Here is a 57,671-nt window from a genome sequence, read left to right as displayed (position 1 = left end):
TGTAATGAAGAATATTGTAGCTCTGGCTTGCGGAATAACCCATGGTTTGGGTGCCGGAGATAATTTTCAGGCGGTTATGGTCTCAAACGCCATGCTTGAAATCAAACGTCTTCTCAGTGCTGTTGCTCCGGCAGAAAGAGAGCTGAACGCTTCGGCCTATTTGGGCGATTTATTGGTCACGGCTTATTCACAATTCAGCAGAAACCGCTCTTTTGGAAATATGATTGGGCGTGGATATTCCGTAAAAACGGCACAGCTTGAAATGAACATGATTGCAGAAGGCTACTATGCAGTTAAAAGCATAGCTAAGCTGAATGAGCAGTGGCAGATTGACATGCCCATCACACGATTTGCCCACGCTGTTTTATACGAAAAAAACTCCCTTAAGAAGGAGTTTAATTCTTTAAAAAACAGTCTGTTTTAAGCACCCACTCTGAAGGATAGGTTACAGATCACACCATAAGTTGTGATTTTACCATCTTCTACATGAGCCTTGATATCTTTCACATAAACCGAATCAATATTTTTGATGGTTTTTGAAGCTTCAGACACTGCTTTCTGCATGGCGTCTTCGATGCTTTTATCAGATGATGCGATCAGTTCTATTACTTTAACTACCATAATTTTGTTGTTTTTAGTGAATTGAAAATTACAATTTCAATGTACAGCCTTTTCAGCCCAATTCCCAATTAAATATACGAGCGAATACGCTCTGCAATTTCTATTAACTCATCCTGAGAGAGTTTCAGCTTGCTATTAAAATTCATATCGGCCATGCTGTTCATCGGAATCAGGTGAACATGCGTGTGAGGTACTTCAAGACCTATCACAGCCACTCCTATTCTTTTACATGGTATAGCCTTTTTGATAGCCGGTTCTATTTGTCGGGCAAAAGCCATAAGACCCATGTAAGTTTCCTCATCAACGTCAAAGATATAGTCTACTTCCTTCTTAGGAATCACCAGCGTATGACCTTTTGCACATGGAAATACATCCAAAAAAGCCAAGAAGTCATCGTTCTCGGCTATTTTATGGCAAGGGATTTCACCTGCTACTATTTTTGAAAATATCGAAGCCATATTACATACTGATTTCCATCACCTCCACCTCTACAATACCACCGGGAGTCTGGATTTCGGCTTTATCTCCAAGTGCCTTACCAAGCAGACCTTTTGCAAACGGTGAATTGACAGAGATTTTACCTTCTTTCAGATTCGCCTCTTCTTCAGCCACAAGAGTATAGGTCATTTTGGCTCCGTTCTTCACATTTTTAATTGTGACCTTGTTAAGCAATGAAACCTTTGAATTATCAATAGCCGATTCGTCCAGAATACGGGCGTTTGCCATGGTGTTTTCAAGCTTTGAAATCTCAGTTTCAAGCAGCCCCTGGGCATCTTTTGCAGCATCATATTCTGCATTTTCTGAGAGGTCGCCCTTATCTCTGGCTTCGGCGATCTGGCGGGCGATATCCTGACGCCCCTTGGTTTTCATATCCTGAAGTTTATTCTTCAGTTTATCATACCCCTCCTGGGTGTAATATTGATACTTTGACATATTAAGTATGTATTAATCTTCGTACTTGAAAAAAAATTGCCCTCAGCATTTTGCCAAGGGTAGAAAAAAAAAGAACGGCGATAATCGACCGTTCCATTGAATCTTAATCAGATATCATGAAACTGTATCAGTGTCGCTGACGGTCGAGATAAATGTGCGTTCTGTTTATCATTTAACTTATTTGAGAATCAAAATTACAAATTAATCTTGGCATCGCAATATGCTTAAAAAAGAATATAAGACGCAATATTTCATAGTTTTGCAGCAAAATACAGCTTCTATATGCGAATAATTTTCATGGGTACTCCCGATTTTGCGGTTGAAACCCTCAAAACTTTGGTCGAAAATAAGGTCAATGTTGTCGCCGTAATCACTGCACCGGATAAACCAGCTGGACGAGGGCAAAAGCTGAGGGAGACTCCTGTTAAAAAATATGCTGTTGAGCAGGGAATTCCGGTACTTCAGCCTACCCGCCTGAAAAGTCCTGATTTTTTGGAAGAACTAGCCTCATACAAAGCTGATTTACAGGTGGTAGTAGCGTTTAGAATGTTACCTGAAATGGTATGGAATATGCCGACAAAAGGCACGTTCAACCTCCACGGCTCACTGCTGCCGCAATACCGCGGTGCTGCTCCTATTAACTGGGCTATTATAAACGGTGAAAAAGAAACAGGTGTGACCACCTTTTTCATTGAGAAAGAGATTGACACAGGCCATATTATGTTTTCGGAGAAACTGCCGATTCGAGAGGATATGTCCGCCGGTGAGCTTCATGACGAAATGATGGTACTGGGAGCCAATCTGGTCTTGAAAACGGTGAGGGCCATTGAAGCCGATGACTATCCGCAAATTCCTCAAAGCGAGCTTTTCAATAGTGAAGACGAGCTAAAACCGGCACCGAAGATTTTTAAAGAAACCTGTGAGATTGACTGGTCAAAAGAAACAGAAAGTCTCTACAACCTGATTCGTGGCCTCAGCCCCTACCCTGCTGCCTGGACAACTCTTCAGGAGAAAACATTGAAAATCTATCAGACCCAAAAGCTGAACGAAAAACCTGAAGGTGATCTGGTAGATTCAAGCTTAACGGAAGTTATTTCTAATGGAAAGGACCTTTTGGCCTTTAAAACTGCCGATGGCTGGCTTGGCATAACCGAACTACAATTGGAAGGAAAAAGACGAATGACAACGGAGGAATTCTTGAGGGGTTTTCGGTTTTGACTCAAATCTACATTTGCTACCAATTCACTTTTATCCTTATTGAAATTGCCGTGAGCTTCCAAAAATCTCTTTACATATTGATTGGAATCGGCCTGCTTTTGACGAACTGTAAAAGTGAAGGTGACATTCTACACACTGAATTGAAATCCTCTGAAGTCAGTTTTGATAATAAGACCATACAGTTCAAATACTCTTATTTTCCAACTAGCCTTCAAAATATTTACTTTACGAAAAGGAGTATTGAATTTGACACTATCAAGATTGAAAATTTCTATTATTTGGCTTCAAGAGACTCAATTACCTACATAGGCAAAGAAATTGACGATACCATTTGTTTTCTACCTTATTTGAAACGAGAGATTGGATCAAGGACAAAATTTGATTTCAACACAATTATCCCCGACAGAGACTTTATCTTTCTGGATGCTTTCGGTGAGTTTGAATTTCTAAGAAAAGACTCTTTAAAAATCGACCATTACGTCGGTAAAGATTTTGGACGGTTTTTCTCAGACCCGATAAAAATAAGCGTGAAAAACGGGTTTATTATTACTTCAATAGAAGACACATCACAGAATGGGATAAAATGGTCTACATCCAAATCATATTTGGAAAAAGGTGAAATAATTCCAGTCGCAAAAGTTGCCTTCTTAGAGTGAACAATACTTGATATCACTATCCAAGAGTGGAGTAATCTTTATTAAACGCTGAATAACAACTTACTCTCACAGTAATAAGAATTGAATAATTTAGAAAGCTGAAAGCCAACCTCCGAAAGCTGACCGCCTAATCAATACGGCAACATCTTAGCCAATGATCTTGCAGTATCATCTGCCAGTCGCTTAGGGGTGTCCATCTGGTTAGAAGGTCTTTGAGAAACGTGTTCCTGCCAAACAGGCTGCCCGCTGCCGGCATCGTAAATAACAATCGCTGAATAGGCCCCATCTCTTGAGTTACTAAATCCCATCATTGGCGGGGTAACCACAATCTCCGTTTCTCCATAAATTAGAGCGTCTACGCCCAGCATTCTTGCCAGGTTACCTTTCGCCGCCCCCTGAATATCGTAAAAACGAACACCAGCCTGCTCGAGCAGCTGGTTAGTGGTATTGAAATCCTGAATTACTCGTTCATAACGTCCTCTTTCCACCTGATGAGCCATCTGCATAAAAAGCTCCTTCTGCATATCTAATCCGGCAAGTCGCTCCTGCTCACGCCAGTACTCGGCTTCAGGTCTGGCGTTGAATCTTTGTGGTCTCTGCTTGTATTCTTCGTTAAAAGTTACCTTAAATGGTAATATGGCCAGCTTTTGATGCTGTGTTGCCAAAGAGGCATTCTCACCACTGAATGGCACCTGAGATTGACAGGAAACTAAAAAAACAATTGAAAGAAGAGCAAGTAGCTTTTTCATGCGAATTCATTTTTGTTTTTATGAATCGAATTGACTCTGAATCAACTCAACCAAACAACGAAAATATCCCCTTTTTATTCAACCGTATTTTAAGAAGGAGTTTCAAATCGCTCTATCAATCAGGATGACTTCACCAGATCAATGAAATACTTCACCTTATCGGGCTCGGTGTCGGGGTAAACTCCATGGCCTAGATTGGCAATATACTTTTGCTTACCAAAAGCCCTCAACATAGCCTCCACATTCTTTTTTATCTCTGGTTTCTCAGCGTAAAGCACGCAAGGATCAAGATTACCTTGCAACGTTTTATTTGGAATCAACAGTCGCGATTCGGCAATATCCATGTTCCAATCAAGCCCAACAACCTGGCAGTCCAGCTTACCGATCTCTTCTCGTGCAAAATAGGCTCCCTTGGCAAAAACCGTGATCGGAACTTGCTGAATGGCTTCACATATCTGACCAATGTATGGAGTGGCAAATTCTGAATATTGAGCAGGAGATAATATACCAGCCCAGCTATCAAAGACCTGAATAAGGTTAGCTCCGGCATTAATCTGAGCTTTCAGGTAAGTAATGGTGACGTCTGTAATTTTCTGCAACAATGCATGAGAAAGCTCTGGCTGAGTGTAAAGCATTTTCTTTGCTTTAGAGAAGGTTTTAGAGCCGTTTCCCTCAATCATGTAACAGAAAATGGTAAATGGAGCACCAGCAAAACCAATTAAAGGAACACGTCCGCCCAAACCCTCTTTGGTCAGTTTAATCGCTTCTATAACATAACTCAAGCGATCTTCAATATCGTTGACATTTAATGCATCAATATCTGCCTTGCTTTTTACGGTCTTCGGGAAATAAGGGCCTTTCTTCTCTACCATTTCATAGGGCAGATCCATGGCCTCAGGCACCACCAGAATATCTGAAAAAATGATTGCGGCATCCACTCCAAGGATATCAACCGGCTGAATGGTCACCTCAGCAGCCATTTCAGGACTTTTCGCCAGGTTAATAAAACTGCCAGCCTTAGCTCTTACTTCACGGTATTCTTTGAGTATTCTACCCGCCTGACGCATCGTCCAGACTGGTGCACGCTCTACCTCTTCTCCACGGGCAGCACGCAATAACAGATCATTTTTCAAATTCATGCCGCAAAAATAGTGTTTATCGACGCTTCCGTAACATCGTCTGAGTTTTTTATCGACATCCTTTTTGATATCATCACCTCTGACTTGTTTATCCCGATCACAAACCTGATTTTTGAGTTTCAAAACATTATACAAAACCCCTTACCCGTGAATTACAGAACTCTTGGTAAAACCAATCTGAAAATATCTGAAATAAGCCTAGGCACATGGCAGGTTGGTGGCAAATGGGGTGACCCTTTTGATTTTAAAAATGCAGAGCAAATTCTCAACAAAGCCGTAGATGGTGGCGTCAATTTCATTGATACCGCAGATGTTTATGGTAATGAAATTGGTCAAAGTGAGACAGCTGTTGGACGTTTTGTCAAAAGCAGGTCAGAAAAAATTTATATAGCCACCAAGTGCGGCCGCCAGATTAATCCGCACGTGAATGAAGGGTACCAACCGAAAATCCTGCGAAAATATGTGGAAGACAGCCTGACTAGAATGGGTCTTGACACTATTGACCTGATTCAACTCCACTGCCCGCCTACCGAAGTCTATTACCGACCAGAGATTTTTGAGGAATTTGACAAACTTAAAGACGAAGGCAAAATACAGAACCTAGGCATCAGCGTAGAGAAAGTGGAAGAGGCTTTGAAGGGAATTGAGTTTGAGAATGTTTGCACAGTGCAAATTATCTTCAACATGTTTCGTCAGCGACCTTCTGAGCTATTTTTTGAACAGGCCAAAAAGAAAAATATTGGCATTTTAGCCAGAGTTCCTTTGGCAAGCGGCCTATTGACAGGCAAGTTCTCAAAAGAGTCAAGTTTTGGTCAAAACGACCATAGGTTTTTCAACAGAAACGGTGAGATGTTCGACAAAGGCGAAACCTTCTCAGGCATCGATTATGAAACAGGCTTACAGGCGGTAGAAGAATTAAAAACGGTTTTCAAAGAAAAAAACATGGCTCAAATGGCCCTTCGTTGGATTCTGGATTTTGACGCCATCAGTTGTGTAATCCCTGGGGCTAGTCACCCCGAGCAGGTGGAATCAAACATTGGTGCTCTTAACTCTCCGAACCTTCGCCCCGAGCAAATTATTGCGATTAAAGGGGTTTATGACAAATATATTAAACCGCAGGTGCATCAGTTGTGGTGAGTTCGACAGGCTCACTCACCGATCAAGACATTAGATTAAAGACGTAAGATAAAAGACTCAATTATTTCAGAACAGGGAGAAGGGAGAACGGAACATGGAGTCTTTTAGGTCAACTTCAAAAATCGGACTTCTGACCTCTTACCCCAAACAAAAGAAAACACCGGTCACCGGTCATCCGTCATCCGTCATCCGTCAAAAAAATATCAAACGCCCGACACCTAACTTCTAATCATTTAAAAACATGACATATATAGCAAACCCTTCCCGATACGATAAAATGACTTACCGCCGCTGTGGGAAAAGCGGCATCAGGTTACCTGAGATTTCTTTGGGCCTTTGGCATAATTTCGGAGGTGTTGACACTTTTGAGAATTACAGGGCCATCCTCAGAACTGCATTTGACGCCGGCATCACTCATTTTGATCTGGCAAATAATTACGGACCTCCTCCGGGTTCTGCTGAAGAGAATTTTGGTGTAATACTTAAAAAAGATTTCCTACCTTATCGTGATGAGCTGATTATCTCTTCAAAAGCAGGCTACCACATGTGGCCCGGGCCATACGGTGAGTGGGGTTCCAGAAAATACCTGATTTCAAGCTGTGATCAGTCGCTCAAAAGAATGGGGCTCGAGTATGTAGACATCTTCTATTCTCACCGCCCCGACCCTGATACACCGATGGAAGAAACCATGGGAGCTTTAGACCAAATTGTACGCTCAGGTAAGGCTTTATATGCTGGTTTGAGTAATTATAACCCCGAGCAAACCAAAGAGGCTCTCACTATTCTGAAAGATTTGGGCACTCCATGCCTGATTCATCAGCCGAAATACAGCATGCTGGTACGTGATCCTGAAGAGGGTCTTCTCGATGTTCTTGGCGATGAAGGTGTGGGTTGTATTCCTTTCTCTCCGCTAGCACAAGGACTTTTGACAGGCAAATATCTCAATGGTATTCCTGAAGGCTCAAGAGCAGATTTAGAGCATGGTTTCCTTCAAAAAGACGAGATAAATGACCAACTGGTTGATAAATTAAAATCGCTAAATAATCTCGCTGAAAAACGTGGCCAATCTTTGGCACAAATGGCCATCGCATGGCTCTTGAAAGATGAAAGAATAACAACTGTGCTTATCGGAGCCTCCCGTGTTTCTCAGTTGGAGAACTCACTTGGAGCTCTTGATAATAAAGATTTCTCAAATGGTGAATTAGAAGAGATTGAGAAGATTTTGAAGTAATTTTTTGAAGAACGGAACAAGGAGAACGGAGAAAGAACTTTTAGAACTTCTTGTCCCGTTATCCTTTCTCCATATTCCTTGTTCCAAAAAACATTAACCATAATTTGAATTATAAAATGAAAAAACTAAGTATTCTATTCCTTGCCGCTATTGCCTTTGCCTGTTCACCAAAAGAAGAAAGCCAGGAGGTTGAAACCGAAGCAACGTCCGAAGCTAACCCTATCACAGAACCGGCAGAAATCAACCCTTTTATCCATCATGTTTACTTCTATCTGAATAATCCAGAAAGCAAGGAAGATCGTGACAAACTGGTAGAAGGTCTAAACAAGCTGGCTGAAGTGGAAACTATTCAGGCTCATTATATTGGTTTTCCTGCATCTACAGACCGTGAGGTTATTGTGAAAGACTATCAGGTAAGCTGGATGTGCTTCTTTAAAAATCTGGAAGAAGAAGAAATGTATCAGAAAGACCCGATTCATTTGAAATTTATTGAAGACTACGGTCATTTATGGAGTACCGTAAAAGTTTATGACAGTATTGGTGAATAAAATTCATCTCTACATTTTACAAAAGGTCACCTCCAGGGGTGGCCTTTTGCGTATAAGACTAGGACAGTTTTGAACGAAGATTGCCGTTATTTGAGGTACAATCCTATTTGAAATGATAATGCGTTTAAAATTCCTTCTTTGCGGCCTTTTTTTGGTCGCTTCCAATATCGGTTTTGCTCAGAAATCTACTCAAATTTCCTCAAAGCCTTTTACCCGATGGTGGTGGATGGGCAATGCCATTACTAAAGAAGGTGTAAAATACAATCTGGAGGAATTTCATAAAGCCGGTCTTGGCGGTGTGGAAATAACCCCCATTTATGGAGTCAAAGGACAGGAGGGTAATTTCTTACCATTTCTTTCTCCTGAATATCTTGAAGTTTTGGACTATACCACAAAAGTGGCAGACAGTCTTGGAATGGCTGTCGATATGGTTTTGGGCACCGGTTGGCCTTATGGCGGTCCGCAAGTAGAACCTGAATTTGCGGCTTCTAAACTGACCTACACCATTCACGAAATCAGCAAAGGGGATGTCATTGACTTCTCTTTTGAAAAGCCTTCACCTGATGCTGTTTTACAGTGTATTCTCGTCAAAGATGCCTCAGGCAAAACAGAGGATATCACCGCAGATTTACAGAAAAAACAAGCTCAATGGCTTTCAAAGGTAGACGGGAAAATCTATGTCATTTACCGTGGACAAACTGGGCAAAAAGTAAAGCGGGCCGCACCAGGCGGGGAGGGTTATACGGTAGATCACTATTCAAATGCCGCTCTTCAAGATTATCTAAAACCGTTTGATGAGCATTTAACGGTTCCTGTACGAGCTATCTTTAATGACAGCTATGAAGTTTACGAAACCGATTTTACACCTAATTTTCTGAAAGAATTTGAGAAAAGGAGAGGATATGATCTAAAGCCTTTTTTACCATCACTGATAGAAAAAGAAGATTCTGAAATAGCGAATCGAGTGAGAAGCGATTACCGTGAAACTTTATCCGATTTGCTCAAAGAAGACTTTAACCGGCCCTGGACGGCCTGGGCAAATGCAAAAGGCTACCAAACCAAACTGCAGGCTCATGGCTCGCCTGGCAATCTACTCGATATGTATGCTTCAGCAGATATTCCGGAATGCGAGACTTTCGGTTCTATGCCTTTTGACATTCCGGGTTTAAGACGCGAGGCTGAAGATATTCGACAGGGCGACGCTGACCCTGTGATGCTGAAATTTTCCTCCTCAGCCGGTCATGTGATGGGTAAGCCTCTGATTTCATCAGAGTCGTTTACCTGGCTACGTGACCATTTTAAGACTGCCGTTTCTCAGTGTAAACCTGAACTGGAAGAACTGCTTCTCAATGGTGTTAACCACGTTTTCCTGCATGGCTCAACATACTCTCCACCTGAGGCCGAATGGCCAGGCTGGAAATTCTATGCCTCGGTGAATTTCAGTCCGCAAATGACCATTTGGAAAGAGGCCCCTGCCTTATTTTCATATATCGAAAACTGTCAGGAGTACCTCCGCAAAGGATTACCGGACAATGAAATTGGAGTATACTGGCCGATCTATGATACCTATAGCCAATACCTGAAAGGGCAACTCTTTTTCCAGTTCAAAATTCACTCGCTGGATGAATGGTTGTTGCATACTCCTTTCTACAAAACCAGCAAAAGCCTGATGAATGTGGGCTATTCTGTTGATTTCTTCTCTGACGAATTTATTGAAAAAGCCAAGGTAGAAAATGGCATTCTAGTTTTGCCCGGTGGCTCTTACAAAGCTCTTATCATTCCGGAAACGGAGCATATGCCGTTGAGAACACTTCAGAAGTTGATCTCCTTGAAAAAAGATGGAGCCCAGATCTATTTTGAAAGTCTTCCTGCCACGGTACCTGGACTCCACAACTTGAATGAAAGAGAAGAAGCTTTGAGAAAACTGAACACAGAGCTTTCCTCTCGATCTTTTGGTGAAATTCTCAATGCCTTGCACAGCCGCAATATTGACCCCGAAACTTTGGTCAAAAGCGGCTTGAAGTTTATTCGCAGACAAAATGGCAATCAAAAAATCTATTATGTCGTCAATCATACGGCAAATGATTTTGACAACTGGATTGACCTACAAACCTCCGCTGAAAATGTTATGCTTTTTGATCCAAAGACCGGAGAAAAGGGCTTGGCTAAAGCAGAATCTGATCGGGTCTATTTACAGCTCAAAGCAGGAGATGCCATCATTTTAGAAACTCAAAAAAAGGATACTCTCCAGCCATGGGCTTATACCGAGGTAAGTAATGAAGCGTTTGAGCTGGAAGGTCCTTTTCAGCTCACCTTTTTAGAAGGTGGTCCGAGACTACCACAAGATGAAAAGTTAACTGAGCTAAGATCGTGGACAGAACTTAATCAGGATGCTGAAAATTTCTCTGGTACGGCCGTTTATTCGGTCAAATTCAATCGACCTGCCAAGGCAAAGAAATGGCTACTTCAGTTGCCAGATGTTCGGGAAAGTGCCCGAATTCGTCTCAATGGTTTTGAAGTAGGCACTTTGTGGGCCAACCCCTTTGAGATTCAGCTACCGGAACTAAAAAAGAAAAACAACCTGCTTGAAATAGAAGTCACTAATCTGGCCGCCAATCGTATAAGAGCTAAGGAGATGCGTGGCGAAGAATGGAAAATCTTCTATGAAATCAATATGGTGAATAAAGATTATCAGAAGTTTGATGCTACTATTTGGAAACCAATGCCTTCAGGATTGATTGGTAAAATCAAGCTCGTTCCCTTGCAAACCAAAAAGCTCTGAGTCTTCTGTAACCAAAGTCATAGTTTGGTAAGTGTTTATCAGCTTGCTTCGAAAGAAAAAAGCTCATGAGTTTTGCCTATATCGTCGCGTTAATTGTGCTCCTTCATTTTGTGGCAGGCATCGGGTATTTAGTATATAAGATTAGTACAGCGAAACCTTCTGAAAACAAGATGGAGGGAGAATAAAGAGGTTTCCCAATTCATTAGTAAATTGGTGTACTCAACCCTCTCTTATGAAAAAAATACTCTTTCTACTTGTTGCAGTGTATTGTCACAGCCTTTCGGCTCAAAAAAACTATAAAGCAGACGTCATAATATACGGAGGTACTTCTGCTGCCATAACAGCGGCGGTTCAGGTGAAACGAATGAATCACTCCGTAATAATAGTATCGCCTGACAAGCACCTTGGAGGCCTATCCTCCGGCGGCTTAGGCTTTACCGATTCCGGAGACAAAACGGTGATTGGGGGTCTCTCAAAAAACTTTTACGAGCGATTATACCGCCATTATCAAAAGACTGAGGCCTGGAAATGGGAGAAAAAGGAGGATTTCGGAAATAAGGGTCAGGGAACAGTAGCCCTGGACTCCCAAACAGGCAGCATGTGGCTTTTTGAACCGTCTGTGGCTGAGGCCGTCTTTAAAGATTTTATCAGGGAGAATGAGATCACTGTTCATCGGGATCAATGGCTTTTACGCAAGCCCGAAGGACTAAAAAAGGAAAAGGGAAAAATCAAATCATTTCAAACACTTAGCGGAAATACTTACAAGGGTAAAATATTCATTGACGCCACTTATGAAGGTGATTTGATGGCTTTGGCCGGAGTGAGTTATACGGTTGGCCGTGAGGCCAATAGTCTCTATGACGAAAAATGGAATGGTGTTCAGAAAGATGTAAAGCATCACCGTCATTACTTTAAAACTCAGGTAGACCCGTATGTCGTACCCGGAGATGCCACAAGCGGCCTGCTCCCCGAAATCTCTGGTCAGCCTCCAGGTGAAAATGGCGAAGGTGACGACCGAATTCAAGCCTACTGTTTCCGTCTTTGCATGAGCAATCATCCTGAGAACAGGGTTCCCTTTCCTAAACCTCAAAATTATAACCCTTCAAGGTATGAGCTGATGAAAAGGGTTTTTGAAACCGGATGGAACGAACTCTTTGAGAAATTTGACATGCTCCCAAATCGAAAGACTGATACCAATAACCACGGTCCATTCAGCTCTGACTACATCGGTAAAAACTATGACTACCCTGAGGCCAGCTATGAAAGAAGAGCTGATATCATTGAGGATCATAAACAATACCAGATGGGCCTGCTTTACTTTCTTCAAAATGATCCCTCTGTTCCCCAGCTTATGCATGACCAAATACAGGAATGGGGTCTTGCTAAAGATGAATTTATAGACACAGAGAATTGGCCTTCTCAATTATACATCCGCGAAGCCCGCCGAATGGTTAGTGATTTCGTCATGACGGAAGGCCATACACTTTCAGAGAGACCTGTTATCAGACCAATTGGGATGGGCTCCTACTCTCTGGACTCCCATAATGCACAGCGGTATGTCACCGAAGAGGGCTTTGTTCAAAATGAGGGAGACATTGGGGTTCACCCCAAAAAGCCATATTCCATTGATTATGGTTCAATTATCCCTAAAGCAGAGGAATCCCAAAATCTGCTGGTTCCCGTCTGCCTCTCGGCCTCCCATACGGCTTTTGGTTCTATAAGAATGGAGCCTGTCTTTATGATTTTGGGGGAATCTGCTGCTACTGCCGCCATTTTAAGCATAAAAAACAAAAGTTCGGTTCAGGACTTACCTTTTGAGCTACTGAGAGCAGAGTTGGAGGCTGACGGCCAAATTTTGGAGAAAAAATAAATCAGGCTCCAAGTCTGCGATTCATTAACTGGTCAACCACGGCAATCAATTGTTTAGGCTTAGCAGTACGCCAATTTTCAATTTGTAAGGTACCTCCCATATTGATATAATAATCAATCCCATATTTGGTCATTTCTTCCTCAATATGTCTTCTTTGATTTAAAATGGCTATCCAGCCCGGGCCGGAAGCTTCATTGACTTCCTCAATTTCCTCAAACCATTCTTCGTAGTAATCTGTGTCACCCCCATGAAACTGGAGAAGGTTTTCAGAGATCAGGATGTATTTACTGATTCCATTGAGTAGCAAGCGGTCGATCACATTTCGCTTAAAATGCATGCTATCGTTATGCAAAGTATCGTTCCACTCTCCAAAAAGCTCAATGATGCAGGCACTGAGGGCATAGTCTGCATAGAGAATTTTGCAATAAAGGGTCTCAGAACCGATGGCATCCCATCTTGGGTCTATATAATACCCGTAGACGTCATCTTCATAATAAATACCATACTCCCGCCCATAAAAAGGAGATCTCATATCCCGCTCGGCCCGGTAATACTTTTGCCAGTTGTCGTAAGGTTCTATCTCATGCATACAGGTCTTATAAAGACGTTTTTGGCATGAAAAGTTCACGTTTTTTCGGCCGAGTTGAAACCTAACCTTACTATACCAAGTGATGCGATGCATCTTTATGTAAAACTCCTATCCAAGGGTCATAGACCCAACATATTTTGTAAAAGCGGGTTTCAACCAGCTGGCTGGCTAACGAAGAACCTGTAAAGTATGAAAGTGCCAAAGGCACGAGCCATTCATCTCTACTTCTGATACCCCAGCTCCCGATTTGCCCAAGGAATAAAGTGTTGAACATTGGGCTGATCGGTATGACCGCCATCATGCTGACGCCAGGCCAGCTGCCCGTCTAACATATCGGTTAACATAGGAGGCATCTCTTCTTTCATGTAATCATTGGAAACACCCAAATCTTTGGCTCCTAAAAGTTTGTAAACCGATCCGGCAGCTATCGTCGCCATATAACTTCCTTTTTGATCCAGCCATTTTGCATCTCCTTTTTCCGGAATTCCATAACTGATAAACAGAGGTCTTGGGGCACATAATGCAATCACATCATGCGAATCAACTGACAGGTCACAACCTGTCATGCGACCGAAACTTGATTTTTCAGCACCAAATCTCATGTAGTTTCCGGCCATCCAGTAATTTTCACCTCCTGTGAGGCTTTCCACGGCTTCACCAAAAACCCGGCGGTGAAGTGTAGTTCCTCCTTTACCTGACGAACCAATAAGGCCAATGGCAAAACGAGGCTCAAAGGCCATCGTCACCAAAGCCGCTTTTCCATACCTTGAAACACCCTCAATGCCCACTTTTTTGGCATCCACCAAAGCGTCGGTTTCCAGATAATCCAATCCTCTTGCAGCACCCCAGGCCCAGGCCCTTAAAGCACCCCAATCTTTCGGTGAACGTGGCTGACCCTTGTTCACTAAACCGATGATTCCTCTGGTAATTCCGGCATGATTATCCGCCTGAATACTGGAAGGTAAAATAGTACAGTATCCCCAACCAGCGGCTAATAGTTGCTCCGTAGAAGGTGAATTGCCATCTACTGGTGGGCTAGCCCACCAGCGGGTTTGCGGAAGTCTGTCGAGTGGAGAATATGCGGGGTACTTTTCCAAGGTTTCTTTAATCGAAGGATCATACTCGGCCATCATTTTTCGAAAGACATCATTGAGTTTTGTATAATCCTCATCGCTTGGCTGAGCCGGAGCCGGGAAAGCCGGGCGACCAAACATCATCAAGACAGGAACAGGGCCTTCAACATTGGTAGGCACTACCAACATCATCTCAATATTGACATCAATCAAAGGGTAAGAACTATTATCAACGTGACCGATGAGTTGCTTGGCAATGACCGGAGTACGGCCAACAAACTCTCTGTCTTCTACTTTAACCTCCCAACTCACCGAAGGAACATTTTCCGGGATCTTGCCATAAATCTCCTCCTCAACTAAATCTCTGATTTCAGGCCTGCGTTTATTCCACCAGTCGGCCGGACTATCTATTTTGGTGCCATCTTGAGCAATTAGCAAAGGAGGTAACTCCGGGCACGGATTGGCGATGGACTCATCATAGTTTGCCGCATTGGGAGCATCAGGGTTGCCGCTTGGGCCAGGTCTCAGTTCAGTGATACCAAGCTGCATCATCATATCATCATGATCCTGCTCGTTTGTGAAAGTCACCGGTTCCGGGTATTTCTTTTGTCCAAAAGACGCCAGAGCTATGAACAGGCATAGCAGAGTTAAATTCAATTTTTTCATTTCAGTAAGGCTTAAAATTCAGGTATTATTTCTGTTGTTCTTTGACGTGCCGGGCAGCCTCTAACATGGTGGTCACCCAAACATCTTTTTCATTTTCTTTGAGGAAATCCAATAACTCTTCATGAGCTTCTAATGAAACATTGAGGTCATGCTCTCCTCCTACTCCGTGAAAAAGAATAGTGATGAGTGCGTTTTGTTCCATTGCATTTTTAACCCAGGCAATCAATTCACTGCCCTTCTCGCCATTGACTCCGAAACAGTCGACATTTTGAAGATTGATTTTACCAATTTCATTCAATTGACCCCGTACACCTCTCAAGGCAACAAAATCATCTTTTATGGCCGGAATGAAAGACCCGTCACCCGTCTCCGTATCACCACAGGTATACGCAAAAGTTCGTTCAGTTTTGCCATCTAAAGCCTCCAGAAAAATGTTGGTCATTTTTATTTCATTCACAATTCTTTCAGTGGTGTACTTACTCAAATCCCGTTCGGATGATACCCAGGAGCGGCCCGGCTTTGAAGCATCGCAAGGGTGATAAAGTGTATGATTGCCCAACTCATGACCATTGGCCGCAGCTCTTCTCCAATCTTCAATACGCTCCTGACTTCCGGGAAAAGCAGCTGATAGGTAAAACGAGCCTTTGAGCCCCCGGGCATCAAGCTCAGGAATCGCATTATCAAGATGAACATTCAGAGCATCATCATAGGTAAGAACAACGGCCGCTTTTTTGCCATGCCAAAGCTGCTCGGGCTCATCAATAATCATTTCAAAAGGTGATGCCGGGAGACCCTCCATATTATACAAATTGACATCTGGATTATCAGCCCAGGCATACCTTACAAATTTCGGATTATCAATCTCCTCGCTTCTAACTTCAATCTCATTACCATCTATTCGTGCATCAGCCCAAACAAACTTCTTATCATATCCTGCCAGAGCAAACTCTCTCAATGCCTCATTATCAAGACTCTGTAAACCGCCGCCTACATGATCAAAGGTCAAACGAATTTGTTTTCCTTCCTTCACAGCTTTATTCACCATAGGTCCCGAGCTTACAATGTCTTTTCCATATGCCAGGTTAAGTGCAGCTAAGGCCATTCGCTCTCCGACACTTTTCTTGTTATCCGGGTGAATGTCGTTCCACTCGCCTAAATCTATACCTACTGCCATAGCCGTATTGGGCACCGAAAGAGCTTTTCTTTGAGACTCCCTTAAATGAGCCCAGTTACTTTCAACAGGCTGAAAGGTGTAGTCCATGAAATTAGGCAACTGAACATAAATGAAAGGTAGCTCAGAGTTACCAAACTGGTTTCGCCAGTCATAAATCTGGGCCGGTTGTAATTGAGCATATTGCTCAGGCCTACCTGCATTACTCTCTCCCTGATACCATAAAACGCCTTTGATTTTGTAGGAGGTTGCCGGAGCAATCATACCATTGTATAAAGCCGTTGGCTGATTTTGAGCCGAAAAGCCGTAACCGCTAAATCGTCTTGGCGGGAACACCTCACCGACCTTATATGCCCATTGACCCAAAAGGCTAACAGTATCTTTTGCAGAAGCAATAAAATAGGGTTTATCAGGAACAAACCCGCCTTTACCACCGTAATTCGTCACTTTTATGACAACTAGATTTTTACCTGACTTCAAAACGCCATCAGGTATTTCATAAATTCTTTGAGGGTACTGATAGGTACGGCCACCGACTTTGGTGCCATTGATATAGACCTCATCGGCATCAATAATTCGTCCTGCAAAAATTTTTGCCGGTGAGGCCGCCAGACTTGCTGAAACCTCCACCTCCTTTCTGTACCAAACTGTACCGTTGAGCTCTTTAAGGCTTTGGTCTTCCCAATAACCCGGTACATTGATGGGCCTCCAACCCTTAGGTTCATATTCGGAGGAATACCATTTCTCATCGTCCAATAGACCCTTGTCTTTTACAACTGGCGGTGCGGAAGGTGCGGTTCTTCTGAAGCTATTGACGTAGGTTGTGTCTTTATTTTTTGTAATCCTGGCCATTAAATCCTCGAAATCAGCCAGGCCTTCCTCGCTGGTCCAGGCCTCAATAGGCGTACCGCCAACACTGGCATTGATAATGCCGATTGGCACTAATTCTTCCTCAAATATTTTGAGTGCAAAAAAATAGGCCACGGCGGAGAAGTACCTCACGTTCTCGGGATTGGCCTCTCTCCATGCTGTTTCTTTAAAATCAGCCGCCGGGCTATCAAGCACCGGGGTTGTTGGAATTAGAAACTGTCTGATTTTTGAGTTATCCGCGGTGGCAATATCATTTGAGTACGTCACGTCATGATGTTGCATCTGATGCACCATATTGCTTTGGCCCGAGGCCAACCAAACATCACCAATCAATATGTTACTGACCTTTACTTCATTTTTGCCCTTTAAGGTCATTTGATACGGGCCACCCGCCATTTGAGGCGAAATCTGCACACTCCAATCTCCGTTTTCATCAGCACGGGTTTTGAAGTTTTCTCCATTAAAAGTGACCGTAATTCTTTCTTTGGCAGAAGCCCAACCCCATATTTTAAGAGGTTCATTTCGCTGTAAAACCATACCATCGCTCACCAACTTAGGAAGACGTATCTGGGCATTAAGTGATCCAATACCTAGGGTTAAGAAGAAAAGAAAGAGCGTTCTGATCAGGTAGTTCATTTCAATAAGAATAGGTGTCGTACTTTAATTGTCAATTTAACAATTATACTATTGTTAGTTGCTAATGCAACCGATTTCTCGACAAAAGATAACAGAGTACAACCGTAATTCCTATTTCTGAGTTTAAGTGAAATGTTCTCGATATTTTATCGAATGATGCCCATTTCTAACCTAGGAAACATGGATTTATCTATTCTGTAAACTTACTCATCTCCCCGCTCACCATCGAGCAGATCACCATGGCGTTTTTCCTGATTCAGACGGTAATTGAGACTTAAAACGAATGACCGTGCTCTTCTCCATTGAAAAACACTTTCTGATTTAAAATCAGGCAAATCAGTGACCGTTCTTCTTTTACGGGTATTGAAAAGATCTCGTACCGAAAGTGTCAAGGTACCCTTTCCTTTAAATACATCTAAAGAGCCCGCAGCATCAAAGGACGACATGGAGAGCACTCGGCCTTGCGTAGTGTTTCGCGGAGCATCATAATCGTAGGTAACCTGTATTTGAGATCGCTCTCCCATAGTAAACTTGGAGCTGATCCGACCATTCATGGAATAAGTATCGCTCGATAAATCCTGCCCTTCAAAGCTACCGGATACCAAGGCTCTGTAAAAATTGATATCACTGGTAATATCAAGCCATTTGTATGGATTTGTGGTATAGTTCATTTCTAAACCATAGGCATTTCGCTGGGCCAGATTGACCGGATAGCGAATGGTGGTACCATCATCTGAAGGAATAACAATTTGCTCAATAACTCCCGTAGTATGTCGGTAATAAACACTACTCAAAAAAGTCCCGTTTTGAGTATATCTCAGATATCCCATCTCCGTAGAGTTGGTAAACTCCGGTCTCAGACCAGGGTTTCCAATTGAGTTATTCCGGGGATTGTTAAAGTTAGAGAATGGCAGCAAGCGTCTGAAATAAGGTCGCGAAAGTCTTCGGCTGTAACTCACCTGCAGCTGATTCTCCTTGTTTAGTTCATAGGAAAATGTTGAACTCGGGAAAAGGCTAAAATAATTCTGATCGTTATTCTGCCCTGATTTCTGTAACTGAGCATTGATATCAGAGAGCTCTGCCCTCAAACCGGCCTGAAGACTCATACGTCTAAATTTATGAGCACCAATAAAATAAGCGGCATATATATTCTCCTGATAAGCGAGATTATCATCAAAATCAGGTAAAGTAACCATCACCCCACTTTGCTGCTCTTCCACCGTAAAAACGTTATCGATAGTACGCAAAGCAGCTCTCACACCCGTCTCTATTTTACTGTCTTTGTTAAACGGATGCACATAATCGGCCTGAATCAACGTATTGGTTTCATCCTCAGTATTACTGGAGTATTGTATGAGTGGATTTTCGCCCCGGTTACCAATGAATTGCTCGTAGTCAGCAAGCTCCAACTCTTTATCAAAAATGTATTTAAAGGTTAAATTAAACTCCCTTTTAGAACCCTCAAACGTCTTTTTATAGTTGATGGACGACTCAATATTCCGCTCCTCCTCGGTCTCATCTACATCTCTGATGGTTTTCTCAGTATTCAGGCCATCAAAGTCTTCATAAATAACCGTAGCGATGTTCTTATCCCGCCCACGGCGTAACAAAACCGAACCAGTCAAAAGGTTATAATCATTGATATTCCAATCTGTCCCAAACTGTACGTATCCCCCGATACCTCCGCGTTTCTGATCGGTATCTACGGTATAAGAGGAAATCAGGTTATTGCCTTCAAAGAAGTCCTGAGTGGAGAAGCCATACCCCGGAGAGCGGCGGTAGTCAATCCCGAAATTGGAAAAGAAATTAAAGTCCTTTTTACGGTAGTTGAGGTTGTAAGAAGCCCCATGATTATGCGGTGCACCTGTGTTAAGGCCAAAAGAACCGTTGAATCCTTTCTCCTGATTCTTCTTCATAATAATATTAATAATCCCAGCCTCACCTTCAGCTTCATAACGGGCAGATGGGTTCGTAATCACTTCGATTTTATCGATAATATCTCCCTGCATCCGCATCAAAGCCTCTGTATCACCCGAACTCAGCAGACCTGAAGGTTTGCCATCGATCAGAATTTGTACACCTGAGCTTCCACGAAGGGTAAGGTTTCCCTCAGGATCGACATTGACCGAAGGAACACGGTCCAGAATATCTGCTGCGGTATTTCCGGCATTGGTCAGGTCTTTACCTACATTAAATACACGCTTATCAAGCTCAAATTCCATCTGACTTTTCTCAGCCCTAACTTCCACAGCATCCAGTGAAATGGTGCCGCTTGACAAACCGATTTCTCCAATATTAAGGTTTTGATTTAGTGGTCTTAACTCACCATTATTGATCAGCATACTGCCATAACCAATGTATTCTATCGCTCCGAAATAGCTTTTCCCAGTAGTCAGCTGAGCTTTGAATGAGCCGTCGTCTTCAGTTAACCCTGCAAACGCTGTAGTCGTATCGGGCAGCTGGTAAAAAATAACTGTTGCAAAGGGCAGAGGTTCTCCATTCTCTTTGTCTAAAGCTTTACCACTTATGGTAACCTCTTGTGCTATGGTATACTGACTTAAAAGGAGTAAGATGAATAATAGTTTTCTCATTAATTACGACGGATTGTATACTAACCCAATGGACTACGCAGCTAATTCGTTCATTATGAAGAGCTTCAATCGAAGTTTCGGGGGATTTTATCGATAAATTGATTTTTTAGCAGGTATTCAATTCCATTTTTTTGTACCAACAGGGCATTTCAATTTTCAAATCCTTTCTTTAAGGTCAAAAGCGACAATCAAAATTTCCGTTTTACTTCGTCATCATTCAATTGACAGCTAACTTTACGACCCATGTCTGTAGCCAGTGCAAAATATCAATCAGAATATTTAACCGTATCAGAACCCACGGTGTATTCTCCCTCAGAGTTAAAATCTGAGGATATGCTGATCAATATTGGTCCGCAGCACCCCTCTACACACGGCGTTTTGCGTCTTGAGGTTCTTACTGACGGAGAAGTGATCAAGGATGTGATACCTCATATGGGTTATCTTCATCGCTGTTTTGAAAAACATGCAGAGTCTGTTCCCTTTAATCAGGCTATACCTTTCGTAGATCGATTGGACTACGTAGCAGCAATGAATTCAGAACACGCCTGGGCTATGGGGATTGAAAAAATGCTTGGTATTGAAAATGACATTCCGAAAAGGGTGGAATATATCAGGGTTCTTGTGGCTGAGCTGAACAGAATCGCTTCTCACTTTATCGCTATCGGTACCTACGGATTAGATATTGGAGCTGCCACACCATTTCTTTGGCTGTTCAGAGACAGGGAAACCATCATGCGAATGCTGGAATGGGCAAGTGGAGCCCGTATGCTCTATAATTATATTTGGGTTGGCGGCCTTTTTTATGACCTTCCCGTGGGATTTGAGGAAAGATGTGCTGAATTCACAGCCTATCTCAGGCCTAAACTCAAAGAGCTCCAAGACATCATTATTGACAACCATATTTTTATCAATCGAACCGCCAATGTGGGCGTTCTACCTCTTCAAATGGCTGTCAACTATGGCTGTACGGGTCCTGTTTTAAGAGGAAGTGGATTGAAGTATGACCTTCGCCGGGTAGACGCCTATTCCGTTTATCCTGAACTGGATTTTGAAGTAATCGTGGGTGAAGGTAAAGTAGGTACTGTGGGCGACTGCTGGGACAGAAACTATGTCAGAGTTCAGGAATGCTGGGAGTCATTGAAAATCATTGACCAATGCCTGGAAAAGCTAACCAAAGAGCATAAACGTGACCGTGATTTTGATCCTCAGGCCGTAGTTCCAAAGAAAATAAGACCCAAAGCCATGGATTTCTATTGCAGGGCTGAAAACCCAAAAGGTGAGCTTGGCTTTTTCTTTAAAACCGATGGTAAATCTGATATCCCCCTTAGGGCCAAAGCCCGAGCTTGCTCTTTCAATAATCTCTCCGTACTGGCAGAACTCTCAAAAGGCTGGATGATAGCTGATCTCATGGCCATCATGGGTTCAATTGACGTGGTAATGGGTGAAGTGGATAGGTAAGCTATTCCGACTCGCATTGAAAAATTTCAACTTTAAATACTGAATTCGACAAAGTAGAAAAACCTGGCTCTAACAAAGCTGATGGCACAAAATAGTCTACTTTCTGAGGGTTTAAAGGTTCTGAAAGATGAAGCTCGGAACTTTGATAAAGCGAACACTCTACACACGAACTCGGCTGCTCAACTTCAGAGGGACAAATATGATAATCCACCTTTACGCGAGCTGAAGACACAGACTCATAAACCAGATATAACTCATAAGTATATACTCTGCCCGAGATAACCTGTGCGGCTCCATCTGTGTAGTTTTCTGTGTTTTGATTTAAGGGAATTTCTTCAATAAGATTTCCGTTTATTTTTTTCTCCAAAAGCAATGTATGATTCCTACTCTCTGTATTCTGCCAACTCAAATGTATGGCACCATTAACAAAGATCGCCTGAAGATTCTCAGGTAGAGATAGAGGCACCTCGGTAATCGGAAATCTATAAAAACTCAATGCGGCCAAACCAGCTTCATTTTTCATTAATGGCCCATTATAACCGTAAATATCCTGTACGGCTGAGGGTAAGTAGGAGATAAAACTACTCTGTGAAGGATCCCACAATTCAATAAAAACCTGGTTTCCCAAAGCCGATACTTTTTTAATTCCCTTGCCATCTTCCAGATAAAAATAGTTTTGAATTTGTTTTCCGTTTCTTTCCGGCTCGGCAACCAAATTCTGAGCAGGTTCAAACTCAAGAACCAAACTATCGTGAATGGCATTTGCGAAATAAGCTCTCCTGATACTTTCTGACTTGATATTGATTTCTAAAGGTTCTCTGTGAATCTGTTCTTTTATCAGCCGACTGATCCAGCCACTGATATGAGCATGACCATCAAAAGAGAAATGTGCCCCATCAAATTCGTTCTGTAAACTGTGTGTAGATATAACCTCCACATTTTCAATTTCTCCTGCTTTTCTCTGAGCCTCCCTTATTGTACTGCCTGCAAACAAATCAAAATCAGGAGAATACAGAACATTGAGTTGCGTGAGATAGATTTTTTTAAGGGCCGGCAAATCGATCTTTAGATTTGAGATAAACTCCTCAAGTTTACCATAATAAGAATCAAAAACAGGCTGATATTTTGTCATGGCCTCGCTTTCTCCCTGACGAAAAATAAAGGCAGTCGTAAAATTTAGCAGCTCAGACATTTCTAAAAGTCCCAGAGTCTGACCATACCATGTCCCGGTATCAAAAGGGTTATTTTCGTTTCGTTGTTTTAAATAATCAATGTTCCGTCCGCTGGCACCCCTGTTGACAACACAGACCGCAACTCCAAGCTGTTTGATCAATGAATCTCCCATTAAAATGCCGAACTCACCCAGGTCGTACTTTCTGTTGATTGCCTTATCCCAAACAAGCGATTGATTGTTATTACCCAGCAGAGCTGTTCGCATACGCGGATCGGGATTAACCCGATAAATAGAGCTGTAACCAAAACAATTAGACTGCCCGTATATCACAATAACATCACCACAAACCAAATCTTTGGACTCTTTAACCAACACAGAATCTAAGCTACTTCTAAAGCCATAGACTTTAAGGTCGTATTCCTGCAGACCGGCCTGAACGGGAAGATTAAAAGTGTGACTGTCAACCGAACCGGAGTAATTTTTTGTTTCTGCGTATACTACATTCGGTCCATTATATAAAAGTGCCTTGACAGACTGAAATTCATCGGTAAAAGATACCTCAAAAGTTATTGAACCAAAACCCGTTTCAACTGATCTTCCAATGAGCTGATAGTCTGCCGGAAAACCGGAGAGTTCAATTTGCCCTTTGGCTGAAATCGACAATAGGAGGAGGTAGAATAATAAACCTTGAGCTTTCAAGCGTTTAATCTTACAACTCCCAAACCGTGGGATTCTGATGCCGTCTAAGATGCTTTCTGATTTCCATCCAAAAAGCAAGAACTAAGTAAATAATGATGGGAGAGCCAAGGGTAAAAAATGATGCGTAAATAAAGTATAGCCTGATACTACTGGCCGAAAAATTAAGCTTTTCTCCAATTTTAGAACACACCCCAAAGAGGCGGCTTTCTACCAGATATTTTACCTTTTGCATTGCTAATGATCGTTATGTGACTAATAGCCAATCAGACGAAAGTACAAATTTCCACCATTTTTTGTCAAAAAGAAAACAGATTTATCCTTTAAAAAACCTTGTTCAGGCCATTTGACTTTTAGGTATTTTTACGGGCATTGACAAGTAAAAATAACATTTAACTACATTTAAAATTCTGATTTTCAACACGTTGGAAAAGGTAAAGAATCAAACTATTATTGATTCAGAGAAGGATTTCCTAACTTCATTTTTTAAAAAATTAATCATTAAGACCCAACACCTATGGAAGACAAGATTGTTTTTAAAGGCAATGAAGGAGCATTTGTTACTGCCGCTGCTGCAGCCCGCCTTCAGGAGAGATACCTGTTTACCGCCAAAGAACAAGGAAAGGAAGAGCCCATTAGAGCTCAGTTTTTTGGGAAGGAGTTCCTGAGAAAAATGTTAAACAAAAAAGGGGCGATGGGTATCCGAATCTACCACGGTATGGATGAAAACGGAGATCCCAGTCTGGTTTTGGTTCCAACTGACGCTTACGGCAAAAATCTGGTGGAAAATACCTCAGGTTTGAAAGATATGCCTGACGCCAGTGACCACGGTGCTGATGGCCCCAGATGCCCTAAAACCTGTTAAAATTAAGAAGTGCTCCATCGTTTTTTTGAGTTTATCCACCGCTATCCACTAAGCCCATTTGAGAGCTTCTGTGTTCTGTTACCTCTGGTCATCGGTCTTCTCAGATGGGAATATTTCTATCGGTATCTCAAAATAATCTGGCTGGTATGTCTGGTTTATCTCTTATTAGATATTCCGCTATGGCATGGGGCACTTCTTAAACAGAATAATTATTACTGGGCTAACATCCAGGAAATTGCGGTCAGTTGGATTCTCATTCTATCGTTTCTCTGGCTCAAAGAAAGACCGCCGGTTTTGTTGATTGTAGTTTGTATGATCTTTTCCACCGTAACAGCTATTTACAATTTCAAGTTTGACACTTTTTCTTCATGGACAAAAGTGATCCATAGGGTTATCTATATCGGACTTAGTTTCTATTTCTATTTTCGGGTTTTAAACGATCTGAAGGTAAAAAATATATTACACTACCCGGCTTTTTGGATTGTCAGCGGCATGATGTTGATGGCGTGTGGAACCACACTTATCTTTATTTTTGAAGAAATAACAGTATCTTATTCGAATGCGGCGGACGACGTGTTTTTTTTCTACAGCAACCTGATTGATGTTCTTAAAATTATTTTCACCATCATGATTGGTATCGGTTTTTGGGTAAGTAAATATCGGTTCAATGAATAGCTCAGACGCAATTTCTATACTTATTGCTACTGCGGTGCTGTTTTTGATGGCCGTGGCTCTCATAGGGTTCATTGTTTTCTACCAACGAAAACAATTCAACCTACAGTTAAAACAACAGGCCGAGCTTCAGGAAATTGAAGCTGCAACCCAGCGTCAGCTTTTGAAAAACTCTCTGGAAGTACAAGAGGCCGAGAGAAGAAAAATCTCTAAGGACCTTCATGATGATATAGGTGGACTGCTATCCGCGACTAAGTTAAGTATCCAGTCTCTTGGCAGAAACCTCAAAAACAGTCCTGAGGTTTTGGCTCAGGCAGAAAGCACAAAAGAGCTTGTGACCGAAGCACTGGCCCAGGTAAGGAGTTTATCAAAAGATCTGACACCCAGGACACTGGAAAACTTTGGCCTCGTAGATGCACTATACGAATTTGCCGATAAAATGAATCATGCCTCTGAAACCAGTATTAACCTGAGCATTAATGGTTTGGAATCAAAAGACAGAATCGATTCTGGAATAGAACTAACTCTTTACCGTGTAGTACAAGAACTGGTGAATAATGCACTAAAGCATGCGAAGGCAAATCACATAGATTTTAAGCTCGATAAAAAATCAAATTTGATTACATTAGAATATAAAGATGATGGAGTAGGTTTCAACTATGAGGAAACCAAAAACGATATAAACTCAGGCCTGGGCCTTGACAATATCATCTCAAGAGTTAACGTAATAAACGGAAGCTGCCAGTTTGCCTCTTCCTCAGGAAATGGCACCCAAGTAGACATTGAGATTCCGATTTAAGAATATACAGCCATGAATAAAATAAAATTAGCCGTTGTTGATGATCATAACCTTTTCAGAGCAGGTTTGGTACAAATCCTCAATCAGTCTGACGATTTGGAGGTAGTTTTGGAAGCTACTGACGGAAGAGAGTTTCTTACAAAATTATCTTCCACAGAAATTGACGTGATATTGCTGGATGTTGACATGCCAGATCTCAATGGTATTGAAGTCACTGAAAAACTGCGGAAAGACGGCCAGCAAGACCCTAAAATCATCATCCTTTCAATGCATGATGAAGACCAGTTTATTCTTCATTTGCTCGAGATCGGTGCAAACGGTTATTTACTTAAAGACACCGACCCTGACGAGCTGGAAGAGGCAATTAAAAAGGTATACGAAAAGGGAATTTACTTCACCGATTTTGTTAGTCGTGTAATGCTCAATAAAGCAACTATCAAAACCCGGCAACGGTCAGGTAAGTTCTTCAATTACAAAACAGATCTTTCAGAGAGAGAATTGGAAGTTTTGGGCCTTATTTGCGAAGGTTTCACTACTGCAGAGATCGCCGATAAAGTATGCCTAAGCCCACGAACAGTGGATGGTCACCGAACCCGCATCATGGAAAAGTTAGGGGTACATAATACCGCAAGCCTGGTGGCTTTTGCCATTAAAAATGACCTGATTTCAATTTAGGACAACGGCCGAAGCCTCAATTTCAACAAGATAAGACTCATCTATCATACCGGCCACTGCAATTAAAGAATTGGCCGGCTTTATCTCGCTAAAAAACTCCTGATGGGCCTTTCCTACCTTTTCCCAGTCGGCCATGTTTTTAACATAGACGCGGGTTCTGATAACGTCTTCAATATTGGCTCCCAATGACTCAAGAGCATTTTGAATTCTCATCAAAATAAATCGGGTTTGCAGATAGGCATCATTTTCTCCCACAATTTCGCCACTATTGGTTACAGAAACTGTTCCGCTCACCTCAATGGTATTTCCAATTTTGACTGCACGGGAATACCCCATTTGGTCTTCCCATTTTGTACCTGAAAAAAGATTTTTTCGCATCGCTTATAGATTAAGTAGTACTCCCAGTAAAAGTCCACCAAGAATTAAGGCATAAGACGGGACCTTGGTGGTTATTAATATGATAAATGTAACGAAAGCGGTCCAGACCGAGATCATATTATCAGCCATTGGTTCAAAAAGAGAAATACCAGCTGCAATCGTAAGCCCTGTACTTGAGGCGTTAATGCCCTCCAGAGAAGCTCTGATGGCACGGTATTGCTTCAACTGATTCCAGAAGCGAACCACAAAAAAAATCATCAGAATACCAGGCAGAAATATTCCGAAGGCCGCAATAGCTGCCCCTAAAAACTGTCCACTCACCCCCCACTCACGCATAGATAGTGATCCTACAAAAGAGGCTATTGAAAAAGTGGGTCCGGGCACCAACTCAGAGATTGCAATACCCGAAAGAAACTCATCAGCGGTAAGGTAATTCTTAAATTCAACGAACTCATTGAAGAGTAAAGGCTTCATGATATGCCCGCCGCCAAAAGCGAGGCTTCCGTTTCTGTAAAAATTCTCAAAAAGTCTTACCGGAAGATTTTGGGTAATGGAACCAATGGCAATGGCCGCCCCGAAAACTCCGGCCCAAAGCAAAAAATTTCCCCAGTCTACGTGGAGCGGATGTTTTTCCAGTTTTTCCTGCTTATCATATTTAAAGGCCGCAATTACCCCTCCCATCAAAATTACCAAAGGAGTGATGTATGGCGAACGGTATAAAAAAGCAAGGCCCGCACCGGCTACCATTAAAACCCAGCTGGTTTTTGTCTGAATCACCTTTCGGCCAATAACATAGGCTGCATAAAAAATAAAGGCAATACCCATGGGTTTGATAAAGAAGGTGATCTTCAAAAGATACTCACTGTCAATATAGGTAACGGCTAAAGCGGCCACCGCCATAACTACTGTAGCCGGAAATATCCAGACAAGGAGTGTAAGATAAGCGAGTAGAGGACCACCGAGTTTGAAACCAATTGCCGTGAGAGTTTGAGTGGAGGTAGGCCCGGGTAAAATCTGACAAAGGGCCTGAAGTTCCATTAACTCGGCTTCCGTAAGATAGCCATGGCGAATTACAAATCTTTTGATAAACATGGTCAGATGCACATTAGGGCCGCCAAAGCCTGTTACGGCTATGGCCAGCACATCTCTCAAAAAGATGAAATAGCGTATCTGACGAGTCTTTCTCAAGAAAAGGGGTTAATATCAATTCACAATCTAATAAAAAAAAGGATTGACCTTTATGGGGCCAATCCTTTTTTAAATGAGTTATCACTCAATTTATTTTGACTGAACTACGCTCAAAGTAACATCAGACCATGTTTTGCCCATATGTAACTCTTTACATGCTTCGTGAATACCTTCCAAAGCAGCATTTCCGCTGAAGTCTGAAATAATATCAATGGTACCGGAAACCACTGTTGTTGAATCTGTTTCTGCCAAATCAAAATCAAAGGTCTTTTCTACGCCATTCATCTTTAACGTCACCGGGATTTTACCATCTACAGCCGTGCCGTAAGAACCTGTAATCAAAGAATCACTAAGGTTTCCGAAGAAAAACTCTTTGATTTTCATATCTCTGTCTGGCACTCCTGAGTTTACAGAATAAGTATTGATAACAAACGAATTGCCATCGATGCTGATATCATCAAAAGTACCCGGCACACCTACTTTCTCTGGTGTCTTGAAAGCTGTCCAGGTCAATTTTGTATTATTTGTATCAAAAGAATAGGCGGTGGCTTCAGAGACCATATCGGTTTCGTCACTGTTTTCTGATGAACTGCTACAAGAGGTTAGAAAAGCGGCAGCTAAAAGGGCCATAAGTAGTTTTTGCATAGTTTTGATTTGTTTATTTTTTAAGTCCTAATTCTTTCAATCTTTCGTCTAAAAATTCGCCGGCAGTCATATCCACATACTTTTTCGGATTCTCCGACGTCACACATGATTCCAAACAGGTAAGATCCATCTCGGCTCTGGGATGCATGAAGAACGGAATACTGAAGCGTGAAGTTCGCATTTTCCCAACCGGTGGATTTACCACTCTGTGAATTGTTGATTTTAATTTATGATTTGTAAGTCTGTCAAGCATGTCTCCCACATTAATCACAATTTGATCAGGCAAAGCAGTTACGGAAATCCACTCGCCATCAGCACGGAGTACCTGGAGCCCATCAGCTGAAGCCCCCATCAAAAGTGTAATGAGATTAATATCTCCATGAGCAGCAGCTCTTACAGCCCCTTCTTCCAATAATTCGGGGTTTTCAATAGGGAAATAATGCAATGCCCGAAGAATACTGTCTCCCTGATAAACCTTGGCATCAAAATAATCCTCAGGCAAATCAAGATACAAGGCAATCGCCTGAAGTAAGGTTTTACCCGTATTCTCAAAGGTTTCAAAAGTCTCTTTCGTATACTTCTCAAACTCAGGAACCTCCGCCGGGAAAATATTCTCAGGCATACCTTCACGCGGGTTAAGCTGACCCACATGATAAAACTCTTTCAAATCAGGCTTTTTAAAACCCTTGGCCGTTTCTTTGTTTTTGCCAATGTAGCCCCGTTGACCGCTTAATTCCGGGAACTCATATTTGATTTTGAGTTCGTCATCCTGATAAAAGAACTTTTGTACTGCGGCATAAAGTTTCTCTCGCAATTCGTCGCTTAGTCCATGATTTTTTACAGCCACGAAACCAATATTGGTAAAAGCGGCACCTATTTCATTGACGAATTTTTGCTTGAGGGCCGGATCTCCACTTGTAAATTCGGCTAGGTCTACGGAGGGAATTGAATCCAGAAGTGTTTGTTGAGTCATTGTAAAAAAGGTTCAGTTCAGTCAAAAATACGAGTTTCCTTTCATCAAAAGCAATGCATTTGAGAAAGATGAGATTTCAGGAACGGGACGCATTCATAGAGCAATTTGATCAATTTCCCTTGGTATGACTTATAGTCCGGCTCATAATGCTTCGGCCAAGGGTGATTTCATCGGTATACTCAAGATCCCCGCCTATTGGAATGCCTCTGGCTATGGTACTGATGGTCACCTCAAAATCAGCCAGCTTTTTCTGAATATAAAAGGCTGTAGTATCGCCTTCCATTGTCGGAGCCAAAGCAAGTATAATCTCTTTGATTTCCGGGTTTTGACGTACACGACTAACCAGACTTTCAATATGCAAATCGGTAGGCCCAATACCTGCAATAGGCGAAATAACCCCACCAAGAATATGGTAGTGCCCCTGATATTGAGCTGTGTTTTCAATGGCTAGCACATCACGAGTGTCCTGTACCACACATAAAAGACTTTCGTCTCTGTTGACTGATGAGCAAATCTGGCACAATTCAGCATCCGAGATATTATGACACTGCCTGCAATAGCGAGTCTTAGTTCTGAGGTCTGTCAGGGCACGCGTAAGAAATTCCGTTTGACTCTGGTCAGATTTCAGTAGGTGTAAAGCCAATCTTAGGGCCGATTTCTTCCCGATTCCCGGAAGTTTCGAAATCTCATTGACGGCTTCCTCTATTAATTTTGAAGGGTAATTCAATGGCTTTGAATATTAAGCTATTTCATCATAACCTCGGCAGAGAGGCCTCGGCGACATATCTCATTTCTTTTGGCTACCAGATCGTCATAGTCACCATTTTTTACACCGCATTTTCCTTTCAAATGGATAATCCAGGCACATTGCTCAGCCTGAGCCGGTTCATGGTCGCATACATCCACCAGTGTATCTATCACATGATCAAAAGTATTGACATCATCATTAAATACCACCAAACTCCACAATTTTACATTCTCAATTACCTCCTCAATCACTTCCTGAATTTCAATTTCGGGGTTCTCTTGTATGTTCATCATCAATGCTTCTTTCATTTTGCAAAAATACCAAAAAAAGCCGTTCAGGTAAATCATTATCTTTGGCACAAATTTATGATACCTTATGTCAGCCGGATTAGCGATTACTATCCTTATTCTTTACTTTCTTGTCCTTGTTATAATTTCCATAAAAACCTCTCAGGGAGCTGATACCAACAGCTTTTTTACGGCTGACAGGCAGGTACCGTGGTATCTGGTAGCCTTTGGAATGATAGGCACATCTATTTCAGGCGTTACCTTTATTTCGGTACCAGGGGCTGTTCTAAATAGTTCATTCTCCTACTTTCAAATGGTTCTGGGCTTCACGCTCGGTTATTTGTTTATAGCCACCGTACTCATGCCTCTGTATTATCGCATGAATCTCATTTCTATTTACGGGTATTTTGAGAGTAGGTTTGGCTGGTGGTCTTATAAAACGGCCTCTGCTTACTTTTTGCTCAGCCGCACGCTTGGCTCGGCAGTTCGTCTGTATGTTGCAGCTCAAGTATTACAAATCGCCATTTATGATCCTTTGGGAGTCCCGTTTTGGCTTTCGGTGCTGATTACCATAGGTCTCATATATGTATACACATTTAAAGGTGGTATAAAAACCATTGTTATCACCGATACGCTGCAAACCTTCTTTTTGGTTTCAGCTGTTGTTCTCACCATTTTACTGATTGGCAAAGAAATGAATCTGGGACTGAAAGAGATGGTGAATACTATTTCTGAAAGTGCCTATTCACAAACATTCTTCTTCGAAGGCGGCTGGGCTGACGCCAAAAACTTCTTTAAACTCTTTTTCAGCGGAGCATTCATTGCCATCGTCATGACCGGTATGGATCAGGATTTAATGCAGAAAAATCTGACTTGTAAAAATATTGGCGAAGCTCAAAAAAACATGCTCTGGTTTACCGTAGTACTCGTGTTTGTCAACCTCCTTTTCCTGGGTCTGGGAGCCCTTATGTATGTTTATGCCGATCAAATCGGCTTTGAGCTACCCACCAAAACAGATGACTTCTACCCGCTTATGGCTCTGAAACATTTTGGCAACTTTGATTTGGGTACAGGCGGAGTTATTGTTTCTGTTACTTTTTTGATTGGAATTACAGCGGCTACCTATGCCAGTTCCGACTCGGCTCTTACGGCTCTAACTACAGCGTTTTGTATTGACTTTCTGAATGTAGAGAAGAAAAAAGAAAGTGAAAGGTTAAAACTGAAAAACAGAACACACCTTGGCTTTTCTTTTGTTTTCTTCGTGGTCATACTCCTTTTTCACGCAGTCAACAGCTCTGATCTCATCACTGCCATTTACAAAATAGCCAGCTATACCTACGGGCCACTTCTGGGGCTTTTTGCTTACGGCATTTTCACTAAAAGAGGTGTGATGGATAAGGCCGTACCGTGGATTTGCATTGCTGCTCCGGTTTTGACCTACATTCTGGTTTATCTGATTGAGAACTATACGTCGTATAAATTCGGCTTTGAGAATTTATTACTCAATGGACTGATCACCATGATTGGCCTGATGATTTTCAAAAGCTCTAAAGCTTCACCAGCCTCTTTGTAACAAAGCCTTTGGGAGTTTTGATGCGTAGAAAATAGATTCCGGAATTAAAATCGGTGAGGTCAAAAACAGTTGTTGGAACCTCAATTGTATTCTCAATTATTGCTTTTACCTGTTGCCCTGCAGAAGAGAAAAACTCAAAAGTAGTCTCAAAAGACCGGCTTTCAGTTGGTAGAGCAACAGAGACTCTCTGAGCAATAGGATTAGGGTAAACTAGCACCGGACTTTCTTTTTCCTGAGAAAGGACTGTAAAGCTTGCAAGATTATTGACCGGCCAGCCAATTTCGTTCATCATGCTCAGGATAAGCTCTCCCGGATCATGAATCACCTCACCTGATCGCACGGTTGGTGACATCAGTGAATGCATTGAGCCGGAAGGATATTTCTGTTCATCAAGATGAGAGATACTGCCACCCGATTTAAAAGGACTGGGTGAATGCACCTGAGGCAGATCGTTGGCATATTTTTCATTGGAAATCTGGAAAAACAGACTTCCACTTTCCATAGCATTTTTTAGAGATGCTGAAGGATTAACAAAATTAGTTTTGTTAATCAGTTGGTGAGCCGAGTTATCCTGAACAAAAACATCATAGATATATGGGTAGCCCGTTTGACCCCACTGGCCTTCGCTATCATTATTAATCAGTTTCATTGAAGATGAGAAACCTAAACCATGAGCTATTTCATGGAGGGCGATGGTCATAAGATCATATTTGCCGCTGAAAGAAGTACCGTTGGTGGCATATGACCAGTTAATATTACTATTTAGGGTGATATTGATATCAAACTCTCCAGGGTTTAAATCTTTCCCTGAAATCGCTTCTGCCAAAGACACGACATACCATACATCAAAATAGGGTACATTATCAAAATTTCGGAAAATACGGGTAGCTCCTGAATAGGCCAAGGTTGTACCGGGCAGGCTTTCCCAGGTTGCATTGATTTTGATGGTTTGTCTTGAAATGAGAATTGACTCCCAGATTTTAGCCGCCTCCTCAAATGCTGTTTTCGCCACAGCCGGGAAATCGGTATATGTTACCTCAATGGCACTTGTTGCTTCAGTTTTGAGATTTCTGCCCGACCGACTTATCATGCTCGAATTCACATCAATTTCTGAAGCATAGCAAACCTGAGGTTCAGGAATTGCAGAGATCTGAGCCCAAGCAGCTTCAGAAAGCAAAAAAGAAAGACAGAAAAGAAAAATTGAAGGCTTCAAAAACATCAAAAAGTATTACGACTGATAAAGCAAAAAAGATGCTTTGATATTGAGAAATCTCACACTTAAACTAACTCACTGAAGAACGAAGATATTGGAATCAGTCGCAAAACAAGGAGACATAAGTGCAGTTTTTTGAAAACACTGTCGTAGGTTTGTATCTCATGGCCAGAAATTTCTTTTTCATATTTCTCTTCGTGCTCGGAGGCTTTCTGATGCTTACTGTCATTCTGATGATTGCCAAGCTCTTACGCCCCACAAAGCCTAATCCTGAAAAAGATAGTACATACGAGTCCGGTGAAGAGGCAGCTGGCGACGCCGTTATTAGTTTTAATATCCGGTTCTACATCATTGCTCTCATTTTCCTTCTTTTTGAGGTGGAGCTGGTCTTTCTTTTTCCTTGGGGAACGGTTTTTGGCAACGCCGATCTAATTGAAGAGACGAATGGAAATTGGGCCTGGTACGCCATTACAGAAATGTTCGTTTTTATTGGCATTTTGGCTCTAGGGCTTGTTTACGCGTGGAGAGAGGGGCATCTTGACTGGATAAAATCTGAACAGATAGAAAGTAACTTTAAGGCTGAAGTGCCTCTGGAGGCCTACGATAAGATTAATAAGAAGTACTCATGAGTTTCGAGTCTCTGGAAAAAAGCGAACATATCAAAGACGGCGGGGGCGAGGTTATTCTAACTAACCTTGATGAGCTGGCTAATTGGGCCCGTGCAAACTCACTGTGGCCTCTCGGCTTTGGGTTGGCCTGTTGTGCTATAGAAATGATGGCTTCTATGGCCTCAAATTATGACCTTGAACGTTTTGGAATATTCCCAAGAAACTCTCCCAGGCAGGCTGACCTGATGATTATTTCCGGTACGGTAACTTTCAAAATGGCAGATCGTATCAAACGTCTTTACGAGCAAATGGCAGATCCTAAATATGTAATCTCAATGGGTAGCTGCTCAAACTGTGGCGGGCCCTACTGGGAGCATGGCTACCATGTGGTGAAAGGTGTTGACAGGGTTATTCCCGTAGATGTGTATGTGCCGGGCTGCCCTCCAAGACCTGAGGCCCTAATTGGTGGAATATTAAAACTTCAGGAAAAAATCAAAACCAAAGAGAGCCTTAAAACCATTAAGATGTAGACTCCCTTTGATCTCAACGACTACTACATAAAGCCCAGTAGTTTAGCGTACTTCATCATCGCTCCCGGGTTAGATACTTTTAGCTTCCCGAACATCATGGCCGTCATAGGGTTCATTTCCCCTGAGGCAATCTTTACAAAATTATCAGGGCTGGCTTTAAGCGTAACCTCTGACTCCCCTACCAGGCCCTCAGATAATTCTGCAACGCCTTCTTTTACAGTAATAGTGTATTGCTCATCTTCCAAATCAAAGTGAAGAGCGGTGTTTAAGTCTTTATTTTCCTCGGGATTTACCTTCGGTGGCACAGTTTCTAAAAATTCTTTTGCTGTCATGTTTGTTGGTTTGTTCTTAAAGGGTAAAGATAAAACTTTCCCTACATTTAAGTTTCTCACCTGCTCGCTCATTTTAAAAATCACAAATCACCGATTTTATGGGCCAATTGTCTCTTAGGAAATATTTTTTCTGATCTTTACCCCAAAAAAATACCATATTTTTTCAACTGTGGTGTTACTTTTTATGCATAATCCTGTCTTAAATGAACAACCAGGAACCCGGAACTTTGAAGGATGAAGAACTTGTGAGGCTATACGTTTCCTCACAGAAAAACCTCTATTTTGAAGAGTTATATGAGCGGTACTCAGAAAAAGTGTACCGCAAGTGCTTATCCTTTGTAAAAGATCAGGCTAAAGCCGAAGATTTTACACATGATATCTTCCTAAAGGTGATTACCAAAATAGGCACCTTCAAAGAAAGTGCAAGATTCTCTACCTGGCTGTACTCCATAACATATAACTACTGTATGGATATGTTGAGAAAACAAAAGAGGTTACAGGAGGATAGCCTCGAGGAGCCTATGGAGTTTGTAGAAGAGAACGTAGATCACGAGCTCCTGAGTATGAAAAAAGAAGGCTTACAGAAAAGCCTCGAAGAAATATCTCCTGATGAAAAAGCCATGCTTTTGATGAAATATCAGGATGAGTTCAGCATTAAAGAGATTGCTCAAACATTTCAAATCTCTGAAAGTGCCACCAAAATGAGGTTACTCAGAACGAAAGAAAAAATGAAGAAACTGTATCTGGAGCACGTCATTCTTATCAGTCTCTTTGTACTCAAAATATTACTTTTATTTAGAAAATAATGGAAAAAGACAATGTTTTCGATTTAAACCCCAATGACCGTTTTGAACGATCAGATCGGGTAAAAAAACAATTGGTTTCTGAAATTGACATCATTAGAGACACCATGGTCATGGCCAATATGTTTATGGGAGAGCCTTTCCGCATAGGCATGAAACTATTGGAAGAACTACAACCAAGTAAACCCCTGACTCCAAATGAATAAGCTACCTAACCTGAAAGACATTTTAATCAGAACTTTTGATAACCTCATTACAAATTTCAGTGAGTTTACATCAAATTTTATCGGAGCATTAGTCGTAATTCTGGTAGGCTGGCTCACGGCCAAAATTGCGAGTACAGTTCTCAAGAATATCTTCTCAAAACTAGGAATAGATAAACTTGGTGAGAAAATCAATGAGATTGATGCCATTAAAAAGTTTGACCTTGATATCAAGCTCAGCAAGATCGTCTCAAAAATCGTCTACTTCTTTATCTTCCTGTTTTTCCTGATTACAGCAGCAGATACACTGGGGGTTCCGGCCATTTCTAACATGTTTGCTATGGTGGTAGAATTTATCCCTAAGGTTATTTCTGCGGCCATTATGATACTTGCTGGTCTTCTTTTGGCTGATGCGGTAAAGTCGTTTGTTGTAGGCCTTTGTGAGTCTTTCAATATCGCTTCCGGGAAGTTGATAGGAATGGCCGTTTTCTTTTTCCTGATCATTATTGTGATCATTGCAGCATTGGGTCAGGCCGGCATTAATACTACTTTGCTTGAAAGTAGTTTCAATATTCTTATTGCAGGTATAATTCTCTCTTTCTCTATTGGTTATGGCTTTGCCTCGAAAGAAATCCTACTGAATATCATTAGCTCCTTTTATTCAAAAAACCGTTATAATGAGGGGCAAATTCTTGAAATTAAAGAGGTAAAAGGTGAAGTTATAAAAGTTGATAATACCTCAATTACTCTCAAAAGTGATGAGACCGAAACCGTGTTTCCGTTAAGAGTATTACAATCTGAAAAAATCATCATTCACAAATCATAAAACCGATAATTTTTATTTATGAAACGTTTGTTTTCCTTTCTCTTTATCAGCCTGATGGCATATCAAGTCTCCGCCCAGGAAGTCGTACTTCAAAATCGCGAAGATTCCCTTCGTGTGGGCTGGTGGGATAGAAACACACAGCTGGCCGTTAATTTTTCACAAGCATCATTTAATGACCCATGGCAAGGTGGCGGCGTAAATAATTTTGCTCTTGGCTTCCTCTTTAACAACCTTGCTGTTAAGCACAAAGGCAAGGGAGTCTGGACAAACGATATCCAATTTCAGTACGGTTTCTTAAGAAATAAAGGCCTTGATCTTCGTAAGAGTGTTGACCGCCTTTTTGCCGAATCAAAGTATGCGAGTTCAATTACTCCTAAACTTAATTGGTTTGCCGGTGTTAATCTGCTCACACAATTCTCTGCAGGTTATAACTTTGAGAATAATGGTGACCGTGGTAATATGATTTCAAATCTCTTTGCTCCCGCATTTCTTTCAGAAGGTGTAGGTGTTGAGTATAAGCCTATTGACTATTTTGTCGTACAGCTCGGTGGTGCTACCATTCGTCAGACATTTGTGGGTAATGAAACCGTTTTTGAAAATACATTCAAAGATGTTGAAGGGATTGACCGCTCTTATGGTGTGGAACGTGGAAAAAGTCTGCTAAATGAAATGGGTCTTCAAGCCGTAGCGGCTTTTGATAAAAACCTAACAGAGAGCCTCAACCTGAAATGGAGATATCAGGGGTTCCTGGCTTATGCTCCTGAAACCAAGCCTATTGATCATAACATTAACCTGATTGCCACTTCGAAAATCGGGAAGTATTTTAATGTAAACTTTTCACTAATTGGAATTTACGACGCAGATCAGGTCGAGAAATTCCAGATAAGTCAGGGGCTTTCAGCCGGCTTCTCATTAGCTTTATAAAACCTTTTTTTCAAACCCTTAATTATCAATATTATGTTTAAAGAATTTAAAGCGTTCATTATGACCGGCAATGTCATAGACCTTGCCGTAGCGGTTATTCTTGCTGGGGCTGTTGGCCTGGTTGTTAACGGATTTGTTTCAGACATTGCCATGCCGATTGTGGGACATTTTGCAGGTGGTTTGGACTTCGCAGACCTCAAAGTTGTGCTTGATCCGGCTGTAGTAGCAGCTGACGGAACTGTTGAAAAACCTGAAAATGCTATACGGTATGGTGCATGGATTAATGCCATCATTAATTTGATTACTGTTGGCTTAGTGCTATTTGCAATTGTGAAGGCATATAATAAAACCAAAAAGCCGGAGCCTGTGGTTGAAGAAGCTCCAAAAGGACCGACTGAGATTGATTTATTGACTGAAATCAGAGACGCTTTGAAGAAATAGCAGCTCATACTTACGTATACAACTCAAACAGGGAGGTTCTTGACGAATCTCCCTGTTTTTATATACCGCTTTCTAATTTTCTTAAAAATATGTTTTGAAGCCGGCTTAGATCATGTATTTTTGGATATGCTAAAATATTTACCAATAAGTAAGTAGCTTAGCATCAATTGCTTCCTAATAACAATACGTGTGATGACTGGTTTTAAACTCAAAGACCATCTGCAGGGCGACCCTCAGATTTGGTTGATTACATTTCTCCTTTCTTTCTTCGGTATTGCGGCAGTATACAGCTCTATCTCAGCATTAGCTTACAGAAGCTCAGGAACATCCGAAATGATCATGTTTCGTCATGCATTTTTTGTGCTGGCCGGACTGTTTCTTACTTACGTCATTCATCGTTTCAATTTTCTGAATATAGCCCCGGTGGCCAAAGTTCTTCTTTGGGTGTCACCACTACTACTTCTTTACACCCTCTTGATGGGTTACGAAGTAGGAGGAGCCAAGCGTTGGATTTCACTTTTAGGTTTTACATTTCAGACCTCAGATATGGTCAGATTGGTTTTGATTACCAATCTGGCAGCTATGTTGGCCAAAAAGCAAAATACCATGGATAAGTTTAAACATCTTTGGCCTATCATTATCTGGTGTGGTATTATCTGCTTTTTATTGGCGATATCCAGCTTCTCAACTTCGGTAATTCTGGGACTTACCTGCTTTATGATTATGATTATCGGGCGGGTGCCTCGCAAATACATACTTCGACTGACGGGTTCTGTCCTATTAGGTCTCGTGTTGGCTTTCAGTGCAGGTTTGTTTACTAAAATTGTCTTCAATAAGAATTTCGGTAGAACAGAGACTATCATCAACCGCACTGAATCTTTCATCGGTAAAGATCTCGACGGAAATGACCTCATCGGCGGAAAAATCGGTAGTGTAAGTATGCAGCAAGATCAGGCCATCGCTGCGGTAGCTCGCGGTGGTATTTTTGGCGTAGGGCCGGGGAAAAGTGCTATCAAGCACCGAATGGCTGAGGCTTATTCTGATTTTATTTATGCTATCATCATTGAAGAGTATGGTTTAGTCGGTGGAGTCGCTATTATGCTTCTTTACCTTTGGCTGCTTGCCCGGGGGCTTAAGAATATTGCGAATACTACACAGGCTTTTGGTGGTTTATTGAGTATTGGTCTTACTCTCAGCATTGTTTTTCAAGCACTGGCCCATATGTTCATCAATGTAGGACTTGGTCCGGTAACCGGCCAAACATTACCACTGATCAGTAAAGGTGGAACTTCAATTTTGTTCACATTCATTGCTATCGGTATTGTGCTTTCAGTATCAAAAAATCAACAGTTCGAAACCCTGTCCAATAAGGCACGATGAGTAAGCCGGTAAACGTAATTATCAGTGGAGGTGGCACAGGAGGGCATATTTATCCTGCTGTAGCCATAGCAAATGAGATAAAAGCTCAGCTGCCTGAGGCCAATATTCTTTTTGTGGGTGCACAAGGAAAAATGGAGATGGAGAAGGTACCAAAAGCAGGATACGAAATTGTTGGGCTCCCGATTGCCGGAATTAACCGCTCAAACATGCTTGCGAATATTGGTTTTCCTCTCAAACTTCTTAAAAGTCTGGGAATGGCTCGTAAAACAGTAAAAGAGTTTAAGCCCGATATCGCTATAGGTGTAGGTGGTTACGCCAGCGGACCCACATTACTGATGGCCAATATGCTGGGGGTAAAGTCGTTGCTGCAGGAGCAAAACTCTTACGCTGGTATCACCAATAAATATCTGGCAAGGAAAGCCTCAAAAATATGCGTAGCATATCCTGAAATGGGAAGGTTTTTTCCTGAGGAAAAAGTCGTTTTTACCGGTAATCCGGTGAGGAAAGACATTATTGAGCTTGACGAAAATCAGGAGACCGCCCTGTCTCATTTTGGTTTATCAAGAGATAAGAAAACCATTTTGGTTATTGGAGGTAGCCAGGGGGCATTGAGTATCAATAAGGGTGTAGCCAAAGGTTTGGACAAACTCAAAAACCATGGACTTCAGCTAATCTGGCAAACGGGTAAACGCTTCTTGCCAAAAGCAAAGGCAGCAGCTGAAGAAGCAGGATACACTGATACCTACATTTCTGATTTTGTGTATGAAATGGATAAAGCTTACGCCGCGGCAGATTTAGTGATCTCTAGAGCAGGAGCTTTGTCAGTATCTGAGCTTTGCCTCACGGGTAAACCCGCTATTCTGGTGCCTTTCCCGGCGGCAGCTGAGGATCATCAAACAAAAAATGCTTTGAGCCTGGTCAATAAAGAAGCTGCACTCATGGTAAAGGATAGTGAGGTAAATAATGAGTTGATAGATCAGTGTCTTGAATTGGCTGAAAACCCTCAATTACAGAAAACTTTAAAGCAAAATATAAAAGCGTTTGCCAAGCCAAATGCGGCTCAGGACATCGTCAAAGAGGTAAGAAACATCATAGGGAAATGAAAATATTTTTCTCAGAAAATACCGTCGATTACAGCAGCTACACCTTTTCGTATGCCATTTACGCGAAGCGTGAGGGTAGAGAAGACCTGTCACCAATCTATGACAAGGGCTTTTTGCCCTATACGGGAAATCTGGGTTTAGAAAGCGAAGTTTTCTACCTGGCCAGAAGCCTTAGAGTGGATCTGGATAACTTTACCGACAGCTCCGAAAACCGTAGAGTTTGCAGACAGATAGAACCACTAAATGTAAAGCTGGAGGTAATTGAGAAAAGTGATTTTGACCTAAACGATCCCGACTTCAAATCTTTTTGCGAAAGCTATATCGCAGAGCGAATTGGGTCTGAAAATATGAGTGTGGAGCGTTGGAATTACATCCTGGCCAGCAGTATTGGAACTCACATCCTGAAGTTTTACAATCAGGAGAAAACGATGGGTTACATTCTCGCAGCCGTTGGGTCTGACATGCTGCACTACTGGTTTGCTTTTTTTGATACCGAATACATGAAAACCCATTCGCTGGGTAAATACATGATGTGGAAGGCTATTGATTGGTCAAAGAGTCAGGGGTTGAAGTACGTTTATCTGGGCACAGCCTATAAACCAGCAGCTCTTTACAAAATCAGAGATCACAAGGCCCTCGAATACTGGGACGGCACTCAGTGGAATACCGATACCAAAAAACTGAAAGAACTCTGCAAAACTGATCTTGACCCCAAAACTGCTGACCACTTCAAGACAATGGGTGAACCCAATAACTTTCTTAACGACCTGTAACAATGAAAAATCTGAAAGCAAACAAAATCAAAGAATACGGTCTGGCATTTCTAGGTCTGGCCGTGGTGATTTCACTTATCGCTTTTGTAGATGATAAGGCAAGGGTCAAGCGTTGTAAAAATATTGAAATTGAGCTCATTGATAACAATGATCAATATTATATCTCGGAAGAGGATATTGAAAAATATGTAACCAAAAATGGTAACGAACCACTAAAAGGAATGCTTTTGGCCGATATAAATTTGGCCGCTTTGGAGAAACGGGTTAGCGAGATAAAGCAGGTAGAACATTGCGAAGCCTTTGGTGATTTACAGGGTAATATCCACATCAAAATCAAACCATTTATTCCGTATGCGAGGGTGATTGCTGGAAATGGCAAAGACCAGTATATTGATAAAGAAGGCAGGTATTTTCCTCTTTCAAAACTACATACAGAGCGTGTACTGCTACTAACGGGTAGTTTTTTCAATTCGGCACCAAATCTTAGTGCAGAAGACGAACACCTTATGAAGTTGGTACATACTATCAAAAACGATGACTTCTGGAATGCTCAGATGGCTCAAATGGATATTGACCGTAAAGGGCAAATCAGATTTGTACCGGTTCTGGGAGATCATATCATCGAATTTGGCTCTGCCACCGACATAGAAGCAAAACTCAATAAACTAAAAGTATACTACCAGCAAATTATGCCTGTAAAAGGTTGGGATAAATTCTCCACCGTAAAAGTGCAGTATAAAAACCAGGTGGTCTGCGAATAAATAAAACGTGTGAATCCTGATAAATCCGTAAAAAAATGAAAGACAACAAAGAACCAACCTACTCCGTCGGCCTTGATATTGGCAACTCAAAAGTATGTGCAGTAGCCGGCAAACTTGATCCGGGTGGTAAGATTACCATACTTGACTATGCCGAAACGGTGTACGATGCCGATTATGAAGCTATGTCAAAAGGTGCTGCTAAGAACAAAGGCAACGTAACCGATGCCATTGAAAGAGTGCTACAGGAGTTGTCGCAGAAAACCAATCTGGAGATTGTACTGACCAACACCAACTTCTCAAGCGAAAAGATAAGCCTGAAGAGTATTAAGCAGGACCTGACAAACGACGGAAATAAATTTGTTGTCAAAAATTATGAACTGGATGAGCTTTCTCAAAATCTGAAAAAGCAACTTAAAAGAGATAACTCAAAAGAGACTCTCCACGTCATGCCTACAGATTTCTTCATTGATGAAAGTAAAGTTGGAAAGTATCCTAAAGGAGCTACCGGAAATAAACTCACCTGTATTTTCAATGCCATCAACGTAGATAAAGGTAAAGTTGAAGAGCATATGCAGACTTTTGATGCTGTTAGCTATGAAATGGTGGAAGGCAGTAAAGAAACCCTTAATGTTCACATAGACCAACTGGTATATAATGGGGTGGCAGATGCCCTTTCGTCTATTACAATCGAGGATAAACAGGCGGGTATCTTACTGGTAAACATTGGTTCACAACTCACCGAAATTACAATTTATAAAGATTTCGGGCTACGATATAGCCGTGTTATCGGCATTGGTTCTGAAGCCATTATTAAGGATATTTCACAGGCCTTTAACGTCACTGAAGCCCAGGCCGAGCGATTGATGAGAGCCTCCGGCGAGAAAAGAAGTAAAGATATTGAGATCAACGAGGTGCTGGAAATTGAAGGCAAAAACGGCTTGCCTACACGGCAGTTTTTGCAGAAAGCTGTGGCCATAGTTATTGAAAGCCGTCTCAAAGAAATTGCGGCACTTATTGCCTCTGACGTTATTGAAAGTGGCTACGCACGTTTGCTAGCAAATGGTATTATGCTGGCCGGTGGGATTGCCCGACTGGGATTGACAAAAATGACTTTCCAGAAGACCTTTTCGCCACTGGCGATAAGAATTGCAGACGGAACCGTCAATATTGACATCAATACTAAACTGGAGCTGGCTCACCCGAAATATACAACAGCCATTGGTACCATGCTGGCATCAATTAAACCCGCTGATGAGCGAATGCCACTTGGTCAGACGGCACCGGTGAAAAGAAGGATGTCTCTCGGTTTTTTTTCAAGTTTACCCCTGGTAAATAAACTTCGCGATATTTTCGATGACCCTGAACTGAAAAGAGCCTACGGCGAATAATTTTAAGATAAGTGCTTTTCTAATTAAACCTTAAGACTATGTTATACGATCAGGATTATGAACTCGATTTCGACTCAGAAATGCCGAATATCATCAAGGTGATAGGTGTTGGAGGTGCCGGCGGTAATGCCGTTAAGACACTTCACAAAATGGGTATTGCTGACGTAGATATTGTTGCCGCTAATACAGACCTTCAGGTACTTAAAGATTTGCCACTTGGCATGTCACGTCTCCAGCTTGGAGCTGAACTTACCAAGGGCCTTGGGGCTGGTGCCATCCCAAAAGTGGGCGAAGAAGCCGCTCTGGAAAGCGAAGACGCAATTCATAAACTTTTTCAACCACCGACCGAAATGGTCTTTATTACCGCAGGTATGGGCGGTGGTACAGGAACCGGTGCCGCTCCTGTTATTGCCAGGATAGCAAAGGAAAAGGACATGCTGACAGTAGGCGTAGTCACTGACCCATTCAGTTGGGAAGGTTCTGAGAAAATTGAACAGGCCATGGAAGGTATAGAGCGGATGAAGGAATACTGCGATACCGTTCTGATCGTAAAAAATGACCGCCTTGAAAACCTTTTCCATGATATGGATATTCAGGAGGCTTTTGAAAGGGCCGACGGGATTCTTGCCAACGGCGTCAAAAGCATTGCTGAACTGATCACCCGACCAGGTATTATCAATCTGGATTACGCCGATGTAAAAACGGTATTGAAAAATGCCGGACAAGCCGTGATGGGCTCAGCCGAAGCCTCTGGTGTTGACAGAGCTAAAATTGCGGTGGAAGAGGCTCTTAAATCACCTTTATTGCATAGCAACAGTATTAAAGGCTCTAAGCGTTTATTGGTGTCTATTTCATACTCCAATGAAAAGCCGGAGTATAAGATCAAGATGAGTGATCAGGCGATGATCATGAAATTTATTGAGAGTCAGATCAAAACCAAAGCAAAAATTGTAAAGCATGGTTATTCTATTGATACGTCTCTTGAGGATAAAATCAGAGTGACCATTGTGGCTGCAGGTATCACCGATTTTGGTGCTGAAAATCAAAAAACGAAGAAAGAAACAACTCCTGAAAACGAGTTTGAGACTCAGGAAGACAGCCCTTTTGCCTCATTTAATATGCCGGGGATAGCTAGTCCAAATTCTGCCACGGCCAAAAAGAAAAAGCCAAAACCTTACGAAGAAAACCAGTTTGGTCTTTTTGAGGCTGAAGAAAAACTCCGTGAAACTGCTGTTACCTTTGCGAAAGATGACAGTGTGAAAGAGAATATTGAAAACACACCGGCTTATATGCGGTACGGCATAGAGATCGGTGACATAGATGATATTCCCGAAGAAAACAGATTAGTCAATAAGGTGTAAAACACCTCAAAAAATAACATAGTTAGTACTTGAAAGGGGTCTCATTTTATGGGGCTCCTTTTTTCTGTTAAAATAATTAGCAATAAACACTAAATATTGTAGCCGACCTTGTCTCTCAACTACCTTTGATGAAAAACTCCGAAAGCCTGAGCAGGCCTTTTGGGGCAGAGAACTATACTATCAAATGACCAATGAGCAGGACGATTCTTCACATGGATCTGGACACCTTTTTTATATCGGTGGAACGGAAAAAAAACAGCATTTTAATGAACAGACCCGTGCTGGTTGGGGGCACTGGAAACCGCGGTGTGGTATCTGCTGCCAGCTATGAGGCCCGGCGATTTAATATTTTCTCGGGCATGTCAATGAAAATGGCCCGAATGCTTTGCCCTGAGGCTATCGTCATCAAAGGAAACGCCGGAGCATATGCTGACGAATCCAGAGTAGTTACAGAAATCATCAAAGAGCGTGTACCCATTCTGGAAAAAGCTAGTGTCGATGAGTTTTATGCAGACCTCACCGGTATGGACAGGCACTTTGGCTGCTATAAATATGCCTCAGAGATACGGCAGGCTGTAAAAAAAGAAACGGGCTTACCTATTTCTTTAGGACTTTCAATCAATAAAACAGTTTCTAAGATAGCAACCGGAAAAGCCAAACCAGATAATGAGATTAACGTGGAACTGGGTACAGAAAAGCCTTTTCTGGCTCCTTTGGCCGTAAAGCGAATCCCGATGGTAGGCGAGCGAACCTATCATACTTTATGTAACCTGGGCATTAAATGGGTAAGAAATGTACAGGAACTGCCCATGGAAATGATGAGCTCAGTACTGGGTAAAAACGGACAAACACTTTGGGAGAAAGCTAATGCCATTGATAACAGCCCCGTGATTGAGTTTCACGAGCGTAAATCCATTTCCAATGAACGTACTTTCGGAAAAGATACCACAGATGTGAACCAACTGAAAACCACTATTGAGGCCATGGCCGAGCAACTGAGTTATCAACTGCGGTCAGCCGGTAAAATTGCGGGCTGTATCAGCGTCAAAATCAGGTATTCAGATTTTAATACGTACTCAAAGCAAGTAAGAATTGCCTACTCTTCAGCAGATCACATCATGATTCCGAAAGTCCTTGAACTTTTTGAGAGTTTATACAATAAACGTCTTCTGGTTCGTCTGGTGGGGGTAAAGTTTAGTGAGATTATTAATGGTAGTTATCAGCTAAGCATTTTTGAGGATATTGAAAAGACAGCCCACCTGTACATTGGCATGGATAAAATCAGAGATAAGTTTGGTCCCAGAAGCGTAATGCGGGCCTCTACTTTTGGAGCAAAATCGATCGGTGGTATGGGAAACCCTTTTAATGGCGAACCACCCGTTTTATTAGCACACCGTACCCGGTAAAACAAAAAGAGCGGCCTCTTTCGAAGCCGCTCTCCCTATATATCTACTTATAATTAAGCTTCTTTCTTAATTACCGCATCAGCTAAGTTTTGAGGAACAAAATCATAGTGAGAGAAGGTAAGGTTAGCCGTAGCTCTACCAGAAGAAATTGTTCTAAGGTCGGTTACATAACCGAATAGCTCAGAAAGAGGCACATCAGCCTTAATTACCTGAGAACCAGCTTTGGTATCCATACCTTTCATCAAACCTCTTCTACGGTTAAGATCACCCGTGATAGGACCGGTGTACTCATCAGGAGTAAGAATCTCAACAGCCATGATAGGCTCCATCAATCTTGCACCAGCTTCTTTTCCAGCATTACGGAAGGCCATACGAGCCGCCATTTCAAAAGAGAATGAATCTGAATCGACATCATGGAATGAACCGTGGTTCAAGCTCACTTTCATTGAGTCTACAGGATAACCAGCCAAAGGACCAGTTTTCATTGCTTCTCTGAAACCTTTTTCTACTGAAGGGATGAATTCACGAGGAATAGCACCACCCACAATTTTGTTTTCAAACTGAAGACCAGTTTCTGGCTCTTTGCCTTCTTCAGGCTCATCACGTGGCCCGATTTCAAAAACGATATCAGCAAACTTACCACGACCACCAGACTGCTTCTTATAAACCTCACGGCCAGAGAACACTTTAGTAAGAGCCTCTTTGTAAGCCACCTGAGGAGCACCTTGGTTAACCTCTACCTTAAACTCACGACGCATACGGTCAATGATGATATCAAGGTGAAGCTCACCCATACCTCTGATGATGGTTTGGCCAGTTTCTTCGTTAGATTCAACCTGAAGGGTCGGATCTTCCTCGATAAGTTTTGCGATAGCGTTACCAAATTTATCCTGATCAGCTGTTTTCTTAGGCTCAATAGCATAACCAATTACCGGATCAGGGAAAATCATTGATTCAAGAACGATAGGGTTCTTCTCGTCAGAAAGTGTATCACCGGTTTTAATATCTTTAAAACCAACTACGGCTCCGATATCACCTGCATGAAGGGCGTCAATCTGATTTTGCTTATTCGCGTGCATCTGGAAAATACGAGAGATACGCTCTTTATTACCAGAACGGTTATTCAATACGTATGAACCAGAAGGCAACATACCTGAGTAAGAACGGATAAAGCAAAGACGACCTACGAATGGGTCAGTTGCGATTTTAAAAGCCAAAGCAGAGAATGGCTGAGATGGGTCTGCTTCTCTGAAAATAGGATCACCTGTGTTAGGATCAGTACCTTTGATCGCCTTTCTGTCAAGTGGCGAAGGAAGAAGCTCCATTACGTAGTCAAGCATTGTCTGAACACCTTTGTTCTTAAAGGCAGAACCACAAAGCATTGGTACAATCTCAAGGTTAATAGTAGCCACACGAAGTGCCGCGATAATCTCTTCAGGAGAGATAGAATCCGGATCTTCGAAGAATTTCTCCATCAACGATTCATCCACAGAAGCCACAGACTCAAGAAGCTGCTCTCTCCACTGCATTACCTCATCAGCCATATCATCAGGAATAGGCACTTCGGTAAAAGTCATACCCATATCTTCCTCGTTCCAGACAATACCTTTGTTATATACAAGGTCAACAACTCCTTTGAAAGAATCTTCAGAACCGATCGGCAACTGAAGAGGTACTGCGTTAGAGCCCAGCATCTCTTTCACCTGCTTACATACATTCAGGAAGTCAGCACCCTGACGGTCCATCTTATTTACAAAACCAAGACGGGCAACGTTATAATTGTTTGCAAGTCTCCAGTTTGTTTCAGACTGAGGCTCCACGCCATCTACGGCAGAAAACAAGAAAACAAGACCATCCAATACACGAAGTGATCTGTTTACTTCCACTGTGAAATCCACGTGACCAGGAGTATCAATGATATTCATATGGTACTCATCGTTCTTGTAATTCCATTTCAGAGTAGTAGCAGCTGAAGTAATAGTGATACCTCTCTCCTGCTCCTGCTCCATCCAGTCCATGGTAGCAGCACCATCGTGTACCTCTCCAATTTTGTGGCTAACACCACCATAATAGAGGATACGTTCTGTAGTGGTGGTTTTACCGGCATCAATGTGAGCGGCAATCCCAATGTTTCTTGTAAATTTTAAATCGCGAGCCATTTATTAATTTGTTTAAACTTTTTTGACTTAAATAAGGCCTTGAAAACCAACACCTTTGAGACATAAAAAAACGCTTACGTCACCAATTGATTTTCGGGGTGCAAAAGTAATTAATTTTTTACAAAATTTTATGCTTATACCTGCACTTAATCAAATGATTATGATTTAAGCCCACAAAATGGCTATAACACCTTAGAATAAGATTCTTTAAAGCAGCCAAACCTAAGCCAAAACATTTCCTAATTTTGTTTAAACTCAAGACTAAAGTACTGACCATTATGGCAAAGAAAACTGCTGAAATAGACGATAAACAAATCAACATTGAACTTTCAGAAGAAGTAGCAGAGGGCGTTTACGCTAATCTTGCTATGATTGCTCACAGCAATTCTGAATTTGTTCTTGACTTCATAAGACTTATGCCGGGTGTACCCAAGGCAAAAGTTAAATCAAGAGTAATCCTGACACCTGAGCATGCCAAAAGACTACTTCAGGCTTTAGAAGATAATATCTCAAAATACGAAAACAACTTTGGCGATATCAGAGAAAATTCTGAGCCTACGCCTTTCCCAATGAATTTTGGCGGCCCTATGGGTGAAGCATAACAGGCGAAAATTACAAAAGGACTCTGAGCTTCTCGAAGATTCCCATTATTTTGTGAATTGGCTTAAATATTGAAAGAGATACTTTCAGCGTCTAAATTTTCGTTTCAGTTTCGTATGAAATTCACCTTGAGAAAAATTACAGTTCTTCTTTTCTGCTCTGTTTTTGCCCTTCAGGCACAGGAAAGACAACAGATAAGCTCCGCTATTAACACCGAATATCATGAAATGCACCCGATAATTTCACCCGATGGTGAAATCTTGTATTTCGTAAGAGAAAGCCACCCTTCAAATAACTTCGGTAAAGATGGGAGCATAGACGTCTGGTACTCTCAATTTCGATCAGATGGCCGGTGGTCGGTAGCTCGTAAAATGCCAAATACCATTAATAAAGATAGATTTAACGACCTGTTCAGCATCACTCCTGATGGCAATACGGTACTCATAAGAGGGGTTTATCATAACGGCCGTAAATCCCGGGATGAGGTAGGAATCTCAAAATGCACTAAAACCCGTACGGGCTGGACTCAGCCTGAAAAACTGGACATCCCGAAATTGAACACCATGGCCAAAGGCCAGTTTCTATCCGCTTTTCTTTCAAATAATGGTAAAACACTGGTCTTCTCATTCTCAGAGAAGAAAAACGGTGTCAATGACGACCTATACGTCAGTTTTTTAGAGAAAGACGGAAACTGGACAAAACCCGAAAGCCTTGGAGAAGATATTAATACCAAGAATACTGAAACCACTCCATTTCTTGCTTCAGATGACTACACGCTATATTTCGCTTCAGACCGAAAAGGTGGACAGGGAGGCGTGGATATTTGGGTAACCAAAAGAGAAGACAGGTCCTGGAAAAAATGGTCTAAGCCGATTAATCTGGGCTCAAAAATTAACACTGAAAAAGATGATTATCATTACTCCATAACCGCTTCGGGCGAATACGCCTACATGAGTACTCTGGATAAATCGGTGGGCAAAGGCGATATCGTTAGGTTTAAACTTCGCGAGTTAGGGGGCGATGATGAGGGCGTTGCCGCTCTTCAAACAGCTGAAACTACCACTGGAAATGAAAGTAACAATCAGGAGAAATCAGAAGAGGAGGTATTGAAGGAAATCACAGCTACATCAGCCATCCCGGTGGTGATGCTTAGCGGAAAGGTGATTGATACCAAAACGAAAAGGCCGATTGAAGCCAGAATCATATATGAGACATTTCCGGCAGGTGAAGAAGTGGGTGTAGCCAACACAAACCCAACCACTGGTGAATATAAAATCGTATTGCCTTACGGTCAACGATATACCATCAGAGCAGAGGCCAATGATTTTATTGCCATTGGCAAAACTATTGACCTGACACAAGCTGGAGATTTTAAAGAAATTAAGGGGGAAGATCTGGAGCTTGCTCCGATTCAAACCGGAGTTTCCGTGACTTTGAGTAATATCTTCTTCAAATTTGCCAGTGCAGAGCTGGAGGAAGAATCTTTCCTTGAGCTGAACAGACTTGCCGATGTTCTGATGAAGAATCGTAATATGGCCATTGAGGTACAAGGACATACTGATAATGTGGGTACTGCCGAGGTCAACCTCAGACTTTCTCAACAAAGAGCTGATGCCGTTCGCAATTACCTTACCGGCAAGGGAGTTCCAATGCAACGGGTAACAAGTGTTGGTCTTGGTGAAACCCGACCGGTAGCCTCGAACGAAACTACGGAAGGACAGGCGAAAAACCGTAGAGTGGAGTTTGTGATAACGAAAAACTAGATCGGTTTTCTTAATTTGCGGCCCTAATAGAAAACTGCAATCAATGAGTAAAGCAAAAATGATAACTGACAAGGGCACTATGCTCATAGAATTCTATGACAATGACGCCCCGCTGGCAGTTGAAAACTTCATTAAGTTATCAAAAGAAGGCTATTATGACGGTGTGACTTTCCACCGTGTAATTCCTGATTTCGTGATTCAGGGTGGTGACCCTTCTGGTACGGGCGGTGGTGGCCCCGGGTACACTATTCCATGTGAGCTTGATGGCGATAACCAATACCACGACAGAGGTGTTTTATCAATGGCCCACCGTGGCAGAGATACCGGTGGCAGCCAGTTTTTCATTTGCCATAGCCGGAATAATACAGCTCACCTTGATCGTAACCACACCTGCTTCGGCAAGGTGGTTGATGGCCTGGATGTGATTGATGATATCAGACAGGGTGACGTCATTCAAAAGATTGAAATTCTGGAAGAGGCTTAAAAAAACTCTATCTAACTCAATGAAAGGGAGGCGTTTGTCTCCCTTTTTTCGTATTGTGTAGTGAGTCACCGAGCTTTGGCAAGCAAATTGATATTTTTGCAATGTTGAGATAATTATTTGTGTCTCTTTGATGTTTGTATAAGACATACCACGTTTTCCAAATAAGATATGAGCAAATCGTATAAGCTAATCATCCTGCTGCTTCTGATCTCCAAGGTTTCCCTTGCCCAGATTTTACAACCTACAACCTGGAAGTTTCAACCGGCAAAAAAGGAAGTAAAAGTTGGGGAGATTATTGAACTTCAGTTTAACGCTACAATTCAAAAAGACTGGTATTTATACTCTTCTGATTTTGACCCTGATCTGGGGCCAATCGTTACTGAAGTGAGTTTTATTCCTAATAGCTCTTATAAACTCGTCGGGGGTATTGTGCCCGTTCACCCTAAAAAGAAATATGATGACTTATGGGGTGGAAACATCACTTACTTCACAGGTAAAGGTCAATTTTTGCAAAAAGTGAAGATATTAAAACCTGAGGCCAAAGTTGATGGTAAAATATCCTTTCAGTCTTGTACCGATGTAGATGGTCGCTGTGTCAACGGAAAAGAAGACTTCTCTTTCAATGTTAAAGGCATTGCTTCATCTGCTGCCGAAATGGCAAAACCTGGAATCGAGAAGTCGGCTGTTGAAGAACAAAAAGATGCTGTAGCCTCTAAAGATGAGATTGAAGAAGCCGATGAAGATGTCGTTTCGAAGCTCCCGACAATGGAGGAGGCCATTAATAATGAAGCTGTAATCTCTGAAAACGACGAAGTGATAAACTCAGACTTACCTGTTCAAAAAGAGGAGGAAGTCACGAGTTTATGGAAATTTCTTTTGCTGGCTTTGGGAGCTGGCTTTGCGAGCATTTTCATGCCTTGTATCTATCCTATAATGCCAATGACGGTGAGCTTTTTCACCAAACAGGAAAACGGTAAATCAAAGGCTTTTTTCTACGGTCTCAGCATTATGGCCATTTTTGCTGTGATGGGTCTGGTGACTATGGCTTTCGGAGCTCCGTTTCTTAACTTCATTAGTACGCACTGGATTCCAAATCTGATCTTCTTTATCATCTTTATTCTTTTCGGCATCTCTCTTTTGGGTGCATTTGAAATTGTGCTTCCACATGAGGCGGTAAATAAAATCGACCGGATGTCTGACCGTGGTGGAATCATTGGTATATTCTTCATGGCCCTTACTTTGGTGGTGGTTTCTTTCTCCTGTACTGTACCTTTTGTGGGCTCTTTGCTTATCCTTTCCGCTCAGGGAGAGGTGCTGAGACCGTTGTACGGAATGCTGGCTTTTGGCCTGCCTTTCGCAGCAGTATTCACCTCGCTGGCAATGTTTCCACAATGGTTGAAAAATCTTCCGAAATCTGGCGGATGGTTGAATGAACTGAAAGCCGTTTTTGGCTTCCTGGAGTTTGGTTTGGCATTAAAGTTTTTAAGCAATATTGATCTGGCCTATCATTGGAACCTGATCCACCGTAATATTTTTATACTGATATGGGTAGTGATTGCGGTGCTTATTGGTCTTTACATTCTGGGCTTTCTACGCTTACCAAAGGATAACCGTGTTGAGAAATTCAGTCTGGCTCGTATTGTCTACTCTGTTATTTTCTTCGCATTTGCAGCGTATATGGTACCGGGAGTGGCTAATAAATCATTGCCTCTGCTTTCCGGTATACTGCCTCCTATGCCTACTTCAGAGGTGAGTGCAACTATCAAACCTCTGGCACATGAAAAAATGAAAGCTTTGCCTCATGGCTTACAGGGTTTTAAAGATTACGATGATGCTCTGGCTTATTCAGAAGAAGTAGGAAAACCTGTTTTGATTGATTTCACTGGTTATGCTTGTGCGAATTGCCGAAAAATGGAGGAATTTGTTTGGCCAAAGGAGGAAGTCTTGAAAAGGCTCTCCGAAGATTTTGTCATAGCTTCGCTTTATGTGGACGATAAAGCTACTTTACCCGTTGAAAAGCATTACATCTCGTCTTATGATAACGAGAAAAAAACAACCGTTGGAGGGAAAAATATGGACCTGGAGATTACCAAATTTAATAATAATGCCCAACCCTATTATGCGGTAGTTGACTCTGAAGGCAATCCCCTTCTTGAACCCATCGGCTATAGCTCTGAGGAAGAGTTCGTTGAGTTTCTTGACAAAGGCAAAAACCTTTTTCAGTAGACTTTAAATTGTTTCTTCAACCTGATAACGGGCATCAGGCAGGTAATCCAGCTTACGCATTTCGCTAACCTCAAGACATAGAAAATCAAACTCAGCAACCACATTGCCGGTAAGTTTATAAACGCCTTTACCCCTGAACGGAAACCGTTTTACCACCGGAGGGAAATGAACTGTGTCAATCCAGTGACCCGTACGATCCAGAAATGTTCCAAATTGCATGGATGAACCCTGTGACGTTTTGGTATTTTTGGTTGTGACCAAATAGCCGTAGATTGTCATTGTCTGGTTGATAAAAGTAAGCATATCTGCTGCAGTGTATACGTTTTCAGTCTCTTGTTGAATCAACTCAAAAGGATCACAAAGCGGAAAACCAAGTAGCTCGATCTGATCAAACGTATCTTCCATCTTTGAGGAAGCCATACGGGGCAGGTCAAACTGTTTGGTTTTAACCTTAAACAGAGGATTCTGAATAGATCGAACGGGCTCACGGTTCAATTTATACAGGGCTTTCCAAAGCAGTTCCCGTTTGTTAACACCAGTAAAATCAAAACTGCCAATGCGGAGTAAAATCTCAATCTGATCCGGCCCGATAGTAACCCGCTCCAGAAAATCTTCCAGACTTTTATAATCGCCGTTTTGCTGCCGTTCTTTCACAATAGCATTCATTATATTGGTATCTAGCCCATGGAGATGCTGAAAGCCCAGATAAATATGATTTCCTCTGATGATTGTTTCCTGTCGGCTGATATTCAGATGTGGTACATGAATGACTCCCCCCATCATTCGGGCTTCATGTATATAGGTTTCCACCCTGTAAAACCCCCCGCCATTATTCAAAACAGCGACCATGTACTCCAAAGGAAAATACGTTTTCAGGTACAGACTCTGGTAGCTCTCCACAGCATAAGAAGCCGAGTGCCCTTTGGCAAAAGCATACCCGGCAAAGCTTTCTGTCTGAGCCCATACCTCATGAATCATGCTCTCCTCAATACCCTTCTGCCGGCAATTATCAATAAACTTCTGTTTGACTTTAGCAAACTCTTCCCTTGATCGGTATTTACCACTCATTCCCCGACGTAACTGATCTGCCTCGCCAAGCGAAAGTCCGGCAAAATAATGGGCCACTTTGATCACATCTTCCTGATACACCATGACCCCGTAGGTTTCCGGCATAATATCCAGCATAACTTTATGAGCTCGTTCTTTGGTTCGTTGAGGATCGCGGTGCCTGAGAATATACTCCCGCATCATACCACTTTTAGCCACTCCCGGCCTGATGATAGAGCTGGCTGCCACCAACCCCAGATAATTATCTACCCTCAGCTTACGAAGCAACATCCGCATAGCGGGCGACTCCACATAAAAACATCCGATGCACTGAGCTTCACTGATTTGCTGATTGATCTTGGGGTCTTTGAAAAATGTTTTGACATCATGAATATCAATTAGGGGCAATTCAGGCCTATTTTCCCGAATAATACCCAAGCTGTCTTTGATCTTTCCCAGCCCCCGTTGCCCCAGAATATCGTATTTAAAGAGTCCGACATCCTCGGCTATTTCCATATCAAACTGTACCGTGGAAAAGCCCTTCGGTGGCAGATCCATCGCCGAAAAATAATATAACGGTTTCTCAGAAATGATGATACCGCTGGAGTGAACACTCAGTTGATTTGGCCGGCCAATCAGCAGTTCAGCATATTTGAAAATCAGTTTCTGGATATGATCCCTACTCTTTTCAGGTTTCTTAAGATTACTAAGAGCATCAATTTCACTTTTGGGTAAACCAAATACCTTCCCCAGCTCACGCACAGCTCCACTATATTGAAAGGTATTATACGTAGCTAATAAAGCAACTCTGTTTTGCTTACCGAAACGGTCAAAAATATGCCGGGTAACGTCATCACGATCACGGGATGAAAAATCAATGTCAAAATCTGGCGGGTTAGCCCGGTAGAGGTTCATGAACCGCTCAAAATATAAGTCAAGCTCTATGGGGTCAACATCCGTGATACCAAGCAAATAAGCAACAATACTATTGGCTCCACTACCACGGCCCACATGATAATAGCCCTTACTTTTGGCGTAGGTCACAATGTCCCAGTTGACCAAAAAAAAGGCGATATAGTCTTTACTCTCAATAATCTCCAACTCTTTCTCTACCCGTTGTAAGATCTTATCAGTAACCTGCTCGTACCTTTTCGTAAGACCCTCTTTACAGAGCTTTCGAATCAGTTCTTTATCTTTTTTACGGTCACCAAAATAGCTCAATAGATTTTGATGAGGCCGATTTTCACTGAAGTCAAAATGAATGCAACAACGCTCCAGCAGTTCCTTTGTACGATTCAAAATTTCTGGATATTCCTCAAAAGCATTCTCAACCTCAGCAGGCTCTAAAAACTTTTCTTCAGGGCTACCCACTTCTGACAGCGGAAGTCGACTTAGTAATTCATTATTGTCAATCGCCCTTAAAAGCCGGTGGATATTGAAATCAAGCTGATGCCTGAAACTGACAGGGTGAAGAAAGACCATCCGGTGCAGGCGATCAAACCAAGCTGAGCGATGCAGGTATTTCAGGTCTGGAAGGTCAATTCCAATGAATTCGTTTTCCCGAAAATCAGTTTTTCCCATCTCCTGCACCTGACGCAGAGGATAGACAATGAATGCATTTTGAAAGTCAGGTGCCAAAGGCGGAAGCTCCTTCTTCTCTGTACTGTGCAAAGTGAGGTACTCATTCATCTCCTCAAAACCCTCATTGTTCTGAGCCAGAGCCACGAAAAGCTGTTTCGCCCCATTCCGGAAGTCAATGCCAACTACCGGCCGGATACCATACTTTGGAGCCTGTCTGACAAACGACATACAGGCTGAAGTGTTATTGATATCAGTCAGGGCTAGTACTAGTTGTCCATGCTTCTTCCCCAGTACCAGTAACTCCTTCTCTGAGAAAGTACCATATCGCAAACTGAAATAGGAGTGGCAATTGAGAAACAACACCTAGCAGGACCTCAATTTAATCGTGTTGACATGCGAGTACCCCATTCCTTCCCACTCCAGAACTTTAACACACTCCAGAATGCCTTCAGACCTATAACCTTTGTTATTATACTCAGACCATAATTGACCTAACTCATATGAAGACCTAAACCTACCTATAGTAGCATGTGGGATATCTGTTATCGATAGACTATCGCTTAAACCCTCGCTACATTTAAACAGCTTAATCTCATTCAAGATCGGCTTGAAGGTTTCCGGATTCCCTATTTCTGCGTAAAACGTAAGGCTTTCAGCAAAAGTTGAGAAGCCACTTAGCTCAATATTGAACGATGAAAAACGACTAAGACAATTAGTAAGATTATCAATAATCTTAGGCATTCTGCTGTCAGTTACCTGAAGTTTGCAAATCGTTATATGAGGGGTAGAGTCATAATAAATATAGGGTCCCATTCTATTAAATACCTCCTTCTTAATTTTTGAGATATCTGTGCTTAATGCTTTGGGAAGAGAAAAAAGAATCAATAGCCTCCGAATTCTTTCCTCCCGAAAAAGTTTTAATTGTTCTTTCATATGCTCATCATTTTGTGAGCTATGAATTTAAGGATAGGTAATTTTTATTGCAAAAAATGCTAATTTTTAGTGCATTAGTGGATATTACCAACAACAACTTTCTAGCATTCAACGAGTAGAAAATTTAAATTATCAAGCGAAAAGCCTTTTGCAGGGTGCGACGAATAGTGCCATTTTTTAACTTCAAAAGCCTTTAAACGCAAAAAGACCTCAAC

At 42.0% G+C, this 57,671-nt stretch carries 53 protein-coding genes (1 of these 53 running past the window's edge); 31 read left to right on the top strand and 22 right to left on the bottom strand.

Annotation, left to right across the window (positions count from 1 at the left end; translation table 11 throughout):
• A protein-coding gene (locus AFM12_RS10910) for an NAD(P)H-dependent glycerol-3-phosphate dehydrogenase (RefSeq protein ID WP_055148110.1) crosses the window boundary here: on the top strand, positions 1–424 show its 3' portion. It extends 566 nt beyond the left edge of the window; the window shows 424 of its 990 coding nt (coding positions 567–990); the start codon falls outside the window, past its left edge; it ends in the stop codon at positions 422–424.
• On the opposite strand, the gene AFM12_RS10905 is transcribed toward AFM12_RS10910, so the two are convergent.
• The 3 genes from AFM12_RS10905 to greA form a co-directional block, all read right to left on the bottom strand.
• Positions 421–621: a dodecin family protein gene (locus tag AFM12_RS10905; RefSeq protein WP_229308495.1), complete on the bottom strand. Its 201-nt coding sequence runs from the start codon at positions 619–621 to the stop codon at positions 421–423. The genes AFM12_RS10910 and AFM12_RS10905 overlap by 4 nt on opposite strands.
• Before the next feature lie 68 nt (positions 622–689).
• The gene (locus AFM12_RS10900; protein ID WP_055148106.1) at positions 690–1,079 is read right to left on the bottom strand and encodes an HIT family protein; all 390 of its coding nucleotides are present in this window, start codon (positions 1,077–1,079) and stop codon (positions 690–692) included.
• Between the two features lies 1 nt (position 1,080).
• Positions 1,081–1,554: a transcription elongation factor GreA gene (greA, locus tag AFM12_RS10895; RefSeq protein ID WP_055148104.1), complete on the bottom strand. Its 474-nt coding sequence runs from the start codon at positions 1,552–1,554 to the stop codon at positions 1,081–1,083.
• Between the two features lie 282 nt (positions 1,555–1,836).
• Between greA and fmt the strand changes: the two genes are divergently transcribed.
• Positions 1,837–2,772, top strand: coding sequence for a methionyl-tRNA formyltransferase (gene fmt / locus AFM12_RS10890; protein WP_172678814.1), 936 nt, complete (start codon positions 1,837–1,839; stop codon positions 2,770–2,772).
• A 787-nt stretch (positions 2,773–3,559) separates the two neighbouring features.
• Here fmt and AFM12_RS10880 read toward each other — a convergent pair.
• Together AFM12_RS10880 and hemE are read right to left on the bottom strand one after the other, a co-directional pair.
• A complete protein-coding gene (locus AFM12_RS10880; protein WP_055148099.1) occupies positions 3,560–4,177 on the bottom strand; it encodes a hypothetical protein in 618 nt (205 codons plus the stop codon).
• 119 nt (positions 4,178–4,296) lie between these two features.
• Complete coding sequence (gene hemE, locus AFM12_RS10875; RefSeq protein ID WP_055148097.1) at positions 4,297–5,316, bottom strand: uroporphyrinogen decarboxylase; 1,020 nt, start codon at positions 5,314–5,316, stop codon at positions 4,297–4,299.
• A gap of 147 nt (positions 5,317–5,463) precedes the next feature.
• Here hemE and AFM12_RS10870 point away from each other — a divergent pair, with 147 nt between their 5' ends.
• The 5 genes from AFM12_RS10870 to AFM12_RS10850 all read left to right on the top strand — a co-directional run bounded on the left by AFM12_RS10870 (position 5,464) and on the right by AFM12_RS10850 (position 12,884).
• On the top strand, positions 5,464–6,453 hold the full coding sequence (locus tag AFM12_RS10870) for an aldo/keto reductase (RefSeq protein ID WP_055148889.1): 990 nt from the start codon (positions 5,464–5,466) through the stop codon (positions 6,451–6,453).
• A 241-nt stretch (positions 6,454–6,694) separates the two neighbouring features.
• The gene (gene mgrA, locus AFM12_RS10865; protein ID WP_055148095.1) at positions 6,695–7,684 is read left to right on the top strand and encodes an L-glyceraldehyde 3-phosphate reductase; all 990 of its coding nucleotides are present in this window, start codon (positions 6,695–6,697) and stop codon (positions 7,682–7,684) included.
• 116 nt (positions 7,685–7,800) lie between these two features.
• Entirely contained in the window at positions 7,801–8,232 is a 432-nt protein-coding gene (locus AFM12_RS10860) for a Dabb family protein (RefSeq protein WP_082391294.1), read from the top strand.
• Positions 8,233–8,350: 118 nt separating this feature from the next.
• Positions 8,351–11,014 (top strand): glycosyl hydrolase, encoded by a 2,664-nt coding sequence (locus AFM12_RS10855; RefSeq protein ID WP_055148093.1) that lies wholly within the window; start codon positions 8,351–8,353, stop codon positions 11,012–11,014.
• 232 nt (positions 11,015–11,246) lie between these two features.
• On the top strand, positions 11,247–12,884 hold the full coding sequence (locus tag AFM12_RS10850) for an FAD-dependent oxidoreductase (RefSeq protein WP_082391293.1): 1,638 nt from the start codon (positions 11,247–11,249) through the stop codon (positions 12,882–12,884).
• 1 nt (position 12,885) lies between these two features.
• Here the strand turns inward: AFM12_RS10850 and AFM12_RS10845 are convergent, their stop codons facing one another.
• The 4 genes from AFM12_RS10845 to AFM12_RS10830 all read right to left on the bottom strand — a co-directional run bounded on the left by AFM12_RS10845 (position 12,886) and on the right by AFM12_RS10830 (position 20,480).
• Complete coding sequence (locus AFM12_RS10845) at positions 12,886–13,473, bottom strand: hypothetical protein (RefSeq protein WP_055148091.1); 588 nt, start codon at positions 13,471–13,473, stop codon at positions 12,886–12,888.
• 221 nt (positions 13,474–13,694) lie between these two features.
• Positions 13,695–15,212 (bottom strand): alpha/beta hydrolase family protein, encoded by a 1,518-nt coding sequence (locus tag AFM12_RS10840; RefSeq protein WP_055148089.1) that lies wholly within the window; start codon positions 15,210–15,212, stop codon positions 13,695–13,697.
• Positions 15,213–15,237: 25 nt separating this feature from the next.
• Positions 15,238–17,889, bottom strand: a complete 2,652-nt coding sequence (locus AFM12_RS10835) for a sialate O-acetylesterase (protein WP_055148087.1) — start codon at positions 17,887–17,889, stop codon at positions 15,238–15,240.
• A 203-nt stretch (positions 17,890–18,092) separates the two neighbouring features.
• Entirely contained in the window at positions 18,093–20,480 is a 2,388-nt protein-coding gene (locus AFM12_RS10830) for a TonB-dependent receptor (RefSeq protein WP_055148085.1), read from the bottom strand.
• A gap of 243 nt (positions 20,481–20,723) precedes the next feature.
• Here AFM12_RS10830 and AFM12_RS10825 point away from each other — a divergent pair, with 243 nt between their 5' ends.
• Positions 20,724–21,938 (top strand): NADH-quinone oxidoreductase subunit D, encoded by a 1,215-nt coding sequence (locus tag AFM12_RS10825; protein WP_055148084.1) that lies wholly within the window; start codon positions 20,724–20,726, stop codon positions 21,936–21,938.
• 1 nt (position 21,939) lies between these two features.
• Here AFM12_RS10825 and AFM12_RS10820 read toward each other — a convergent pair whose 3' ends face one another.
• A complete protein-coding gene (locus AFM12_RS10820; protein ID WP_157687371.1) occupies positions 21,940–23,811 on the bottom strand; it encodes a sialate O-acetylesterase in 1,872 nt (623 codons plus the stop codon).
• Between the two features lie 10 nt (positions 23,812–23,821).
• Positions 23,822–24,043 (bottom strand): PspC domain-containing protein, encoded by a 222-nt coding sequence (locus tag AFM12_RS19475; protein WP_082391292.1) that lies wholly within the window; start codon positions 24,041–24,043, stop codon positions 23,822–23,824.
• Positions 24,044–24,325: 282 nt separating this feature from the next.
• Here AFM12_RS19475 and AFM12_RS10815 point away from each other — a divergent pair, with 282 nt between their 5' ends.
• From AFM12_RS10815 to AFM12_RS10800, 4 genes are read left to right on the top strand one after another with little or no spacing between them, the layout of a single operon-like run.
• Positions 24,326–24,673: a hypothetical protein gene (locus tag AFM12_RS10815; RefSeq protein ID WP_055148079.1), complete on the top strand. Its 348-nt coding sequence runs from the start codon at positions 24,326–24,328 to the stop codon at positions 24,671–24,673.
• A 9-nt stretch (positions 24,674–24,682) separates the two neighbouring features.
• Complete coding sequence (locus AFM12_RS19695; protein ID WP_131458316.1) at positions 24,683–25,348, top strand: hypothetical protein; 666 nt, start codon at positions 24,683–24,685, stop codon at positions 25,346–25,348.
• Positions 25,341–26,144 (top strand): sensor histidine kinase, encoded by an 804-nt coding sequence (locus AFM12_RS10805; protein WP_055148073.1) that lies wholly within the window; start codon positions 25,341–25,343, stop codon positions 26,142–26,144. Before AFM12_RS19695 ends, AFM12_RS10805 begins: the two co-directional genes overlap by 8 nt.
• A gap of 12 nt (positions 26,145–26,156) precedes the next feature.
• Positions 26,157–26,819 carry a response regulator transcription factor gene (locus AFM12_RS10800; RefSeq protein ID WP_055148069.1) on the top strand — a complete coding sequence of 221 codons (663 nt, stop codon included), beginning with the start codon at positions 26,157–26,159 and terminating at the stop codon, positions 26,817–26,819.
• On the opposite strand, the gene AFM12_RS10795 is transcribed toward AFM12_RS10800, so the two are convergent.
• The 6 genes from AFM12_RS10795 to AFM12_RS10770 form a co-directional block, all read right to left on the bottom strand.
• Positions 26,811–27,197, bottom strand: coding sequence for a RidA family protein (locus AFM12_RS10795; RefSeq protein ID WP_055148066.1), 387 nt, complete (start codon positions 27,195–27,197; stop codon positions 26,811–26,813). The two genes, AFM12_RS10800 and AFM12_RS10795, sit on opposite strands and share 9 nt — an antisense overlap.
• 3 nt (positions 27,198–27,200) lie before the next feature.
• A complete protein-coding gene (chrA, locus tag AFM12_RS10790; protein ID WP_055148063.1) occupies positions 27,201–28,385 on the bottom strand; it encodes a chromate efflux transporter in 1,185 nt (394 codons plus the stop codon).
• A gap of 90 nt (positions 28,386–28,475) precedes the next feature.
• Positions 28,476–29,030, bottom strand: coding sequence for a YceI family protein (locus AFM12_RS10785; RefSeq protein ID WP_055148060.1), 555 nt, complete (start codon positions 29,028–29,030; stop codon positions 28,476–28,478).
• 13 nt (positions 29,031–29,043) lie between these two features.
• Positions 29,044–30,003 (bottom strand): isopenicillin N synthase family dioxygenase, encoded by a 960-nt coding sequence (locus AFM12_RS10780; RefSeq protein ID WP_055148058.1) that lies wholly within the window; start codon positions 30,001–30,003, stop codon positions 29,044–29,046.
• 109 nt (positions 30,004–30,112) lie between these two features.
• A complete protein-coding gene (gene recR / locus AFM12_RS10775; protein ID WP_055148054.1) occupies positions 30,113–30,730 on the bottom strand; it encodes a recombination mediator RecR in 618 nt (205 codons plus the stop codon).
• 17 nt (positions 30,731–30,747) lie between these two features.
• Positions 30,748–31,059, bottom strand: coding sequence for an ATP-dependent Clp protease adaptor ClpS (locus tag AFM12_RS10770; protein WP_229308494.1), 312 nt, complete (start codon positions 31,057–31,059; stop codon positions 30,748–30,750).
• Between the two features lie 67 nt (positions 31,060–31,126).
• Between AFM12_RS10770 and AFM12_RS10765 the strand changes: the two genes are divergently transcribed.
• Positions 31,127–32,611 (top strand): sodium:solute symporter, encoded by a 1,485-nt coding sequence (locus tag AFM12_RS10765; protein WP_055148051.1) that lies wholly within the window; start codon positions 31,127–31,129, stop codon positions 32,609–32,611.
• Here the strand turns inward: AFM12_RS10765 and AFM12_RS10760 are convergent.
• Positions 32,586–33,788: a T9SS type A sorting domain-containing protein gene (locus tag AFM12_RS10760; protein WP_157687368.1), complete on the bottom strand. Its 1,203-nt coding sequence runs from the start codon at positions 33,786–33,788 to the stop codon at positions 32,586–32,588. The two genes, AFM12_RS10765 and AFM12_RS10760, sit on opposite strands and share 26 nt — an antisense overlap.
• 200 nt (positions 33,789–33,988) lie before the next feature.
• On the opposite strand from AFM12_RS10760, the gene AFM12_RS10755 reads away from it, so the two are divergent.
• Together AFM12_RS10755 and AFM12_RS10750 are read left to right on the top strand one after the other, a co-directional pair.
• On the top strand, positions 33,989–34,453 hold the full coding sequence (locus AFM12_RS10755; protein WP_055148045.1) for an NADH-quinone oxidoreductase subunit A: 465 nt from the start codon (positions 33,989–33,991) through the stop codon (positions 34,451–34,453).
• A complete protein-coding gene (locus AFM12_RS10750) occupies positions 34,450–34,962 on the top strand; it encodes an NADH-quinone oxidoreductase subunit B (RefSeq protein WP_055148042.1) in 513 nt (170 codons plus the stop codon). The genes AFM12_RS10755 and AFM12_RS10750 overlap by 4 nt, the downstream gene beginning before the upstream one ends.
• A gap of 23 nt (positions 34,963–34,985) precedes the next feature.
• Here AFM12_RS10750 and AFM12_RS10745 read toward each other — a convergent pair whose 3' ends face one another.
• A complete protein-coding gene (locus tag AFM12_RS10745) occupies positions 34,986–35,294 on the bottom strand; it encodes an SCP2 sterol-binding domain-containing protein (RefSeq protein WP_157687365.1) in 309 nt (102 codons plus the stop codon).
• Between the two features lie 203 nt (positions 35,295–35,497).
• Here AFM12_RS10745 and AFM12_RS10740 point away from each other — a divergent pair, with 203 nt between their 5' ends.
• From AFM12_RS10740 to dinB, 12 genes are all read left to right on the top strand, one after another.
• Positions 35,498–36,100, top strand: coding sequence for an RNA polymerase sigma factor (locus tag AFM12_RS10740; RefSeq protein ID WP_055148036.1), 603 nt, complete (start codon positions 35,498–35,500; stop codon positions 36,098–36,100).
• Entirely contained in the window at positions 36,100–36,303 is a 204-nt protein-coding gene (locus AFM12_RS10735; protein WP_055148033.1) for a hypothetical protein, read from the top strand. The genes AFM12_RS10740 and AFM12_RS10735 overlap by 1 nt, the downstream gene beginning before the upstream one ends.
• Complete coding sequence (locus AFM12_RS10730) at positions 36,296–37,126, top strand: mechanosensitive ion channel family protein (RefSeq protein ID WP_055148030.1); 831 nt, start codon at positions 36,296–36,298, stop codon at positions 37,124–37,126. Before AFM12_RS10735 ends, AFM12_RS10730 begins: the two co-directional genes overlap by 8 nt.
• A 54-nt stretch (positions 37,127–37,180) precedes the next feature.
• Complete coding sequence (locus tag AFM12_RS10725) at positions 37,181–38,050, top strand: DUF3078 domain-containing protein (protein ID WP_157687362.1); 870 nt, start codon at positions 37,181–37,183, stop codon at positions 38,048–38,050.
• Positions 38,051–38,083: 33 nt separating this feature from the next.
• On the top strand, positions 38,084–38,491 hold the full coding sequence (gene mscL, locus AFM12_RS10720) for a large conductance mechanosensitive channel protein MscL (RefSeq protein WP_055148024.1): 408 nt from the start codon (positions 38,084–38,086) through the stop codon (positions 38,489–38,491).
• Between the two features lie 192 nt (positions 38,492–38,683).
• On the top strand, positions 38,684–39,871 hold the full coding sequence (locus AFM12_RS10715; RefSeq protein WP_055148021.1) for an FtsW/RodA/SpoVE family cell cycle protein: 1,188 nt from the start codon (positions 38,684–38,686) through the stop codon (positions 39,869–39,871).
• Positions 39,868–40,974 carry an undecaprenyldiphospho-muramoylpentapeptide beta-N-acetylglucosaminyltransferase gene (gene murG / locus AFM12_RS10710; RefSeq protein ID WP_055148018.1) on the top strand — a complete coding sequence of 369 codons (1,107 nt, stop codon included), beginning with the start codon at positions 39,868–39,870 and terminating at the stop codon, positions 40,972–40,974. The genes AFM12_RS10715 and murG overlap by 4 nt, the downstream gene beginning before the upstream one ends.
• On the top strand, positions 40,971–41,747 hold the full coding sequence (locus AFM12_RS10705) for a GNAT family N-acetyltransferase (protein ID WP_055148015.1): 777 nt from the start codon (positions 40,971–40,973) through the stop codon (positions 41,745–41,747). Before murG ends, AFM12_RS10705 begins: the two co-directional genes overlap by 4 nt.
• Before the next feature lie 2 nt (positions 41,748–41,749).
• Entirely contained in the window at positions 41,750–42,508 is a 759-nt protein-coding gene (locus AFM12_RS10700; RefSeq protein ID WP_055148012.1) for a cell division protein FtsQ/DivIB, read from the top strand.
• Positions 42,509–42,543: 35 nt separating this feature from the next.
• Positions 42,544–43,896, top strand: coding sequence for a cell division protein FtsA (locus AFM12_RS10695; protein ID WP_055148009.1), 1,353 nt, complete (start codon positions 42,544–42,546; stop codon positions 43,894–43,896).
• A 38-nt stretch (positions 43,897–43,934) separates the two neighbouring features.
• On the top strand, positions 43,935–45,257 hold the full coding sequence (gene ftsZ / locus AFM12_RS10690) for a cell division protein FtsZ (protein WP_055148006.1): 1,323 nt from the start codon (positions 43,935–43,937) through the stop codon (positions 45,255–45,257).
• A 191-nt stretch (positions 45,258–45,448) separates the two neighbouring features.
• Positions 45,449–46,663 (top strand): DNA polymerase IV, encoded by a 1,215-nt coding sequence (gene dinB, locus AFM12_RS10685; protein WP_055148003.1) that lies wholly within the window; start codon positions 45,449–45,451, stop codon positions 46,661–46,663.
• Positions 46,664–46,716: 53 nt separating this feature from the next.
• Here dinB and fusA read toward each other — a convergent pair whose 3' ends face one another.
• Complete coding sequence (gene fusA / locus AFM12_RS10680; RefSeq protein ID WP_055148000.1) at positions 46,717–48,822, bottom strand: elongation factor G; 2,106 nt, start codon at positions 48,820–48,822, stop codon at positions 46,717–46,719.
• A gap of 278 nt (positions 48,823–49,100) precedes the next feature.
• Here fusA and AFM12_RS10675 point away from each other — a divergent pair, with 278 nt between their 5' ends.
• The 4 genes from AFM12_RS10675 (at position 49,101) to AFM12_RS10660 (ending at position 53,895) form a co-directional block, all read left to right on the top strand.
• The gene (locus AFM12_RS10675) at positions 49,101–49,424 is read left to right on the top strand and encodes a DUF3467 domain-containing protein (RefSeq protein ID WP_055147997.1); all 324 of its coding nucleotides are present in this window, start codon (positions 49,101–49,103) and stop codon (positions 49,422–49,424) included.
• A gap of 114 nt (positions 49,425–49,538) precedes the next feature.
• Entirely contained in the window at positions 49,539–51,185 is a 1,647-nt protein-coding gene (locus tag AFM12_RS10670) for an OmpA family protein (protein WP_055147994.1), read from the top strand.
• A gap of 43 nt (positions 51,186–51,228) precedes the next feature.
• Entirely contained in the window at positions 51,229–51,669 is a 441-nt protein-coding gene (locus AFM12_RS10665) for a peptidylprolyl isomerase (protein WP_055147991.1), read from the top strand.
• Between the two features lie 168 nt (positions 51,670–51,837).
• Entirely contained in the window at positions 51,838–53,895 is a 2,058-nt protein-coding gene (locus tag AFM12_RS10660; RefSeq protein ID WP_082391291.1) for a protein-disulfide reductase DsbD family protein, read from the top strand.
• A 3-nt stretch (positions 53,896–53,898) separates the two neighbouring features.
• On the opposite strand, the gene AFM12_RS10655 is transcribed toward AFM12_RS10660, so the two are convergent.
• On the bottom strand, positions 53,899–56,886 hold the full coding sequence (locus AFM12_RS10655) for a DNA polymerase III subunit alpha (RefSeq protein ID WP_310586867.1): 2,988 nt from the start codon (positions 56,884–56,886) through the stop codon (positions 53,899–53,901).
• On the bottom strand, positions 56,887–57,456 hold the full coding sequence (locus tag AFM12_RS10650) for a 2'-5' RNA ligase family protein (RefSeq protein ID WP_082391290.1): 570 nt from the start codon (positions 57,454–57,456) through the stop codon (positions 56,887–56,889).
• Positions 57,457–57,671: the final 215 nt, after the last annotated feature.

The organism is Jiulongibacter sediminis (assembly GCF_001306455.1).
In the GTDB taxonomy this organism is placed as follows: Bacteria; Bacteroidota; Bacteroidia; order Cytophagales; family Spirosomataceae; genus Jiulongibacter; species Jiulongibacter sediminis.
This window is presented reverse-complemented; position numbering and strand designations above follow the sequence as displayed.

Bases quoted from the DNA above. Each gene is read 5' to 3' on its own strand.
- AFM12_RS10905 (WP_229308495.1), bottom strand. From the start codon at position 621: ATGGTAGTTAAAGTAATAGAACTGATCGCATCATCTGATAAAAGCATC.
- AFM12_RS10900 (WP_055148106.1), bottom strand. From the start codon at position 1,079: ATGGCTTCGATATTTTCAAAAATAGTAGCAGGTGAAATCCCTTGCCAT.
- greA (WP_055148104.1), bottom strand. From the start codon at position 1,554: ATGTCAAAGTATCAATATTACACCCAGGAGGGGTATGATAAACTGAAG.
- fmt (WP_172678814.1), top strand. From the start codon at position 1,837: ATGCGAATAATTTTCATGGGTACTCCCGATTTTGCGGTTGAAACCCTC.
- AFM12_RS10880 (WP_055148099.1), bottom strand. From the start codon at position 4,177: ATGAAAAAGCTACTTGCTCTTCTTTCAATTGTTTTTTTAGTTTCCTGT.
- hemE (WP_055148097.1), bottom strand. From the start codon at position 5,316: ATGAATTTGAAAAATGATCTGTTATTGCGTGCTGCCCGTGGAGAAGAG.
- mgrA (WP_055148095.1), top strand. From the start codon at position 6,695: ATGACATATATAGCAAACCCTTCCCGATACGATAAAATGACTTACCGC.
- AFM12_RS10860 (WP_082391294.1), top strand. From the start codon at position 7,801: ATGAAAAAACTAAGTATTCTATTCCTTGCCGCTATTGCCTTTGCCTGT.
- AFM12_RS10855 (WP_055148093.1), top strand. From the start codon at position 8,351: ATGCGTTTAAAATTCCTTCTTTGCGGCCTTTTTTTGGTCGCTTCCAAT.
- AFM12_RS10850 (WP_082391293.1), top strand. From the start codon at position 11,247: ATGAAAAAAATACTCTTTCTACTTGTTGCAGTGTATTGTCACAGCCTT.
- AFM12_RS10845 (WP_055148091.1), bottom strand. From the start codon at position 13,473: ATGCATGAGATAGAACCTTACGACAACTGGCAAAAGTATTACCGGGCC.
- AFM12_RS10840 (WP_055148089.1), bottom strand. From the start codon at position 15,212: ATGAAAAAATTGAATTTAACTCTGCTATGCCTGTTCATAGCTCTGGCG.
- AFM12_RS10835 (WP_055148087.1), bottom strand. From the start codon at position 17,889: ATGAACTACCTGATCAGAACGCTCTTTCTTTTCTTCTTAACCCTAGGT.
- AFM12_RS10830 (WP_055148085.1), bottom strand. From the start codon at position 20,480: ATGAGAAAACTATTATTCATCTTACTCCTTTTAAGTCAGTATACCATA.
- AFM12_RS10825 (WP_055148084.1), top strand. From the start codon at position 20,724: ATGTCTGTAGCCAGTGCAAAATATCAATCAGAATATTTAACCGTATCA.
- AFM12_RS19475 (WP_082391292.1), bottom strand. From the start codon at position 24,043: ATGCAAAAGGTAAAATATCTGGTAGAAAGCCGCCTCTTTGGGGTGTGT.
- AFM12_RS10815 (WP_055148079.1), top strand. From the start codon at position 24,326: ATGGAAGACAAGATTGTTTTTAAAGGCAATGAAGGAGCATTTGTTACT.
- AFM12_RS10805 (WP_055148073.1), top strand. From the start codon at position 25,341: ATGAATAGCTCAGACGCAATTTCTATACTTATTGCTACTGCGGTGCTG.
- AFM12_RS10800 (WP_055148069.1), top strand. From the start codon at position 26,157: ATGAATAAAATAAAATTAGCCGTTGTTGATGATCATAACCTTTTCAGA.
- AFM12_RS10795 (WP_055148066.1), bottom strand. From the start codon at position 27,197: ATGCGAAAAAATCTTTTTTCAGGTACAAAATGGGAAGACCAAATGGGG.
- AFM12_RS10785 (WP_055148060.1), bottom strand. From the start codon at position 29,030: ATGCAAAAACTACTTATGGCCCTTTTAGCTGCCGCTTTTCTAACCTCT.
- AFM12_RS10780 (WP_055148058.1), bottom strand. From the start codon at position 30,003: ATGACTCAACAAACACTTCTGGATTCAATTCCCTCCGTAGACCTAGCC.
- AFM12_RS10770 (WP_229308494.1), bottom strand. From the start codon at position 31,059: ATGAAAGAAGCATTGATGATGAACATACAAGAGAACCCCGAAATTGAA.
- AFM12_RS10765 (WP_055148051.1), top strand. From the start codon at position 31,127: ATGTCAGCCGGATTAGCGATTACTATCCTTATTCTTTACTTTCTTGTC.
- AFM12_RS10755 (WP_055148045.1), top strand. From the start codon at position 33,989: ATGGCCAGAAATTTCTTTTTCATATTTCTCTTCGTGCTCGGAGGCTTT.
- AFM12_RS10750 (WP_055148042.1), top strand. From the start codon at position 34,450: ATGAGTTTCGAGTCTCTGGAAAAAAGCGAACATATCAAAGACGGCGGG.
- AFM12_RS10745 (WP_157687365.1), bottom strand. From the start codon at position 35,294: ATGACAGCAAAAGAATTTTTAGAAACTGTGCCACCGAAGGTAAATCCC.
- AFM12_RS10740 (WP_055148036.1), top strand. From the start codon at position 35,498: ATGAACAACCAGGAACCCGGAACTTTGAAGGATGAAGAACTTGTGAGG.
- AFM12_RS10735 (WP_055148033.1), top strand. From the start codon at position 36,100: ATGGAAAAAGACAATGTTTTCGATTTAAACCCCAATGACCGTTTTGAA.
- AFM12_RS10730 (WP_055148030.1), top strand. From the start codon at position 36,296: ATGAATAAGCTACCTAACCTGAAAGACATTTTAATCAGAACTTTTGAT.
- AFM12_RS10725 (WP_157687362.1), top strand. From the start codon at position 37,181: ATGGCATATCAAGTCTCCGCCCAGGAAGTCGTACTTCAAAATCGCGAA.
- mscL (WP_055148024.1), top strand. From the start codon at position 38,084: ATGTTTAAAGAATTTAAAGCGTTCATTATGACCGGCAATGTCATAGAC.
- AFM12_RS10715 (WP_055148021.1), top strand. From the start codon at position 38,684: ATGACTGGTTTTAAACTCAAAGACCATCTGCAGGGCGACCCTCAGATT.
- murG (WP_055148018.1), top strand. From the start codon at position 39,868: ATGAGTAAGCCGGTAAACGTAATTATCAGTGGAGGTGGCACAGGAGGG.
- AFM12_RS10705 (WP_055148015.1), top strand. From the start codon at position 40,971: ATGAAAATATTTTTCTCAGAAAATACCGTCGATTACAGCAGCTACACC.
- AFM12_RS10700 (WP_055148012.1), top strand. From the start codon at position 41,750: ATGAAAAATCTGAAAGCAAACAAAATCAAAGAATACGGTCTGGCATTT.
- AFM12_RS10695 (WP_055148009.1), top strand. From the start codon at position 42,544: ATGAAAGACAACAAAGAACCAACCTACTCCGTCGGCCTTGATATTGGC.
- ftsZ (WP_055148006.1), top strand. From the start codon at position 43,935: ATGTTATACGATCAGGATTATGAACTCGATTTCGACTCAGAAATGCCG.
- dinB (WP_055148003.1), top strand. From the start codon at position 45,449: ATGAGCAGGACGATTCTTCACATGGATCTGGACACCTTTTTTATATCG.
- fusA (WP_055148000.1), bottom strand. From the start codon at position 48,822: ATGGCTCGCGATTTAAAATTTACAAGAAACATTGGGATTGCCGCTCAC.
- AFM12_RS10675 (WP_055147997.1), top strand. From the start codon at position 49,101: ATGGCAAAGAAAACTGCTGAAATAGACGATAAACAAATCAACATTGAA.
- AFM12_RS10670 (WP_055147994.1), top strand. From the start codon at position 49,539: ATGAAATTCACCTTGAGAAAAATTACAGTTCTTCTTTTCTGCTCTGTT.
- AFM12_RS10665 (WP_055147991.1), top strand. From the start codon at position 51,229: ATGAGTAAAGCAAAAATGATAACTGACAAGGGCACTATGCTCATAGAA.
- AFM12_RS10660 (WP_082391291.1), top strand. From the start codon at position 51,838: ATGAGCAAATCGTATAAGCTAATCATCCTGCTGCTTCTGATCTCCAAG.
- AFM12_RS10650 (WP_082391290.1), bottom strand. From the start codon at position 57,456: ATGAAAGAACAATTAAAACTTTTTCGGGAGGAAAGAATTCGGAGGCTA.